Origin of the sequence: Sphingomonas crusticola, from assembly GCF_003391115.1 — a bacterium.
Lineage (GTDB): Bacteria > Pseudomonadota > Alphaproteobacteria > Sphingomonadales > Sphingomonadaceae > Sphingomonas_I > Sphingomonas_I crusticola.
The window spans coordinates 564,492-621,356 of the sequence record NZ_QTJP01000001.1 but is presented as its reverse complement, the minus strand read 5'-3'; the positions used below and the strand labels follow the sequence as shown (position 1 = coordinate 621,356).

Genomic DNA, 56,865 nt, shown 5'->3' with positions numbered 1-56,865 from the left:
AAACGATCGTTGATCGTCTTGAAATGATCGACGTCGAGCAGGATCACGGCGAACGATCCGTCGCCGTGCCGGTTCATCGCCATCGGATGATAGAAGTCGATCACGCCGGTGCGGTTGAGCAGCTTGGTCAGATAGTCGCGCCGCGCGGATTCCTCGGCGAATTGGGCGAGACGCAACGCCGCCGCCTGGCTCTCACGCCGCCATTCCAGGTCGCGCCGCAGGCGCACGATGCGGTAGACCAGATACAGGCCGATCATGATCGCCCATACCGCCAGGATGGCCGCGTACCATGTGGCCTTGCCGACCACGCGGCCTTGCAGCGTCACGCGGTGGACGTTGAAATGATAGATGCCCGGTTTGGCGCGCGTTCCTGTCTGGAATTGAATCTCGGTGACGTTGTTGAGCTGGGGCGTGCTCAGCCCTGGACGGATATTGTTCTGCGTGACCCACCATTCCGCCACGCCGAAATCCGCAAGCTTCAGCTGCACGACATTATGTCCCGGCCGCGCGGCGACCTCCACCTTGTTATATTTGAGCGTTTCGGGGACGCCCGGCCGCGAATAACGCGGGTCGTAATTCTTGAGGTAGATCCGAAACGTCTCCCACGGCCCGGTATAATCCAGGTCGATGGTAAGCGTATCGAATTTAGAAAGGTTGAGGCCCTTGTTGGGCGTCCGGGCATCGATCAGCAGCTCATAGCCGCAATAAGGGAAGGCATATTTCGGCCGTACCGTGCATTGCCAGGATAGCGGGCGATGCGGATCGAGCGCGATCGTCGAATTGCCGCCATTGGCCGCGTCGCCATAGAAGCGCGGCGTATAATGGGCGACGTCGCCGGGCTCGATCACGAACGCATGCGCCAGCAGCTGGTCCTGAAACCGCACCGCGGCCAGCGTCAGCAGCAACAGCAGGAACAGGATGATCTCGAAACGCAGGTCGACCGCCGATGGCCCGCGCTTGAGCGCGTTCGTCAACGACGACGGATCTTCGGGATCATACTGCCAGGCGCTGCTCATCAGGCTCCTATTAGCCGGGAAATTGCGCAGTCGAAACCGCGTGATCCCCTTCGAATGCCGACACTTTGTCGTCGACCGCCTAACATATCATATTCCCGGGCGCGACGAAGTTGCGCACGCCCTCACTGGCCTTCGTGCGCATCCGCTCTTATGTGCGCTTGCATCATGTCCGCACCGCGCACGCTGTATGAAAAGATCTGGGACGCGCATGTCGTCGCCCGCCGCGACGACGGCACCTGCCTGATCTATATCGACCGCCATCTCGTCCACGAGGTCACCAGCCCGCAGGCATTCGAAGGCCTGCGCGTCGCTGGCCGCCGCGTCCGCCGGCCCGATCTCACGCTCGCCGTGCCCGATCATAACCTGCCGACCACCGCGCGCGCCGATGCCTCCGGTCGACGCCTGCCGATCGCCGATCTGGAGAGCGCCAACCAGCTTGCGGCGCTCAGCCGCAACGCGCCCGAATTCGGCGTCCGTCTGTTCGACGAGGTCGCGGCCGAGCAGGGCATCGTCCACGTCGTCGGGCCGGAGCAGGGCTTCACGCTGCCCGGCACCACCCTCGTCTGCGGGGACAGCCACACCGCCGCGCACGGCGCATTGGGCGCGCTCGCCTTCGGGATCGGCACCAGCGAGGTCGAGCATGTCCTCGCCACGCAAACCTTGCTGCTCGCCCCGTCCAAGACGATGGAGATCCGCGTCGATGGCGCGTTGGGCTTCGGTGTCAGCCCGAAGGACGTGATCCTCGCCATCGTCGGCAAGGTTGGCGCCGCCGGGGGCACGGGCTACGTCGTCGAATATACCGGCTCGGTGATCCGCGCCATGTCGGTCGAAGGGCGGCTAACCGTCTCCAATATGGCGATCGAGCATGGCGCGCGCTCGGGACTGATCGCCCCCGACGAGACCACCTTCGCCTATCTGAAGGGCCGCCCGATGGCGCCGCAAGGCGAGGAATGGGAGCGCGCGGTCGATTATTGGCGCACATTGCCGACCGACGCGGGCGCCCGCTACGACAAGATCGTCACGCTCGACGCGACCGACATTGCGCCGAGCCTCACCTGGGGCACCAGTCCCGAGGATGTCGTGTCGATAACCGGCAGCGTCCCCGATCCGATGAGCTTCGCCGATCCTTCCAAACAGGAAGCGGCGCAGAAGTCGCTCGCCTATATGGGCCTCACCGCGGGCACCCGCATGCAGGATGTCGGCGTCGAGCATATCTTCATCGGCAGCTGCACCAACAGCCGGATCGAGGATCTGCGCGCCGCCGCCGCCGTCGCCAAGGGCCGTCATGTCGCGAGCAACATCCGCCAGGCGTTGGTCGTCCCCGGCTCCGGCCTCGTCAAGCGCCAGGCCGAGGCCGAGGGGCTCGACCGCATTTTCACCGAAGCCGGCTTCGAATGGCGCGAGCCCGGCTGCTCGATGTGCCTTGCGATGAACCCCGACAAGGTGCCGCCCGGCGAGCGCTGCGCGTCCACCTCCAACCGCAACTTCGTCGGCCGCCAGGGCCCCGGAGCGCGCACCCACCTGCTGTCGCCCGCCATGGCGGCGGCGGCGGCAGTGACCGGGCGCCTCACCGACGTGCGGGAACTGATGGGGTGATCCTCAGGGCGGCCTGGACAGGACTCGCGGCGCTGGCGCTCGCAAGTGCGGCGGGGGCGACGCCCGCCCTTTCGCTGTGGCGGCTGGATTGTGGCCGCATCACCGCCTTCGATCTCGACGAATTCTCCGACACGCGCGCTTATGTCGGGCAGCACAAGGAGCTCACCGCCAGCTGCTACCTGATCCGCCACGGCGACACCTACATGCTGTGGGACACCGGACTGCCACGCGCTTTGCGCAACCACGTGATGGACGCGAAGCAGCCGCTGGACGCGGCGCTCACCGTGACGATCGTGGATCAGCTTGCCACCCTGGGAATCAAGCCGGAACAGGTGCAGATCGTCGCCATCAGTCACGATCATTTCGATCATATCGGGCAAGCCGGCGACTTCCCGCAGGCGAAATTGCTGATGGGCAAGGCCGATATCGATACGCTCCGCGCGCCGGGCGCCGAACTCGGCAAGCTCGTGGCGCACTGGCTGACCGGGGGCGGCACGATCGAGCCCATCACCGGCGACAAGGACATTTTCGGCGACGGCAGCGTCGTCATGCTCGCAATGCCCGGCCATACGCCCGGCCATCACGCCTTGCTGGTGAAACTCGCGCACAAGGGCAATGTCTTGCTCTCCGGCGACACGGCGCATTTCGCGAAAAATTACGCGAGCAACGGCGTTCCGTCCTACAACGCCGATCGCGCGGATACTTTGGCGTCCTTGGATCGCTTCAAGAAGCTCGCCGCGAACCTCCACGCCACCGTGATCATCCAGCATGAACCGGCGGACGTCGCCAAGCTCCCCGCTTTCCCGAAGGCGGCCGATTGATGACCCCGCTCACCCAGGTTCATGGCAAGGCCTATCCGTTCGGCCGCAAGAATGTCGACACCGACGTCATCATCCCGGCCCATTGGCTGAAGACGATCACCCGCTCCGGGCTCGGCCGTGGCGCGTTCGAGGTTGTGCGGGCCGAGCCGGGCAACGTCTTCGACGATCCCGCTTATGCCGGCGCGCCGATCCTGATCGCGGGTGACAATTTCGGCTGCGGCTCCAGCCGCGAACATGCCGCCTGGGCGCTGGGCGACATGGGCGTGAAGGCGGTGATCGCGCCATCTTTCTCCGACATCTTCTCCGGCAACGCTTTCAAGAATGGCATCGCCACCATCGTGCTACCGCAGGAGGCGATCGATCGCCTGATGCAGGTCGCCCGCACCGACGAGATCACCGTCGATCTCGAAACGCTGAGCGTCACCACGCCCTTCCAGGATCGCTTCACCTTCGCCATGGACCCGTTCCGGCGCGATTGCCTGATGCAGGGCCAGGACGAGATCGGGCTGACGCTGGCGATGGCGGACGATATCCGCCGCTACGAGGCGGCCATCGCCGCCGAACGGCCGTGGCTGTAGGCGATCGGTCCGTTTCGGCTTGATCGATTTTCCCGTCCGTATTGATCAGTTTTAATCGTTTTTGCTGCCGCTGCGCGCGGGTGTAGCCTTCCTCCACAATAGACATTGGAGGATGCGGCATGGACGCGAAAACCGGTTCGATGGGATGCCCCGTTGGTAAGCCGACGACAGTCCGATCTCTCCTTGGCCGCACGAACCGCGATTGGTGGCCGGAAGCGCTCCCGCTCGAAGTGCTCAACCAGGGCGGAACCTCGCCCGATCCGTTGGGCGAGGAATTCGATTACGCCGCCGCCTTCAAGTCGCTCGATTATGCCGCGCTCAAGGCCGATCTCACCGCTTTGATGACCGACAGCCAGCCCTGGTGGCCGGCCGATTACGGCAATTATGGCGGCCTCTTCATCCGCATGGCGTGGCACGCCGCCGGCACTTACCGCACCGCCGACGGCCGCGGCGGCGCCAATAGCGGGCAGCAGCGTTTCGCCCCGCTCAACTCCTGGCCCGACAACGGCAATCTCGACAAGGCGCGCCGCCTGCTGTGGCCGATCAAGCGCAAATACGGCAACCATATCAGCTGGGCGGACCTGTTCATCCTCGCTGGCAATGTCGCGATCGAATCGATGGGCGGGCCGATCTTCGGGTTCGGCGGCGGCCGCCGCGACGTGTTCGAGCCGGAGCGCGACATCTATTGGGGCGCCGAGGACAAATGGGTCGGCCAGGAAGGCAATGAGACCCGCATCCAGCCGGAGAAGGAGCTGGAGCTCGAATATCCGCTGGCCGCGATCCAGATGGGTCTGATCTACGTCAACCCGGAAGGCCCCGGCGGCGTGCCCGACGCGCTGCAGTCCGCGCGCGACATCAAGATCACCTTCGAGCGCATGGCGATGAATCATGAGGAGACGGTCGCGCTCACCGCCGGCGGCCACACTTTCGGCAAGGCGCATGGCGCGGGCGATCCCAGCCTTGTCGATGCCTCGCCCGAGGCTGCCGACATCGCGCTCCAGGGCCTCGGCTGGGCGAGCGCGCACGAAAGCGGTTTCGGCGAGCACACGATCACCAGCGGTATCGAGGGTTCGTGGGTCAACACGCCGACCGAATGGTCGGAGAATTATTTCCGCCTGCTGCTCGATTATGAATATGAGCTCGTTCGCAGCCCGGCCGGCGCCAAGCAATGGCAGCCGATCAACCAGAAGCCCGAGGACATGGCGCCAGCCGCGCACGATCCTTCCAAGCGCGTGCCGACGATGATGACCACCGCCGACATGGCGCTCAAGGTCGATCCCGAATTCCGCGCCATCTCGGAGAAATTCCGCCACGATCACGAAGCGTTCAAGGACGCTTTCGCCCGCGCCTGGTTCAAGCTGACCCACCGCGACATGGGGCCCAAGGTCCGTTACCTCGGCCCGGAGGTCCCCGCCGAGGACCTGATCTGGCAGGATCCCGTCCCCGCCGGCACCAAGCCGTCCGACGCCGACGTGGCCGCCTTCAAGGGCCGCATCCTCGATGCGGGCTTCACCATCGGCCAGCTCGTCAAGACCGCCTGGGCCTCGGCTTCGACCTATCGTCGCTCGGATCATCGCGGCGGCGCCAACGGCGCGCGCATCCGGCTCGCGCCGCAAAAGGATTGGGCGGTCAACGAGCCCGAGGAACTCGGCCGCATCCTCGCGAAGATCGACGAGCTGCGCGGCAGCCTATCCGTCGCGGACGCGATCGTGCTGGCCGGCACCGCTGCGGTCGAAAAGGCCGCGAGGGATGCCGGCTTCGCCATCGAGGTGCCGTTCGTCGGCGGCCGCGGCGACGCCAGCCAGGACTGGACCGACGCCGAAAGCTTCGCCGTGATGGAGCCCGCGGCCGACGGCTTCCGCAATTATCTCAAGACGAAGCATGCCGTGAAGACCGAGGAATTGCTGATCGACCGCGCCTCTCTGCTCGGCCTGTCCGTGCCCGAAATGACCGTCCTGCTCGGCGGCCTGCGCGTGCTCGGCGCCAACCATGGCGACAAGCCCGAAGGCGTGTTCACCGATCGCAAGGGCCAGCTCACCAACGATTTCTTCGTCAACCTGCTCGACAACGGCACCTTCTGGAAGGTGATCGACGAGAGCGCCGACGAGGAATTCATCGGCTATGACCGCGGCGGCAATCACGAGAAATGGCGCGCGACCCGCACCGATCTCATCTTCGGCTCGAACAGCCAGCTGCGCGCCGTCGCCGAAGTCTATGCCGAGACCGGCCATGAAGAGAAGTTCGTCCGCGATTTCATCCACGCCTGGGTCAAGGTGATGGACGCCGATCGCTTCGATCTTCCGCAAAAGTCCGACAGCGTCGAACCGATCGGCATCGCCGAGCCGGCGGGCGTCCAGTAACCGGAGCGGCGGGCCGGGGCGGGGGCGATCCTGCGCCGCGGCCCGCATCTCCAAAGCGTATCGAACCGAGCTGATCGCTCCCGTTCCCGTACGACCGCGCCCGTTGATAGAGGCGCGGCGGCGGGACCGGACCTGGAGAGGAGTTCCGATGCAGTTGAATCACGTGGATGCGCTCGACCCGCGCCGGCTGCACTGGGCCGCCGCGGTGGAGGCGCCGACCCGCGACTGGGTCGCCGCGCCCGGTTGCCGCCGCCACGCCCGCTTCCTGGTCGACGGTGAGCGCATGGCGCCCTCGCTGGCCGAGTTCGAGCTGTTCGCCAGCCGCGCCGAATGCCTCGCCTGGATCATGGCCAACCGCCGCGAGCTCACCGATCACATGCCCGGCGCCAAGATCCATCCGGTGCCGCTCGCCGGCTGGCTGCTCGGGCTCGCCTAGCGCGCCAGCGCGCCGCCGGTCAGGCGGCCGCGGCGATGCGCGGCGCCGGCCCGTCCAGCAGCATGAAGCCATCGTCGAAGTCGCCGATCGCGACCAGCTGATCCCAGTCGGGGATCGTCACCTTGCCCGACTTGATCGTCACCCCGGCCTGGCTCCGCAGCTCCTTCAAGGTCCGATTGACGTGAACGCTCGTCAGCCCGGTCGCGTCGCCCAGATCGCTCTGCGTGATCGCCAGCGCAAAGGAGCCGCCGTCGCCGAGCCCGGCGCGGGCGCACCGGATCGCCATCTCGCACAGCAGATGCGCGATGCGGCTGAGCGCGTCCCTGCGCCCGACATTCACCACCCATTCCGAGAAGAGCGAGCCATCGGCGACGCAATCGCGCCAGAAGGCTTCGGCGATCCCGGGATGCGCGGCGGCGATGCGCCGCAGGTCGGCATGCGCGAGCCGCAGGATCGTCGTCCCGGTCATCGTCGTCAGCCCCCAGCCCGACTTGGGGCTTACCACCGAAGGCAGGTCGGCCATGTCGCCCTGGACGTGGAGGCAGGTGATCTGCCGGGCACCGTCCTTGTTCTGGCCGAAGCGGCCGACCAGCCCATCGACCACCAGACAGGAGTGATCGACCTGCTCGCCTAACCGCACGAAGTCGACATGCGTGGCAACCTGGCTGACCTTGCCCGTCAAAGCGAGGATTGCGCCCATTTCCTCATCGGTCAGGAGCGAGCGCGACGTCAGACGGTTGACGAACAGCTGAAGGGCAGAGCCCATGGATGGCGACACGAATATTCTCCGGCCAGAAGGCGGGAGCGCATAGGTCTCACAGCCACCGGCGCCCGAGGATCGTTGCCGGTGATGGACCGTCCTACCACGATTTCGCGCCGGCCGCTAATGCGGCGACAAGCTTGTCGATCGGGCCGCGTGATCGTGACGGTCCTTCGTGGCCGCCGCCTCGCCCTGGCACTCGAAACAAGGCGACGCCGCCGCCCGGTGCTGGCAAGATCGCTCCACGGCGATCCGCGCCGCACTCGGGCAAAGGGAAATCGATGGATTGCAGGCCTATCGCTCTGGCTGTGGCTGTCACCGCTTTGCTGGCGGCCACGCCGCTTTCGGCCGCCCGGCCCGACGCCCGCATCCTCGACGCCGCAACCGCCGCCCGCCCGGCCCAGCTCGCCTTGCTGGAGAAGGTCGTCAACATCGACTCCGGCACGGGCGATGCCGCCGGCGCCGCGAAGGTCATGGCCGTCCTCATTCCCGAACTGAAGGCGATCGGCGCCACCATCGAGACCGTCTCCGCCGAAGCGCCCGGCCTCGGCGACAATGTCGTCGCGCGCCTGACCGGCAAGGGCAAGGGGCGCATCCTCATCATCGGCCATGTCGACACCGTCTTCCCCGCCGGCACCGTCGCCGAACGCCCGTTCCGCACTGACGGCGCGCGCGCCTACGGCCCCGGCGTGTCGGATGAGAAAGGCGGCGTGGTCCAGGCCGTGACCGCGCTCAGATTGCTCCACGATCTCCGCGAGACCAATTATGCCAGCATCGTCTTGCTGATCGAGACCAGCGAGGAAACCGGCTCCCCCGGCACGCGCAAGCTGATCGACACTCTGGTGCGCCAGGCCGATGTCGAGCTCAACGTCGAGCCGGGCGACGCGCCCGATGCGGTCACCGTCTGGCGCAAGGGCTCGGCGACCATCCGCCTCACCGTCCACGGCCGCGCCGCCCATGCCGGCGTCGCGCCGCAGGATGGGCGCAATGCCGCCGCCGAGCTCATCCACCAGATCGGCACGCTCGATCGCTTCCCCCGGTCGGGCGAGGGGCTGACCGCCAATCTCACCACCTTGCGCGCGGGCGATCGCGTCAACGTCATTCCCGATCTCGCCACCGCCGACATCAACGTGCGCGTCCGCACCGCCGATCAGTTTGACGGCATCTTGAGCGCCTTTCAGGCCGCCGCGCAGCAGACGATCGTCCCCGACACGAAAGTCGACGTCTCGACCACGCCGTCCTTCCCGCCGCTGCCCAACAATCAAGCCACCGATCGGCTGGCGGCGCAGGCGCAGGCGATCTACGCCGATCTCGGCCTCGCGCTCACCACCGCCGGCAATGGCGGCGCGTCGGAATCCGCGCTGGCGGCGGCGGCGGGCACGCCCGCGCTCGACGGTCTCGGCCCGGTCGGCGGCGGCTTCCACAGCGTGCGCGAATATCTCGAACTGTCGAGCGTCACGCCGCGCCTCTATCTGTTCGCCAAATTGCTGATCCAGCTCGGCGCCAACCCGCCGGCGAAGTGAGCCGCCCCGGCAGCGCTAACGCACGGCTCAGGCGGAACGTCGCTCCGTCTCGGCCAGCGTCGCCGGTTCGTAGGAGGCGACGCCCCCGCCGCGCCGCTTGATATCGATAAGGGCCTCGTCGGCGCGCCCGATCAGTTCGTCGAGATCGCGGCCGTGGTCCGGGAACAGCGCATAGCCGACGCTGGTGCCGATCGAGATAGGATTCCCCCCAATCGAATAAGGCTGCCCGATCGCGCGCGCGACGCGGCGCGCCTGCAGCTCGGCATCGCCCTTATTCTGCATCCCCATCTGCAACACCACGAATTCGTCGCCCCCGATGCGCGCCGCGATGTCTCCCGCGCGCAGCACACCGCGCAGCCGATCCGACACCGCGCGCAGCAACGCATCCCCGGTCGGGTGGCCATAGCTGTCGTTGACCGGTTTGAACCGGTCGAGGTCGAGGCAATGGACCGCGAGCACGCCGTCCCGCCCGATATGGCGCACCGCGGCCTCGAACGCCTCACGCAGCGACAGGCGATTCTCCAGCCCGGTCAGCGCATCCGCCCGGGCCAGCGTGGCGAAGGCGTGGCGCGTCGTGATCTCGGTGGTGGCGATGCGATAGGTGCGCAGCATCGTCTCGATCGCGCCCACCAGAAACAGCAGCAGCAGCGCACCGGCGATGATGTAGCTCGTGTTGGCCATGCTCAGCGCGACGATGCTGGTCGGCACCACCGCCGGGATCAGGCTCGCGATCGCGATCCACGGCCGCAGCACGATCACCGCGACCACGCCTGCGGCATAGCCGAACAGCAATCCGATGATCAGCATATGCGTGTCCGCGCTTTCCAGCTGAAGCGCGCGCGCGCTGAACGCACCGAAGGCGACGGCGAAGGCCAGATAGGGCGTTGCGAAGATGCGCTCGAGACGGCGGGCCGAAGCCAGATCGAGCGTCTCCGCGCGCGCCCTGGCGCCGTAGCGGATCAATGTCGCAAGCCGCGCGACCATCGCGACCCCGCCCAGCGCCAGCAGCATTTTCAACAGCAGGTCCGAACTCTTGCTCGCGACATCCAGACCTACGCCGACATAGGCGATCGCCATGAACAAGCTCGGCGTAAGCGTCCGGTACAGGGACGCGACCGCCACCAGATAGGTGCCATCGGGCAGTGTATTGCCGCGATCGATCGAGAAGAACTTCGCCATAACCTCCGATAGCATGCCGTTGATGATCGGTTGTGCACAATCACGTTCGCCTCGCGAGGCCGCCATTGGCGGCTATTCCACCGCGCGCTCGCCCTCCGGTCGGGTGATCAGCCGCGCGCCGCGCTGGTTGCGCGTGTAGATCCATAGCCAGTTGAGCGCGACGCTCAGCCGCGAGCGCACCCCCACCAGGAAATAGATGTGGGCGATCCCCCACAGCCACCACGCAATCGCCCCGCGCAGCTTCACCCAGCCGAAATCGATCACCGCCTTGCGCTTGCCGATCTGCGCCAGGCTGCCCTGATGGCGATAGCGGAACGCCCCTGGCGCGGCCTTGCCCGCCAGCCGCCGGCGGATCGTCTCCGCCACGAACATGCCCTCCTGCTTGGCGGCGGGCGCGATCCCCGGCACCGGCGATCCATCCTCGCGCCTGACCGCGACCGTATCGCCGATCGCGAAGATGTCGGGATAGCCCGGCACGCTCAGGTCCGCCTCGACGACGATGCGCCCGTTGCGGTCGGCTGCCACCCCCAGCCATTCCGCCGCGGGCGATGCGCGTACGCCCGCCGCCCACACGATCGTCGACGCCTCCACCCGCCGCCCCCCGAACGTCAGCGCATTGCGCTCGATCTCGGTCACCGCCGCGCCCAGCGCGACCTCGACGCCCAATTTCTCCAGCGCCGCCTTCGCATAGTCCGAAAGATCGTCCGGATAGCCGTTCAAAACCTTGGGCCCGGCCTCGACCAGCAACACCCGCGTGCGATGCGTGTCGATCAGCCGGAAGTCGCGCGCGAGCGTGTCATGCGCCAGATCCGCGATCGTGCCCGCCAGTTCGACGCCCGTCGGCCCGCCGCCGACGATCGCGAACGTCAGCAGCGCCTGCTGCCGCGCCGGATCGCTCTCGCGCTCGGCCTGCTCGAACGCGGTCAATATGCTGCTGCGGATGGCGGTCGCGTCCTCGATCGTCTTGAGGCCGGGCGCGAACTGCTCCCATTCGTCATGCCCGAAATAGCCGTGCCGCGCCCCCGTCGCCAGGATCAGCGTGTCGTACGGCACCGTGGCGCCATCGCTCAGCCGCACCGCGCGGCCGTCCATATCCACCCCGGTCACCGTCGCCAGCAGCGTCGTCACGTCGCGGCGCGCCTGCAGCATCGCCCGGATCGGCCAGGCGATCTCCGACGGCGCCAGCGATGCGGTCGCGACCTGATAGAGCAGGGGCTGGAACAGATGATGGTTGCGCCGGTCGATCACCGTGATCGCGAGCGGCGCGCCCTTCAGATGCTTGACCGCCCACAGGCCGCCAAACCCCGCGCCGACGATGACGACTCGGTGGAGCGGGGAGGGGGCTTGGTGAGAAGTCATGGCGATTGCCTCCCGGCTGTCGTTACGGCCGCGCAATCCCTACTCGATTTTGGCGAAGGACGCCCCGGAAGATCGCGACGGTACGGACATCATCTTCGATCGGGGGGAGGTAGAATGCCACGCTCAGGGTGATGCGTGTCCTTGGCTCTTGCTGGTTCCTATGGCAAATGCCCGTGCGCGCACACCTGCTTGACAAGGGCGCTCATGCCTTTGACGATAGGACGGTTTGCCTGCCTGGTGTTGATGGCTTCCGCGACCACCGCATCGGGGCGCACGTCCCCCCAACGTATTGCCTCGATCGACGCCGCAGCCCACGCGGTGATCGCGAAGACCGGCGCCAAGGGTCTGGCAGTCGCGCTCATCGATGGCGGCCGGGTGCGCTACGTTCAGGCCTACGGAGTTCGCGATGAGCGAGGCGATCCGCTGCGTACGGACACCGTCATGTATGGCGCCTCGCTGACCAAAACTGTTTTCGCCTATCACGTCCTGCAACTCGTCGATCAAGGCAGGCTGGCGCTCGATACGCCGCTGGCCGAATATCTCGATAAGCCGCTGCCCGACTACGACACCGACGCGATCTATCCCGATAAATATGGCCCCTATCGTGACCTTGCCGGCGATCCGCGCTGGAAGCGGATCACGGCGCGCCACGCACTCACCCACTCGACCGGCTTTGCCAACTTCTGGTTCGTTGAGCCGGACCAGAAGCTGCGCATCCACTTCGATCCCGGCTCGCACTACAGCTATTCAGGAGAAGGGTTGAGCCTGCTTCAGTTCGTGATCGAGAACGGGCGCAAGGATCGCGGGCTGGGCCTGGATATGGGGATGCTCACCCAGGCGACCTTCGACCGGCTCGGCATGACGCGCACCAGTCTCCAGTGGCGCGCCGATTTCAGGCCCAATCTCGCCGATGGCTTCAACGATCGGGGCGAGGCGGTCGCGCATGACGAGCGATCCAAGGTGCGCGTCGCCGGGTCGATGGACACTACCATCGCCGACCTTGCCAAATTTGTCGCCGCATTGGTCCGGGCGGACGGACTGAGCCGCGCGGCCTATGCCGAGATGCTCAAGCCCTCGCTCCACATTGCGACCGCGCACCAATTTCCGAACTTCGGCCCCGAACTGCCGGTCGACCGCCAACGCCGGGATCTTGCCGCCGGGCTTGGGGTCATCACTTTCGTCGGGCCGCAGGGAAGAGGCTTCTTCAAAGGTGGCCATGACGGCCAGACCGCCAATACGCTGGTCTGCCTTGAGAAGAGCAGGAAGTGCGTGCTGATCCTGTCGAACGATGTGCGCGCGGAGGCAGGATATGCTGCCTTGGTCCACGCGGTCTTGGGCGACACTGGCGTTCCCTATGACTGGGAATATGGCGACGGGGCGGGGAAATCATAGCAAGCCATCGGCGCGGCTTGCCGCATACTAACAACCTCGGCCCGTCAGCCCCTCATCACCACGAAAGCTGCGACAACAGCTGCAGCACACTGCCGCCGGTCTTCTTCTCGCACCACCGGTCCAGCACGAACATCACGCCCAGGCAGGCGATCAGCGCACCGGCCAGGCTGACATTGTAGGCGGCGCTGCTCCCGGGCGCGACCGCCGTCATGATCATGTTCAGCACATAATAGGTGCCGAGCGCCGCCGCGATCCCGCCGCCCAGGATCAGGATCATGAAGCCAAGGAAGACCAGGCAGCCGCCTTTCTGTTGCGGCAGGACCGGGGGAATGGGAATAGGCGCGCGCGTCGGCCTGTGTCCCGTCGCAAGGCCGCTCGGCTCGTCCACCCGACGGGGCCTGAGCAGCAGACGCCGTATCGTCCAATAGAGCCCTGCCGCCAACGCGATCACCAGCGCGCCCATCAGCACGACCCCGCCCGGCTCGTCGCCCTTGGGGAACCAGTGCGCCGTGATCATAGCCGCGCCGATAATGCCGAACCCGAAGAGTGCGATCAGGAGGAAGATGCGCAGCGCGCCCCGGCCGGCGCGCCGATCCTGCTCCGGCGTCATCGCCTTTGGTGCCGCGCGGCGTGGGTCGGCGGGCTGGGGAGGGCGCCCGCAATGCGCCTCGAGCGGCACCGGCGCGAAGCACTCAACAGCGAGCAGATTTGCATGATCCACCTCCAGCGTCCGCCAACGAACGCACATGAACGCGGTGGGATGCATCGCGTCATTTCCCCGGATCGCGCTGCGGCCGCACGCGTTAGACCCCTTGTGTTCGCACCGCAGCCAATTCGGCGCCTGACCCGGTTGGGCAATTTGTCCCAATGACATCGCGCCCGCGCCGTCTTACGGCGCCCGCGTGACCGCGCTCCGCCGCCATCTGACGCTGCATCGCTGGCCCGCCGCCTGGCTGGTCGCGCTGGCGCTTGCGGTGCGGCTGATCGTGCCCGCCGGCTTCATGCCGATGGCCGGCCATGCCGCGCTGGAGATTTGCGCCGGTCAGACGCCGGACCTGCCTTCCGCCGGGCCCATGGCCGCCATGCCGGGCATGGCTGCGATGGACCATGCCGCGCCCGCGCACGCCATGGATCATGGCGATCACGGTAAGCCGATGTCGGGCGCGAGCGATCATGATTGCGGGTTCGCCGCCGCCGTCGGCGGGGCGGGCGCGCTGCCCACCCTGATCCTGCCGGCGATGCTCGCGCCGGTCGCTTTGCCCGCCGCCTTCCTCCGCACCCTCCTGGTCCGTCCCGGCCACGGCCTCGCCGCGCCGCCGCCACCAAAGACGGGGCCGCCGATCCTCTCCTGACCGCACTCGCCGGCACCGCCGGCTCTGCTCGTTTCAGGGGAATTTCATGTCTTGTCACCCATCGGGCGCGCCCGCGCGGCGCCGCCTCTGCCTGCTGTTCACTGCCGCCGTCGCCGCTCCCGCTTATGCCGCTGCTGAGGCTCCGCCGCTGCCGGCCGGGCCGGACATCCTCGTCATCGCCCAGAAGCAAAGCCAGACAATCGAGAACGCGCCCTCCAGCCGCGCGACCGTCGACGCCGCCACGCTTGCCCGCACCGTCAATGCCTTCAATGTCGAGGATAGCGTCAAATATCTGCCCGGGCTGATCGTGCGCAAACGCCATATCGGCGATACCCAGGCGCCGCTCGCCACGCGCACGTCGGGCCTCGGCGCCAGCGCGCGCAGCCTCATCTATGCCGACGGCGCCCTGCTGTCGGCGCTGATCGGCAACAACAACACCTCCGCCTCGCCGCGCTGGAGCCTCGTCAGCCCGCAGGAGATCGCCCGCATCGACGTCCTCTACGGGCCCTTCTCGGCCGCTTACCCCGGCAATTCGCTCGGCGCGGTCGTCAACATCACCACCCGCCTGCCGGACAAACTGGAGGCGACGCTCGCCAGCGGCTTCAGCGCGCAGACCTTCGATCAATATGGCACGCACCGGACGCTGCCGAGCTGGCAGATCGGCGGCACATTGGGCGCCCGCTTCGGCCCGCTGGCGATCTTCCTCAGCGAAGATCATGTCGCGTCGAAGAGCCAGCCGTTAAGCTATGTCACCGTCAATCAGCCCGCGGGCAGCAGCACCGCCGGCACCCCCGTCACCGGCGCCTTCGCCGGCGTCAACCGCACCGGTCAGCCGATCCAGCTGCTCGGCGCCAGCGGGTTCGAGCATCAGGTGCAGGATCATCTCAAGTTCAAGGCGGCGCTCGATCTCACGCCCTCGGTGCGCCTCACTTATGTCGGCGGCTTGTTCCTCAACGATACCGCCGCGCACGCCCAGAGCTACCTGCGCGATGCCGGCGGCACCCCGGTCTATGTCGGCGCGCTCAACATCGCCGGACGCGCTTACGCGGTCGCACCCGGCGCCTTTTCCGGCGGCGTCTACACCTATGACGAACGCCATTGGTCGCATGCGCTCTCTGCCAGCGGCAATGGCGGCAGCTTCGACTGGCAATTGATCGGCACGCTCTACGATTTCGCCCACGACGTTCAACGCACGCCCACCGCCGCCTTGACCGGCGCGTCGCAGAGCGGGGGAGGGGGCAACACCACCCGTCTCGACGGCACGGGCTGGCGCACCGCCGACGCCAGGGGCGCATGGAAATCGGATGGGGCGGGCACGCACATTCTCAGCGCCGGCGCGCACTATGACCGGTTCGAGATCGACAGCAACCGCTATACCACCGCCTTATGGCGCCACGGCCCCGACGGCGCGCTCAACCTGCAATCGCAGGGCAAGACCCGCACCGTCGCCGTCTGGGCGCAGGATGCCTGGCGGCTGACCCCGGCGGTGACGCTCACCATCGGCGGCCGGCAGGAATGGTGGAAGGCTTATGACGGCCGCAACTTCTCCGCATCGCCCGCAATCTCCCGCGATCAACCGACGCGCAGCGATGCGCGCTTCTCGCCCAAGGCTTCGCTTGCCTGGGTGGCCGCGCCCGGCTGGACCGCGCGCCTCTCCTTCGGCCAGGCGTGGCGTTTCCCCACCGTCGGCGAACTCTACCAGATCGTCACCACCCCGATCGCGGCCGTGCCCAATCCCGATCTCCGGCCGGAGCGCGCGCGCTCGGAGGAGCTCGCGATCGAGCATCGGGACGGGCAGGGGCTGCTGCGCCTGTCCCTGTTCAACGAAAGCGTGAAGGACGCGTTGCTGTCGCAGACCGGTCCCCTCAACGGCACCGCGACGCTCGCCACCTTTGTCCAGAATGTCGATCGCACCCGCGTCCGCGGCATCGAGCTCGCCGCGGATCGCCACGATGTCGTGCGCAATGTCGATGTCTCGGGCAGCGTCACCTATGCCGACGGCACCACCCGCAAGGACAATGCTTTCCCCGACGCGGTGGGCAAATTGTTGCCGCAGGTACCGCACTGGAAGGCGAGCCTCGTCACCACCTGGCGCCCGGCCGAGCCGCTCTCGCTCACCGCGGCGGCGCGTTTTTCCAGCCGCCTGTGGGGCACGCTCAACAACGCCGATGTCGTCGGCAATACCTGGCAGGGTTTCTACAAATATTTCGTGGTCGATTTGCGCGCCCGCTACGCGCTCAACGACCATCTCACCGCCAGCCTCGGCGTCGATAATGTGAACAACGACAAATATTTCCTCTTCCACCCCTTCCCGCAAAGGAGCTTCGTCGCTGAGCTGGGCTGGAAACTGTAAAGTAGGCGCCCCTAATCCGTCATGCCGGACTTGTTCCGGCATCCACCGTGCCATGGGCGCGACGCTGGCGAGGCAGTGGACCCCGGAACAAGTCCGGGGTGACGGAGGAGTGAGGGGGCAACCGCACCCACCCGTCATCCCAGCGAAGGCTGGGATCCATCTCTCCGACCGCGAACCAATTGACAATCGTACGCATATGACGTACAAACTCCGCCGCTTGTCGCATTGGAAGCCGCGCCCCCGGGTGCGGCTCCCGGCTCTTTCGCAAGTCCGCTCAAAGATTGCCGTGCAAACGGTGTCGCAATCGCCGCCGCGCCTGCCAGATCATCAAGTTCGTTTCCGGTGTTTTTATTTTCCATGCCCGCAAGCTCTTGAAAAGCTTGGGGCCAGGGAAAGCGCTACAATGCCGCGTGGCGCGCCTGGATCGCGTCCCAGATCAGCCCCGGCGTATCGGTCCCGTTGAACCGGTCGATCGCGACGATACCAGTCGGCGAGGTTACGTTGATCTCGGTCAGATAGCCCGCGATCACGTCGATGCCGACGAACACCAGCCCGCGCTTCGCCAGCTCCGGCCCGAGCTTGGCGCAAATCTCCAGCTCGCGCGGGGTCAGGTCCGTCGCCGCGCCCTTGCCGCCGACCGCAAGGTTCGACCGTATCTCGCCCGCCTTGGGCAGCCGGTTGACCCCTCCCGCCGGCTTGCCGTCGACCAGCACGATGCGCTTGTCGCCCTTCGACACGTCGGGCAGGAATGCCTGCACCATGAACGGCTCGCGCCACACCTGCCCGAACAATTCGGTCAGCGCGGCGAGGTTCGCGTCGTTCCTGCTGACGTGGAACACCGCGGAACCGGCATTGCCGTAGAGCGGCTTGATCACGACCTCGCCATGCTCGGCATGGAAGGCGCGCGCCTCCTCCAGCCCGCGCGTGATCAACGTCGGCGGCATGAACTCGGCATAGTCCAGCACGAACAGCTTTTCCGGCGCGTTGCGCACTGCCGCCGGATCGTTGACAACCAATGTCCGGTGCTGGATCCGCTCGAGCAAATGCGTCGCGGTGATGTAGGCCAGGTCGAACGGCGGATCCTGCCGCATCAGGATGACGTCGACATCCTCGGCGAGGTCGATCGTCCGCGCATCCTCGGCCTTGAAATGATCCCCGACGACCGCCCGCACCGTCACCGCCCGCGCCGGCGCGGTCAGCCGTCCGTCGCGATAGGACAGGTTGCCCGCCGCATAATGGAACAGCCTGTGCCCGCGCTCCTGCGCCTTCAGCATCAGCGCGAAGCTGGAATCGCCCGCAATGTTGATCGTTTCGAGCGGATCCATCTGGACCGCGACGCGCAGGCTCATCTTTGTCTCCTTGGCCTTTCCCATACCGTTCGCCCTGAGCTTGTCGAAGGGCTGTCTTTCTTTCTGCCCTCAAAGAAGAACAGTGCTTCGACAAGCTCAGCACGAACGGGTGGGTAAGCCGTCACCCGATCCACGCATTCTCGATATGGCGCAGCGCGCGTCCCGGCGCGATCAGGATCACGTCGATGCGCATGTCGTCGCCCGGCTCCAGATAGCGCGGCGCCAGATATTCCGCCGCCGCCGCCACCCGCGCCAGGCGGAACTGGTCGATAGCAAAGTCCAGCTCCGCGCTCGTCTGCCGCCGCTTCACCTCGACGAACGCGACCAGCCCCGTGCGCCGCGCGATCAGGTCGACTTCGCCGGCCGGCGTGCGCACCCGCCGCGCCACGATCCGCCAGCCCTTAAGCCGCAGCCACCACGCCGCCGCCGTCTCCCCCACGCGCCCCGCGCGTTCGGCCCGGCGGCGGTCCCTCACGCCTTCATCGCCAGCGCCCGCGCATACAGATCGCGCTTGTGCATCCCCGTCGCCTTGGCGACCTCGTGGGCGGCCTTGCCCGCGGGCAGGCGCGTCAGCGCCTCCGTCAGCAGCGCGTCGGCATCCTCCGCCGACGGCGCCGCCGCCTCGCCCGGCGGCCCGACGACGATCACGATCTCGCCCTTGGGGGGCGCCTCGGCATAGCGCGCCGCCAGTGCGGAAAGGCTGTCGGTGACGCATTCCTCGAAGCGCTTGCTGATCTCGCGCGCGACCGCTGCCTCCCGCTCCCCCAAACCTTCCACCAACGCGGTCAGCGTCGCCGCCAGCCGCGGGCCGGATTCGTAGAGGATCAGCGTGGCGCGGATCGTCGCGACCTCCGCGATCGCGTCCGCGCGTGCCTTCGCCTTGGACGGCAGGAAGCCCAGGAAGAAGAAGCGATCGGTCGGCAACCCCGCCAGCGTCAGCGCGGCGATCGCGGCGCAGGGACCCGGGATCGTGACGACCGCATGCCCCGCCGCGCGCGCGTCGCGCACCAGCTTGAAACCCGGATCGGAAATGAGCGGCGTGCCGGCATCGGACACCAATGCGATCGCCTCATGCCCCAGTCGCGCGACCAGGCCGGGGCGCACCCGATCCGCATTATGGTCATGATACGGAACCATTTGCCGCCTTGCGCCGATATGGCTGAGCAGCTTGGCGGTGACTCGGCTGTCCTCGACCGCGATCGCGTCGGCGCCGGCCAATATGGTGGCGGCGCGGGGCGAGAGGTCAGACAAGTTGCCGATCGGCGTTGCGACGATGTAGAGGCCTGGCGCAAGTCGCCCGCCCTCGGGTGGAGAGAGATTCATGGGAGACAGCATGGCAGACGGCGACCCCCGGCGGCAATCTGGCATATTGTCGCGTCGGCGCCTCTGCGGGCTCGGCCTCGCGCTGCTGCTCGGCGCCTGCTCGACCGTCGTTCCGCGCAGCGCGCCTCCGCCGGTAACCGCCGGCAAGCCGGTGGAGAAACCCGCTCCGCAAACCGGTCTGCCCGACGACAAGGAACGCCACCGCGTCGCGCTGCTGGTGCCGCTGAGCGGGCCGAATGCGGCGGTCGGCCAGTCGATCGCAGATGCCGCCGCCCTGGCCTTGGCGGATACGGGCAGCAGGCAATTGCGCATCACCAACTACGATACCGCGCAGGGCGCCGAAGCCGCCGCCCGCAAGGCGCTGGCCGAAGGCAACGGGCTTTTCCTGGGGCCTTTGCTCAGCGACGATGTCCGCGCAATTGTCGCCCCCGCTGGCGCGGCAGGCGTGCCGATCATCTCCTTTTCGAACGATCCCGCGGCGGCTGGAGACGGCGTTTGGCTGCTCGGCTTCTCGCCCGCGCAATCGATCGACCGCGTGGTCCGCTATGCCAAGTCGCGCGGGATGACGCGCTTCGCCGGCCTGATCCCGCCCGGCCTCTATGGCCGCAACGCCTCCAATATGCTGATCCGCGCGGCTGAGGCCGCCGGTGGCACGGTGGTGGCGATGCAGAGCTATCAGCGTACCCCGGCCTCGATCGCGGCGGCGATCGGCAAGATGTCCAAGGAGAAATATGACGCGGTGCTGATTGCCGACAGCGGCCGTATCGCCATTACCGCGGCGCCCGCGATCCGTCGCAGCGGCGGGGCGGGCGTGCGGATTCTCGGCACCGAATTGTGGAATGCGGAGCCAGGCCTCAACAATTCGCCGGTCCTTGCAGGAGCCTGGTTTGCCAGCGTCGACGACAGCATGTTCGCCCAGTTCACCACGCGTTATCGCGCGCGTTACGGCCGCACCCCCTATCGGCTCGCCAGCCTCGGCTACGACGCCGTGCTGCTCACGGTACGCATCGCCAAGGATTGGAAGCTGGGGCGGCGCTTCCCCGCCGATGCATTGGCCGACGAGGGCGGCTTCGCCGGTGTCGATGGCGCCTTCCGGTTCGCGCACGGGCACATCGCCGAACGGGCGCTGGCGGTCCATCAGCTCGCCCCGAAGGGCGGAACGATTGTGTCGCCCGCGCCCAAGGGCTTCTAGATCGCGATTTCGGCCAGAATCGCGTCGAGCAGGAGCATGCCGTCGGGCGTGACGCGCAGCCGCTCGCTGGTCTGCTCGATCAGTCCCAGGCGCGACAGACGGTCGACCGCCGCCGTATCGATCGCATCCTCGATGCGGTCGCGCGGAATGCCTTCGCCGAGGCGCAGGCCCATGACCAGCGTCTCGCGCGCCTGATCCGCCTGAGGCAGCAACTCTTCCAGTTCGATGCCGTGGCGGTTGCGATCGATCCGCGTGAGCCAATTTTCAGGCTTTTTGGCACGCGCCGTGGCGACGCCTTCGCGCCGGCCATGCGCTCCGGGCCCTACGCCGAGATAGTCGCCGTAACGCCAATAGGTCAGGTTGTGGCGGCTCTCCTCCCCGGGACGGGCATGGTTTGAGATTTCATAGGCGGGCAGGCCGGCGGCGGCGGTGGCCGCGCGGGTCAGCTCATACAGGTCGGCACCGAAATCGGGATCGGCCGGCGTCAGCTCGCCGCGCGCCGCCATCGCCGCAAAGCGCGTGCCCGGTTCGATCGTGAGCTGATACAGCGAAAGATGGCCCGTGCCGAAGCCGAGCGCGCGATCGAGCGTCGCCTGCCAGGCGGCTGCGCTCTGACCGGGCAGCGCGTAGATCAAGTCGAAGCTGACCCGATCGAAAGCCAATTGTGCGATATCAAGCGCCGCGAGCCCCTCCGCGACATCGTGCGCACGCCCCAAAAAGCGCAGCGCGTCATCATCGAGCGCCTGCAGCCCGAGGCTGACGCGGTTTACGCCCGCTGCCGCAAGCCCGGCAAAACGCGCCGCCTCCACCGACGAGGGGTTGGCCTCAAGCGTGATTTCGATGTCGGGGGCGAGGCCCCAATGCCGTTCCGCCGCCTCGATCAGCGCTGCCACGGTCGCGGGCGGCATGAGCGACGGGGTGCCGCCGCCGAAGAAGATCGAGGTCAGTGCGCGCTTGGGACCAACCGTGGCTTCATGCGCAAGGTCCGCCAGCAGCGCGTCGCGCCACCGATCCTGGTTCACGCTCTCCCGAACATGGCTGTTGAAGTCGCAATAGGGACATTTCGAGACGCAGAACGGCCAGTGGATATAGAGAGCAAGCGCCTCGCTCACAGCACCGCGGCGACCAGTTTCCGGAAAGCATCCGCGCGGTGGCTGATGGCGTGCTTCTGCTCCGGCTCGAGTTCCGCAAAGGTACGCGTCTCGCCCAGCGGCACGAATACCGGATCATAGCCGAAACCGACCTTGCCGCGCGGCGGCCAGGTCAGCGTCCCCTCGGCGCGCCCTTCGAAGCTCTCGACATGGCCGTCTGGCCAGCACAGCGACAGCACGCACACGAAATGGGCGTCGCGGCCCGCCTCGGGGCCCTTCGCTGCGAGCGCTTCCTCGACCTTGCGCATGGCCAGGTCCCAGTCGCGCCCGTTGGGCGTCTCGGCCCAGTCGGCGGTATAGACGCCGGGGTCGCCATTCAGGGCGTCGACGCACAGGCCGCTATCGTCCGCCAGCGCTACCATCCCCGAAAGGTCGGCCGAAAAGCGTGCTTTGAGCTCGGCATTGGCTGCAAAGCTCGTCCCGGTCTCGACCGGCTCGGGGATGTCGAGCGAGGCGGCGGAAACCGGCTCGATGCCATAGGGCGCGAGTAGCGCCCTGATCTCGCGCACCTTGCCTTCGTTGTGACTGGCGATGACGAGCTTGCCCGGCTCCAGCCGGCGATGCGGCATGATCGGGGGTTCGTCGTCGATCAGTTCAATGGTCACCGGCCGGTCGCCTTCAATTGTGCCGCGAAAATGTCGGTGCAGCCGATGCGCGCCAGACGCAGCAGGCGCAAGAGCGCTTCCTCGTCATAGGTCGCACCCTCGGCGGTCGCCTGCGCTTCCGCGATATTGCCGTCGGACAGGAGAACGAAATTGGCGTCCGCGTGCGCCGAGCTGTCTTCGATATAATCGAGGTCGAGCACGGGCGTCCCTTCCCAGATGCCGCACGAAACCGCGGCGACCTGCGATTTGATCGGATCGACCGTCAGCAGCCCTTGCTTCAACAGGCCGTCGACGGCGATGCGCAAAGCCACCCAGGCGCCGGAAATGGAGGCGGTACGGGTCCCGCCATCCGCCTGGATCACGTCGCAATCGAGCGTGATCTGGCGTTCGCCGAGCGCGGTCAGATCGCATACCGAACGCAAGGACCGGCCAATCAGCCGCTGGATCTCCTGGGTGCGGCCGGACTGTTTGCCCTTGGCGGCCTCGCGATTGCCGCGCGTATGGGTGGCGCGGGGCAACATACCATATTCGGCCGTGACCCAGCCTTGGCCCTTGCCGCGCAGGAAGGGGGGCAGGCGCTCCTCGATCGAGGCGGTGACGAGCACCTTGGTCTCGCCAAAAGCGATCAACACCGATCCTTCGGCATGTTTGGTGTAACCGGGAGTGATGGTGATAGGGCGCATCTGATCGGGGGCGCGGCCGCTTGGGCGCATCGGGGGATTGTCCTTATGGTTAGGCGGTCGCATGTAACGCCAGTCACCGCCCGTCGCCAGTGTGAAGGACATGCCATGAAGATTGCCGCACGGATCGTCGGCGTGATCGCGCTGCTGATGGGAATCCTGTGGATCGGCCAGGGCCTGGGCGTGATCAAATGGCCGGCGTCCAGCTTCATGATCGATGTACGCCCATGGGCGATCAGAGGGGCTCTGTTGGCCGCGGTTGGCCTGGTGCTTCTGATATGGTCGGGTCGAAAATGACCGATCCGATCACGGAAATGTCGTCGCGCGCGCGCGACGTGTTCCGCATGGTGGTTGAATCCTATCTGGATAGCGGGCTGCCGGTGGGATCGCGCACGATTTCACGTTTCGGCGGGCTCAACTTGTCGCCGGCCTCGATTCGCAACGTGATGCAGGATCTGGAGGAAATGGGCTTGCTGGCCGCGCCCCATACCTCCGCCGGCCGGATGCCGACGGAAGGCGGACTGCGGCTGTTCGTAGATGCGATGATGCAGGCGACCGAACCTTCCGACGTGGAGCGCGCCGCGATCGAGGCGCAGGCGCGCGGACCGGTGGAAGAAGCACTCGCGGCAACGAGCGCGGTCCTGTCCGGCCTGTCCGCCTGCGCCGGGCTGGTGATGGTCCCGCGGGGCGAGCCAGTGCTGCGGCAATTCTCCTTCCTGCCGCTCGGGCACGATCAGGCGGTGGCGGTGCTCGTCGGCGCCGACGGTTCGGTCGAAAATCGGGTGGTCGATCTGCCCGCGGGGGTCGGCCATTCCTCGCTGGTGGAGGCCGCAAATTATATCAGCGGGCGCCTGTCGGGACTGACGCTAGGCGAAGCACAGGTGCGGCTCACGGATGAGATCGCGCAGGGCCGCTCCGCGCTCGACGCAACGGCGCAGCGGCTGGTCGCACGCGGGCTGGCGGTCTGGTCGGAGGATGGCTCCCGCCGTCCCGTGATGATCGTTCGCGGCGCCGCCAATCTGATCGATCCCGCGGCCGATGCCGATCTCGATCGGGTGCGCCAGTTGCTGGACGAGATCGAGGGGAAGGAAGAGATTGCGCGCTTGCTCGACAGCGCGCGCGGGGCGCGAGCGATGAAAATCTTCATCGGATCGGAAAACAAGCTGTTCGCGTTATCCGGTTCGTCGGTAATCGCCGCGCCCTACCACGCCGCCGACGGCCGTGTGGTGGGCGTTGTAGGGGTTATCGGCCCGACGCGGTTGAACTATGCGCGTGTGGTTCCCATGGTGGATTTCACCGCCCAAACATTGACGAGATTGATGGCATGATCGACGAAACGACCACCCCCGACGCCGATGATCTGCGCGACGAAACCGCAGCGGCCGCACCCGAGGTGGCCGAACATGACGCCGCCGCGCGCCTGCAGGCCGAGATCGAGGATCTGAAGAAGCAGATCCTTTACGCGCAAGCGGAAACCCAGAATGTCCGGCGTCGGATGGAGAAGGACGCGCAGGATGCACGGGCCTATGCCGCGACCAGCTTCGCCCGCGATATCTTGTCGGTTTCCGACAATCTGACGCGTGCGCTCGCGGCGATCCCGCCGGCAATGCGCGAGGATGAGGGCACCAAGCCGCTCATCACTGGGCTGGAGATGACCGGCAAGGAGCTGGAGAATGTGTTCCAGCGCAACGGCATCACCAAGATCGAAAGCGTTGGCGCGAAGCTTGACCCCAATCGCCACCAGGCGATGGTCGAGCTGCCGAGCGATCAGGAGCCCGGCACGATCGTGCAGGAGATGCAGGCCGGCTACATGATCAAGGATCGGCTGTTGCGGCCGGCGCTGGTGGGCGTCGCCAAGGCGGCGGAATAGTCGCACTCCGCAAAGCCGCGCCCGGCTTCGTCATTGCGAGCGCAGCGACGCAATCCAGGCCCTAACTGGATTGCTTCGCCGCTACGCGCCTCGCAATGACGCCGGGTTACGAACAGGCGCACTCGCCAAAAGACCGGCGGCGCGTAGCAGCGATTCGAGCGCGGGGTTCGGTTGCCCCGCCTTCCGCGCCACGAACGCATGTTCGACGATCATCGCCTGCTGCTCGATGCCATAGCGGGAGAGCGGCCGCCCCGGCACGATCCGGTAATCGTACCGGCAAAAAGGGTGACGCCGCAGGACCAGGTTGAGCCCGTGCTGACGCTGCCACACATGGGTTAGCTCGTGGATGAGCAGCGCTTGCAACCGGGGGTGCGCCCCCGCGAAATCTTCCCGCCAGAGCCCGCCTGCGGGATGAAACCACACGTCGCCGTCAGGTGCCATGACCGCATTGCGCGGCTGGAACGGCCACCATTTTGCGGCGTGCAACCGTACCGCATCCACATCGAGTGCATCGCCGAAGATGGAGCAGGCCATCGCGCGCTCACCTGGCGTAAGCCGCCGCCCCGCCTCACGGCTGAACCAGCGCGATACCCATCTCAATAAGGTGCATCCTCGCCGGCGCTGACGGTCTTGGCTTCGGCTTCCGCAGTAGTTCCATCGGCGAAGCCGAAGCGCAGCGGTACGCCGGTGCCGGGTTTCACGACCGGGTCGAGCCCGATCAGCATTGCGTGGTTGCCACCCGGCTTGAATTCGACTTTGCCGTTTGCCGGTACATCGACGTGATCCAGGGGCATCATCGTCGTCATGCCGGCCATTCCCGCCATGCTCTGGTGCATCTCGGTCTTGGCCGCGAGGGCGCTCTCCATGCGCACCAGCTTGGCATCGCCGCGGCCGCCACGGATCGTGAAGTAGGCGGCAGCGGGCTGGCCGGTGACGGCCGGAAGACGCACCCATGCATCCGTCACCTTGGGCTCCGACGAGCGGCCATGGCAGGCCGCAAGCAGCAGAAGCGGGGCGAGGAGGGCGGCGCGTATTGTCATGCCGTCGCTCTAGTCGCTTCCGGCGCCCACGGAAACAGCATGCGTTGCGTGTCTTGCGATGGCTTTTCCTCTCCCTATATCCCCCATGCAAGCCGTCGCCGGAACGGTTGCGCCCGCCTGTTGAGGGGGCGTGCCGGCGGCTGGAACAGGGTATTCGACAAGAGGATTACAATGGCCAAAGTTATCGGGATCGACCTGGGTACGACCAACAGCTGCGTCGCCGTCATGGAAGGTGGCAAGCCCAAGGTTATCGAGAATGCCGAAGGGGCGCGCACCACGCCCTCGATCGTCGCCTTCGCCAAGGATGGGGAGCGACTGATCGGTCAGCCGGCCAAGCGCCAGGCGGTGACCAACCCCGACAATACGATTTTCGCAGTGAAGCGCCTGATCGGCCGCCGCTTCGACGATCCGGTGACCAAGAAGGACACCGAGCTGGTTCCCTATCACATCGTCAAGGGCCCGAATGGCGACGCATGGGTCAAGGCGGGCGGCGAGGATTATTCGCCCAGCCAGATCTCCGCCTTCATCCTGCAGAAGATGAAGGAAACCGCCGAGAGCTATCTTGGCGAGACGGTGACCCAGGCGGTCATCACGGTGCCGGCTTATTTCAACGACGCGCAGCGCCAGGCGACCAAGGACGCCGGCCGCATCGCGGGCCTCGAAGTGCTGCGCATCATCAACGAGCCGACGGCGGCCGCGCTCGCCTACGGGCTCGAGAAGGATAACAACAAGACGATCGCGGTCTATGACCTTGGCGGCGGCACGTTCGACGTGTCGGTGCTCGAGATCGGCGACGGCGTGTTCGAGGTGAAGTCGACCAACGGCGACACCTTCCTCGGCGGCGAGGATTTCGACGCCAAGGTCGTCCAATATCTCGCCGACGAGTTCAAGAAGAGCGAAGGCATCGATCTCACCAAGGATCGCCTCGCGCTCCAGCGCCTCAAGGAAGCCGCCGAAAAGGCCAAGATCGAGCTGTCGTCCACCCAGACGACCGAGGTCAATCTGCCCTTCATCACCGCCGACGCGACCGGGCCGAAGCATCTCGTCAAGACGATCACGCGCGCCGATCTGGAGCGTCTGGTCGATGACCTGATCAAGCGCACGATCGATCCGATGAAGAAGGCGCTCGCCGATGCCGGCCTCAAGGCCGATCAGATCGACGAGGTCGTGCTCGTCGGCGGCATGACGCGCATGCCCAAGGTGCGCGACGCCGTGAAGGCCTTCTTCGGCAAGGAGCCGCATACCGGCGTCAACCCCGACGAAGTGGTGGCGATCGGCGCTGCGGTCCAGGCCGGCGTGCTCCAGGGTGACGTCAAGGACGTGCTGCTGCTCGACGTGACCCCGCTGTCGCTCGGCATCGAGACGCTCGGCGGTATTATGACGCGCATGATCGATCGCAACACGACCATTCCGACCAAGAAGTCGCAGACCTATTCGACGGCCGATGACAATCAGAATGCCGTCACGATCCGCGTCTTCCAGGGTGAGCGTGAGATGGCTGCCGACAACAAGATGCTCGGCCAGTTCGATCTCGTCGGCATCCCGCCGGCGCCGCGCGGCGTGCCGCAGATCGAGGTCACGTTCGACATCGACGCCAACGGCATCGTCAATGTCAGTGCCAAGGACAAGGGCACCGGCAAGGAGCAGCAGATCAAGATCCAGGCCTCGGGCGGCTTGTCCGACACCGACATCGATCAGATGGTGAAGGATGCCGAGCAGTTCGCCGAGGAGGACAAGAAGCGTCGTGCCGCGGCTGAGGCGAAGAACAATGCCGAAAGCCTGATCCACTCGACCGAGAGCCAGCTCAACGAGCATGGCTCGAAGCTCGATGCCGGCCTCAAGTCGGAGATCGAGACCGCGATCGCGGCTGCCAAGACGGCGGTCGAGAGCGGCGATCCCGATCAGATGACCGAAAAGACGAACGCGCTGACGCAGGTGGCGATGAAGATGGGCCAGACCATCTACCAGGCCGAGCAGGCCGCCGGTGCTGCGGCCGCCTCGGGTGAGGCTGACAAGCCTGCAGACGAGGATGTGGTCGACGCCGAATTCTCGGAAGTCGACGAGACGAAGTAAGCGAACCGTGACCAGCCCCTCTTCCGGAAGGAAGAGGGGCTTTCGCATCTGGGAAGTCGATGGCCGAAACTGATTTTTACGAACTGCTCGAGATCGAGCGGACTGCCGACGATAAGACGATCAAGTCGTCCTATCGGCGCCTTGCAATGGAATGCCATCCGGATCGCAATCCGGGCTGCGAGAAATCCGAGGCCAAGTTCAAGGCGATCAGCCAGGCCTATGACGTGCTCAAGGATCCGCAGAAGCGTGCCGCTTATGACCGTTTTGGCCATGCCGCGTTCCAGAATGGTGGTGGCGGAGGCCAAGGTCAGGGCTTCGAGGGCTTCTCCGACATTTTCGAGAATATCTTCGGCGAATTCATGGGCGGCGGCCGCGGCGGCGGCCGTTCATCGGTGCAGCGCGGCGCCGACCTGCGTTATGATCTCGAGATCGGGCTGGACGATGCCTATCACGGCAAGACCGAGGAAATCCGGGTCGATGTCGCGGCGATCTGCGATACGTGCGAAGGCACGGGGGCTAAGCCCGGCACATCGGCGCGCGGCTGCGCGACCTGCCATGGTCATGGCAAGGTACGCGCGCAACAGGGCTTCTTCGTGGTCGAGCGCGTCTGTCCGACCTGCCACGGCCGCGGCGAGGTTATCGCCGAATCCTGCGCCCAATGTCGTGGCGAGGGCCGGGTTGAGAAATCCAAGACGCTCCAGGTCAAGATTCCGCCGGGCGTCGACGAAGGCACGCGCATCCGGATGACGGGCGAGGGCGAGGCAGGCGCACGCGGAGCGCCGGCGGGCGACCTCTATATTTTCCTGCATCTTCGTCCTCACAGCCTGTTCCAGCGCGAGGGCACGACCTTGTTCGCGCGCGCGCCGATCAGCTTCAGCACCGCGGCACTGGGCGGTTCGATCACCGTTCCCGGTCTCGACGGCCAGGCGCACGAATTGCGCATTCCCGCGGGTATCCAGTCAGGCAAGCAGCTGCGCCAGCGCGGCGCGGGCATGCCGGTGCTCAACGGGCGTGGACAAGGCGATATGGTCGTGCAGATCGAGGTGGAAACGCCGACGCGGCTGACCGCGCGTCAGAAGGAGTTGCTCGAGGAATTCCGCGCCACCGAAACCGGTGAGGAATGCCCCGAAACCAGCGGCTTCTTTGCGCGTCTCAAGGGCATGCTGGGCGCGGATTAGGTAATCCATCCCTCCGTCACCCCGGGCTTGTTCCGGGGTCCACCGTTGAGAAAATTACCGCTGTGAAGATCATGGCGGAGTGGGTCCCGTAACACGTCCGGGATGACGGCATCCATCAATGGCGGCGGCTAATCCGCACCGCCTAATTTGAAAGCCTGATAAGCGTTCCGGAATTCGGGCAGCATTTCGCAGGCCTCCCAATGTCGCCGGAGCGCCCGGTAGCTGTCCAGGTCGAACAGGCCGGGATGCGCTTCGCGCAGAAAGCAGGTCATAGCGCCGAGCATGATGTCGGCATGGCTGAGTCGATCGCCAAACAGCCAGGAAGACGTGCGTGACGCGCGCTCGCGATCAAGCATGGCCAGAGTATCGCCGATTTGCCGATGCAGCCGCTGGGTCCACGCCGGCACCGCATCTTTATGGAAGGCGCGTTCGTAAATCAGGGCGACGCCTTTATCGGCGACACCCGTTGCAAACGCCGCCAGGCGCAGCACGTCGCGCTGCTGCGGCCAGCTGCGGTTGAGAAAGGCGCCGCCGCCGGCGAGATGATCGAGCAATTGAACGATCGTGCCGCTGTCGGTCATGGCCACGCCATCCGCGTCGATCAGGATCGGCACGCGCATCAGCGGACTGACCCGCGCGATCCTCTCGGCATCGCCTACGGCAGACCAGGGCCGGTGCTCGTAGGAAAAATCATAGAGCTGGAGCGTGATCGCCACGCGACGCACGAAGGGCGAATCATATTGCCCGATCAGGATCATTCAAACCCCCGTTTCCTGGTTTCGTTATAAGCCGAGGCCGCTGCCGCTGTCAGCGGGGCTTGAGTGGCGCCCGGCGCTTAGCCGCCCTATGGATGCGCTATGCCTCGCCGTCCCGCACCTGGCCTGCCCAGCCGCCAGCAAATCCTCGACCTGATCGCCAGCAGCGCGACCCCCACCGGCAAGCGCGAAATCGCGCGCGCCTTCGGGCTGCACGGCAATGAGAAGATCGCGCTCAAGGCGCTGCTCAAGGACATGGCCGACGAAGGCCTGATCGACAGCGCCCCGGGTCGTGCGTTCCACAAGATGGGCGGCGTGCCCAAGGTGACGGTGCTGCGCATCGTCGACGTCGCCGATGACGGTCAGGCATTCGGCGTGCCCGAGAGCTGGCATGCGGACGGCCCTCCGCCCAGGTTGCGCGTGATCGAGCGCGGCAAGCGCGAACGCGCGCTCGGCCCCGGAGACAGGATCCTGGCGCGCACCGAGGAGGCCGGCAACGGCTGGGTCGCGCATCCGATGAAACGGTTGGCGCGCGGCGAGGAACAGGTACTCGGCGTGCTCCACCAGGAAGGGGAGCGGTTGTGGCTCAAGCCGGTCGACAAGCGTGAACGGCGTGAGTTGATGGTGTCCGACGCCGGCGAGGCGCAGGCGGGGGATCTCGTCTTGGCGGAGAAAGCGGGGCGGCCGCCGCGTATAACCGCGCGCGTGGTTGAGCGGCTGGGCGAACCGTTCGCGCCGCGCAGCTTCAGCCTGATCGCGATCCACAAGCATAATATCCCGGACCGCTTTTCCGAGGACACGATCGCCGAGGCGATCCGCGTCGCCCACCTACCGCTCGGTGAGCAGCGCGAGGATCTGCGCCATCTGCCGATCGTCGCGATCGATCCTGCCGATGCGCGCGACCACGACGATGCGGTCTGGGCGACGGCGGACGACGATCCCGCCAATCCGGGCGGCTTCCTGGCGATCGTCGCGATTGCTGACGTTAGTTTCTACGTCCGCCCGGGCTCCGATCTCGATCGCGAGGCGCGGCGGCGCGGCAACAGCGTCTATTTTCCCGATCGGGTTGTCCCGATGCTGCCGGAGGAATTGTCCGCCGATATTTGCTCGCTCAAGCAGGGGGCGGATCGGGCGGCCCTCGTCTGCCATCTCGTCATTTCGGCAGATGGCGCGCTCAAAAGCTGGAAATTCACCAGAGCGGTTATCCGGGTCGCCGCGAACATCGCCTATGAGGATGCGCAGGCGGCGGTCGATGCCGACAGCGGTCCTCTTCTTGAAGAAGCGCTCAAGCCATTGTGGGCATGTTGGGCAGCGCTTGCCAGGGCGCGCGACAAGCGGGCGCCGCTGGACTTGGACCTGCCGGAGCGGCGCGTCGTGCTGGACGAGAAAGGCCGCATCCTCTCGGTCGCGCCGCGCGAGCGGCTCGATGCCCATCGGCTCATCGAGGATTATATGATCGCCGCCAACGTCGCTGCTGCCAAGGCGCTCGAGGCGAAGAAGGCGCCGGTGATGTACCGCATCCACGAGCCGCCAAGTCGCGAGAAGCTGGTGGCGCTCAAGGAATATCTCGATACGTTCGCCATCAGCTTCGCGCTGGGCCAGGTGATCAAGCCCAACACCTTCAATCAATTGCTGGAGCGGGTCGGGGAGCGCGACGAGCGCCCGCAGATCATGGAACAGGTGCTGCGTACCCAAACCCAGGCTTATTATGGTCCCGCCAATGCCGGCCATTTCGGGCTAGCGCTTGGCAGCTATGCGCATTTCACCAGTCCGATCCGGCGTTATGCCGACTTGCTCGTCCATCGCGCGCTGGTCGGTGCCTATAATCTCGCGCCTGCGGTCAAGGAAACGCGGCTGCCGGCGGAGGATGAGGACGCCTTCGTGCGGATCGGCGAGGCGATCAGCGCCGCCGAGCGCCGCGCGATGGAGGCCGAGCGGGAGACGGTCGATCGTTATGTGGCGGCCTATCTGTCGACCCGCGTCGGCGATTTGGTCCACACACGCATTACGGGCGTGCAGCCGTTCGGCTTCTTCGCCACCGTTGAAGGGCTGGGCGGCGATGGGCTGGTGCCGGTATCGACGCTTGGCCGGGAATATTTCCGCTACGATGAAGCGTCGCAAGCGCTGGAAGGCGAGCAGAGCGGGACGCGTTACACGTCCGGCATGAAGCTCAAGCTGCGGCTGGCGGAAGCCAATCCCATCTCCGGCGCCTTACGCTTCGAAGTGGAGAATGCCGACGGCACAGGGGCGCAGTCACGCCCCAACCGCAGCGATCGCACCGCACCTCGACGCGGCCGCCCCGGCAACATACGGCATACCAACAGGCGCAGATAAGGGAGAGCGTTATGCGGAGGATGTGGAGCTTGCTGGCCGGGTTGCTACTCGCCGCCGCGGGGATGAGCCCCGCGCAAGCCGCGCCTCCCGCACCTTCCGCCTGGGACCAGAACCGCACCTTGGGGCGTGGGGTCAACATCATCGGTTACGATCCGCTGTGGAAGGATTTCCGGCAAGGTCGCTTCAAGGCCTACCATTTCCAGAAGATCCGGGACGCGGGCTTCTCGACGGTGCGGATCGTGCTCCAGTCGTTCGCGCATATGGACGCGCACAACCGGCTCGATGACAAATGGCTCGGCACGCTGGATTGGGCAATTAGCGGTGCCACGAAAGCCGGGCTCAACGTGATTGTCGACGAACATGATTTCAATCTGTGCAGCGAGCGTCCGGACGATTGCCATGCAAAGCTGATCGCCTTCTGGACCCAGGTGGCGCGTCACCTGCGCAAGCGCGGCGACAATGTCCTGTTCGAGCTTTTGAACGAACCCCACGCGCCGCTCGATGCGGCAAAATGGAATGCCATGCTGGGCGAGTTGATTCCCCTGGTGCGTACCACCAACCCCACCCGTACGCTGGTGATCGGGCCGACCCAGTGGAACAACTTTCATCAGCTCGATACGCTGAAGCTGCCGGAGAAAGACCGGCGCATCATCGTAACCTTTCATTATTACGATCCGATGCGCTTCACCCACCAGGGCGCGAGCTGGGTCCCCGAGTTCGCCAATGTCTCGGGCGTGACCTGCTGTACACCGGAGGAGCGTGCGCGGGTCGATCAAGATTTCGACACGGTTGCGGCCTGGTCGAAGGCGCACGACCGGCCGATCCTGCTGGGCGAATTCGGTGCACGCGAGGGCGGAGACATGAATTCGCGCGTGGCGTGGACGAGCGCGGTCGCCCGCTCGGCCGAACGGCACGGCTTTGCCTGGGCCTATTGGCAGTTCGACAGCGACTTCATCGTCTGGGACATGAAGAAAGACGAATGGGTTCGTCCCATCCTCGGCGCGCTCATCCCCGGCAAGGGATGAACGCTTTTTCATGACTATTTTCTCAGCCCCGTGAGCACTGAGGGGGTGCTGAGCGCCATCTCGGTCGAGCAGGCTCCGGCTTCGGGCGCCAAGGCCGGATTGGCGCGCGCCGCCACCAATTCCCGGCGAGCTGCGACGAGATCCGCCTGATAGGCGGCCGTCGCGCGGATCGCCTGCATCGTCGCTGAGGCGCCAGTGCGGCCTGCATCGACAGCGCTCATATTGTGGGCGCCGCAGACGATGCGACTTTCGCCATAGGCGCGTGCCCGGATCAGGATCGGCGTCGCGCGGTCCGGCTCGAGCTCGGACAGGATTAGCCCGAACGTCCAGCCGCGTGTCGTATGGCCCGATGGGTAATCATAGCTTTTGGCCAGATCCTCCTTCGACTCACAGGTCGGCCCCTTGTCGATCAGGAAGGGGCGGAGCCGCTTCCAATGATCCTTGGCGGCATTGTTGGCACGCGCGGTATCGGCATTGGCGGCAACGAGCAGGCGATGCGTGGCCGGCGTCGCCTCCGGCGACAATGTCGTTCCCGCGGCGCAGCTGAAATCCTTCTCGACCTCGATCACGGACGAGGGGACATCATCCGTGGCGAGTCGGCCGCGCGGCGTATCGAGCATCGCCCGCGTCGCCTTGAATACCCTGCGGTCGGCCGCGTAGCGTATGTCGCCCTTGACCGGGGCGGGGGGCACGATCGTCGTGAGATCGAACACCTGATCGAGATAGCCGGGCACGGGCGTGGCCGCGATCGCCAGCCCCGCAAACGCTGCCAGCGCGGGTACGGTGAACTGCTTCATCATCATAGCCGTGGCAGCGTCACGCCGGTCTGCGACATATATTTCCCCGCCCGGTCGGCATAGCTCACCTCGCACGGCTCATTGCCCTTGAGGAACAGGAACTGGCAGGCGCCTTCATTGGCATAGATTTTCGCCGGCAAGGGCGTGGTGTTCGAGAATTCGAGCGTCACATGTCCCTCCCAACCGGGCTCCAGCGGCGTCACGTTCACGATGATGCCGCAGCGTGCATAGGTCGATTTGCCGAGGCAGATGACGAGCACGTCGCGCGGCACCCGGAAATATTCGACCGTGCGCGCGAGCGCGAAACTGTTGGGCGGGATGATGCACACTTGTGTCTTGCGGTCGACGAAGCTGTTGTGAGCGAAGTCCTTCGGATCGACCAACGCATTGTCGACATTGGTGAATATCTTGAACTCGTCCGAAACACGCGCGTCGTAACCGTAGGACGACAGGCCGTAGCTGATGCAGCCATCGCGCCGCTGGGCCTCCACGAACGGTTCGATCATGGCATGATTATGCGCCTGCTCGCGGATCCAGCGGTCGGATTGGATGGACATAAAGGCGCTCGCTGCGATTAAGACGGTACAGGGCTTTTGCCGGAAAGGCGGCCAAGGGCAAGGGGAGCGAGATGCGCGGGATCGGGGTTGCGATTGCGATTGGGGGAATGCTCACGGTGGCGGGGGCGGCGCAGGCGGATTGGCCTTCCGCATGGCATGAGCCGACCGAGCCATTTCACGTCGTCGGCAACGTCTATTATGTCGGCAGCAAGGGGCTGGCAGCCTATCTGCTCGTTTCGCCGCACGGTAATATCTTGATCGACGGCACCATGGCCCAGAATGTGCCTGCGATCGAACGCAACATCGCCAAGCTTGGCTTCCGCGTCCGTGACGTGAAGCTATTGCTCAACACCCATGCGCATTTCGATCACGCCGCGGGGCTGGCTGCGCTCAAGCGCGACAGCGGCGCCAAATTGCTCGCCAGCGCCGCCGACCGCCCAATCCTGGAGAGCGGCCATATCCGGGTGGAGAACAGCAACGATCTTCCCGATTTTCCGCCGGTGAAGGTCGATGGGCTGGTGAGCAACGGCCAGGTCGTTCGGCTTGGGCCGATCGCGTTGAAGGCGACGCTGACGCCGGGGCATACACCGGGTTGCACGAGTTGGAGCACCATTGTTCAGGACAAGGGGCGCCGCCTCGCAGTCGTTTTCCCATGCAGCATCACCACGGCGGGCAACAAATTGATCGGCAACAAGGGCTATCCGGGCATCGTCGCCGATTATCGCCTGACCTTCGCCCGCCTTGGGGCGATGAAGGCCGACGTCGTGCTGACCGCACATCCGGAGCTTTCCGACGTGCTCGGCCGGGCCGCCCGGCGCCGGGACGAATCGCCGGAGGCTTTCATCGACCGAAACCTCCTGCCCAAGCTGGTCGGCGATGCGCGCGCGCAGTTCGAGGCGGACTTGAGGCAGGAGCAGGGCGCGTCGGCTCGTTGAGGTTGGCGGCCCGCAAGATCCGCGACGTCAGCTAATTCCCAGATCGCCGGGGCCGAACGCGAACGGAAGCAGTTCCGACAGGAGATGGCGCCGCATGACGGCCCCGTCGGCCGAGCCGCAATAGATGATGATATCGCGGCGCCCCATGTCGGCGGCCTCGTTGAGAATCTGGCGGCAGCGGCCGCACGGATAGATGGGGGTTTCGCCCTCGATGCCCGTCGCGGTCATGGCGCCGCCGACGATGCCGATCGCCACCACGTGCTTGAGCCGCCCGGCGACATTGGCCGCGGCCAACGCCACTGTCTCGGCGCATAGCGACAGGCCATAGCTCGCATTCTCGAAATTGGTGCCGGGGATGATCGTCCCATCGTCCAGCAGCAAAGCGGCGCCGACCGCAAATCTGGAATAAGGCGCATGCGCGTTCTTCGCGGCATCCAGCGCATGGTCGATCAGCACGCGGCCGGCGACATCCTCGATCGGTACCTCAGCCACGAATGTGCAGCGCCGTGATCAACGTGAACAGGCGTCGCGCGGTTTCGAAATCGATCGCCACCTTATTCTCCAGACAATCCACCAAAAGTTCGGCGCCGCCATTGTGGATAGCCCGCCGGGCCATGTCGATCGTCTCGATCTGCGCCGGCTGCGCCTGCTGGCCGAGCGCCTGGAAATAGCTCTCGCAGATCGCAAAATAATCTTTGATCGGCCGCCGAAAGCGGGTGAGCCCAAGCTTGATCGTCTCCAGCGGCTGCTTGTCGGCGTCCGCGATATCGATCGCAAGCCGCCCTTCCTCGACGCGCAGGCCCACCCGATAGGGGCCGTGAAACCCCCGTTCGATCGGCCGACGGGGTTCGAAGCGATTGCCGGCCAGCAAATCGTGGATCGCAACCTGGCGCTCGCGGTCGATCTCGATCGCGCGCGTCGGGAAGGTGTCGTCGTCCAGTTCGATCGCAATGATGCGCGGGTCCGCCATGCGCCCCGCTTATCGCCGCTCCCCCAGCTTGGCAAAACATGCCCGCCTTTACCGTTATCCACAGGCCGAAGAATCATGGCAGCGCGACGCGTTTTGCATCATTGATCAGCCTATGGCCGAACCGATCAGATTAGTGACCACGCAGCCGCCTGAAGGCGGACCGCCGGCGCTTCCGCAGAATGTCGAAGCGGAAGCGGCGCTGCTGGGCGCGCTCATGATCGACAACCGGCTGGTGGAGGACGTCCAGCTCAAATTGCGCCCCGAACATTTCTTCGAGCCGGTGCATGGCCGGATCTACGAAGCGATCCTGCGCATGACCGACCGCAATATGGTCGCCAATCCGGTCACGTTGCGGCCGATGTTCGAAGCCGACATCGAGCTTAAGGAACTGGGCGGCCCGTCCTACCTGGCGCAGCTTACCGGATCCGGCGCTGCCCTGATCGGCGCGCGCGATTTTGCCGCGCAGGTCTATGATCTCGCTCTGCTGCGGGCGCTGATCGGCGTTGGCCGCGACATGGTCGAGAAAGCGGTCGACACGTCCGAATCGGTCGATCCGAAAAACCAGATCGAGGAGGCCGAAGTCGCGCTCTACCGCGTGGCGGAAGAGGGCGGCGAGCAGGGTTCGGTCAAGACGTTCGGCCAGGCGACCAAACTCGCCGTCGAACAGGCCGAGCGCGCGCTCAATTCGGGCGGGCACGTCTCGGGCGTCACGACCGGGCTCGACAGCGTCAACTCGAAGATGGGCGGCCTCCACCCGTCCGATCTGATCATCCTCGCTGGCCGCCCGGGCATGGGCAAGACCTCGCTTGCCACGAACATCGCCTTCAACGCCGCGCGCCGGCTGACGCGCGACCGCGAGGATGGCATTCCCGACGAGAAGTCGGTCGGTGCGGCGGTCGCCTTCTTCAGCCTCGAAATGTCGGCGGATCAGCTGGCGACGCGCATCCTGTCGGAGAATTCGGGGATCAGCTCCGAAAATCTGCGCATGGGCAAGATCAGCCAGCAGGATTTCCGCAACCTTGCCCGCGCTGCCGCCGAGCTGGAGAATCTCCCGCTGTACATCGACGATACGCCCGGCCTGACGATCGCGGCACTGCGCACCCGCGCGCGCCGGCTCAAGCGCCAGCGCGGGATCGGCATGATCGTGGTCGATTACCTCCAGCTGCTGCAGGGTTCGGGCAAGAATTCCGGCGAAAACCGCGTCCAGGAGATTTCCGAGATCAGCCGCGGCCTGAAACAGCTCGCCAAGGAATTGTCGGTGCCGGTGATGGCTTTGTCCCAGCTCAGCCGCGCGGTCGAAAGCCGCGAGGACAAACGGCCGCAATTGTCGGATCTGCGCGAATCCGGGTCGATCGAGCAGGACGCCGACATCGTGCTGTTCGTCTATCGCGAGGAATATTATGTCGCGGCGCGCGAGCCGAAACGGCCGGGCGAGGGCGACGATGCCAAGTCGTTCGAGGCGCATGACCAATGGATGCGCGATATGGAACGCGCCTTCGGTTTGTGCGAACTGATCATCGCCAAGCAGCGCCATGGCGCGACCGGCAAGGTGAAGCTCAAGTTTGAAAATCGCATCACCAAGTTCAGCGACTTGGCGGACGACTATGCCGGCTGAGTGGTTGCCGGCCGCCAAGCCTCTTTTCTTCCCCGCAGCTTAGGCGCACGAAGCGCGATCATCTGTCAGGAGCATCCATGCGCCTCGTTTCGCTCGCCGCGCTCGCCAGCGCCCTTCTGGTCACCGCTCCCGTTCTCGCGGCGCCCGCCACGATCGCGCCGCTCTCCTTCACCGAGCGTACCCTGCCCAACGGCCTGCGCGTCTTCGCCATGCCCGATGCGAGCGGCACCAGCGTTTCGGTCCAGGTCTGGTACGATGTCGGCGGTCGCGACGATCCGCGCGGCCGGTCTGGTTTCGCGCATCTGTTCGAACATCTCATGTTCAAGGCGACGCGCAACATGCCGGCCGAGACGATGGACCGGCTGACGGAGGATGTCGGGGGCAACAACAATGCCTCGACCGATGACGATTTCACCGAATATCACGAGGTTGCGCCCGCCAATCATCTCGAACGTCTGATCTGGGCGGAGGCGGAGCGGATGGGTGCGTTGGTGATCGATCAGCCGACCTTCCTGGCCGAACGCGACGTGGTGAAGGAAGAGCTGCGGGGCGACGCCGCCCGCCCCTATGACAGCCTGTTTCGCCTTAACCTCCCGGCGGCGAGCTATGCCGTCAGCTCCTATGCCCGCTCGCCGATCGGCAGCATCGCCGATCTTGATGCCGCCACGGTCGAGGACGTCCGCGCCTTCCACGCGCAATATTACCGGCCCGACAATGCGGTGCTGGTCGTTTCCGGCAATTTCAACCCTGCCGATCTCAACAGGTGGGTGGACAAATATTTCGGTGCCGTCGCGCGCCCGAGCTGGGCGATCCCGCATAATTTCGTGAACGAGCCGGCGCGCGCGGCCGGCCGTCGCTACACGCTGCATGCCCCCAATACGCCGCTGCCCGCCGTGATCCTGAGCTGGCAGCTTCCCCCCGCGACCGATCCCGATCACGCCGTCATCAACGTGTTGGACGGAATACTTTCGGGCGGCGAGAGCGCACGTTTCTATCAATCCCTGGTCTATCGCGATCAGGTCGCGGCGGAAGCCGGGGTCTCGGCCGATCTGCGCAAGGGGCCCGGCATGTTCTCCGCCTATGCGATCGTCGCCGGCGGCAAGACTGCCGAAGCGGTCGAAGCGGCGCTGCGCCGCGAGATCGCGCTGGTCCGCGATAAGCCCGTCGCGGCGGCCGAGTTGACGCGCGTCAAGAACCAGATCGTGACCTCGGCGCTCAAGGAGCGCGAAACCGCCGAAGGGCGCGCGAGCACGCTTGCTTCCAGCGTCATCATCGAGCGGGACCCGCATGCAGCCGATAAGCGCATCGCGCAGATTCAGGCGGTCACGGCCGCCGATGTGCAGCGCGTCGCGCGCAAGCTGCTGGCCGACAATGGCGCGGTGACGATCACCTATCTTCCGGCCGCCCCTGGCGCGGCGGCGGACGCTCTGCCGGTTGCGGCAACGGTCGCGACGACGCCGCTGGTGGCTCCGCCGCAGGTGCCGGTCGTGGTGGCTGCCAGCGCCGACGCGCGCGTCCAGCCACCCGCCCCGGGTGCGCCGGTGACGCCCGTCTTGCCGGTCCCGGTCGAGCGTCGCCTTGCCAATGGCATGCGGCTGGTCGTGATCGAGCGGCACGCGCTACCGATCGTCACCGCCTATATGGTTGCGGGCGGCGGCTCCTCGACCGATCCGGTTGGCCGCGGCGGCGTCGCCGAGCTTACCGCCGACCTTCTCACCAAGGGTACCGCGACCCGCTCCGCGACAGATATCGTGCGCGAGGTGGAGACGTTGGGCGGTGCCATTGGCGGCGATGCGGTGCGCGACGGCATGTTCCTGTCGCTGACCGTCAAGTCGGACCAGCTCACACCCGCCATGAACGTATTCGCGGATGTCGCGATGCATCCGTCCTTCAAGCCGGAAGAACTGGAGCGCGAGCGTAGCCAGGCTCTTGACGGCCTGAAGGTGGCGTACAGTGAACCAGGCCAGCTCGCGTCGATGGTGTCGTCGCGCGCCGTCTATGGGCTCGGGCCGTACGGCAGGCCGGCCAATGGCACGCCCGCCTCGCTCGGCGCGATCCGTCGCGACGACGTCGTTGCCGGCTACGGAATTCATTGGCGGCCGGACACGACGACCCTGGTGATGGCCGGCGACATCAGCCCCGATCAAGCACAGCAAGTGGCCGAACGTCTGTTCGGGGGTTGGGCCAAGCCCAACACGCCGCCAGCGCCTCCTCCTGCGCCCGGCGCCCCGGCTGCGCCGAGCACGCTGGTGATCGATATGCCGCAGTCTCCGCAGGCCGCCGTGGTGCTGGCGCGCGTCACGATTGCGCGCAACGATCCGCGTTATTACCCGATGGTCGTGGCCGAACAGGCGCTCGGCGGCGGTTACAGCGCGCGGCTCAATCAGGAGATCCGCGTCAAACGGGGGCTGGCTTACGGCGCCGGATCCTCCTTCCAGGCGCGCCGTGCCCCGGGCCCGCTCGCGGCATCGACCCAGACCAAGAATGAGACGGTGCCCGACGTCATCGACCTGATCAACAGCCAGATGACATTGATGGGCAGCGAGCTGGTGCCCACGGCCGAGCTCGATGCCCGCAAGGCCACTCTGATCGGTGCGTTCGGTCGTCAGGTCGAGACGACCGATGGCCTGGCCGGCTACGCGGCCGGGCTCGTGCTGGAAGACGTGCCGCTGGCGGAAATCGCGCGCTATTCGGCGGCGGTCAACGCAGTGACGCCCGACCAGGTTCGAAGCGTCTCGCAGGAATTGATCGACCCGAAGCCCGCGAGCGTGATCGTGGTGGGTGATGCTGCCCAGTTCCTGCCCAAGCTCCAGGCGAAAGGGGTGAAGGCGGACGTGATACCGTTGAGCAAGCTCAACCTGGACAGCCCGACCTTGCAATAGCCACGGCCGCCATGAGCATCACCTTCCCGACTTGCCACGCCGCCCGCTCGGACAGATGCGCGCATGCTTGACGCCATCCGCTCCGCATTATTCCTGCCGGCATCCAATCCACGCGCCATAGAAAAGGCGCGAACGCTGACCTGCGATCTCGTCATCCTCGATCTCGAGGATGCGGTCGCCGACGCTGACAAGGATGCCGCGCGCGCGGGTGCTGTGGCCGCCGCAGGCACGGACTGGGGCGGGCGCCTGCTGGCGGTGCGCCTCAACGGGCCGGGAGCATGGCATGAAGCCGATGTGGCGGCATTGGCGGGCTTGCCGGGCCTCGACCTGATCGTCGTCCCCAAGGTTGAACTGCCGGAATATGCCGAAGCGCTCGCCGGCCGCCTCGCCAGGCCATTGATGGCCATGATCGAGACGCCTGCGGGCGTCTACGCCGCCCGCGAGATTGCCGGGTCAAGCCAAATCGTGGGGCTGCTTGCCGGATCGAACGACCTCGCTGCAAGCTTGCGCCTGCCCGCCGGTTCCGGACGGGAAGGGCTCGGCCTGGCGCTGCAGTCGATTGTGCTGGCAGCGCGCGCGGCGGGAATAATGGCGCTGGACGGCGTGTTCAACGCCCTCGACGACGGGCCTGGCTTTGAGGCGGATTGCCGTGCCGGCCGCGCGATCGGCTTCGACGGCAAGAGCCTGATCCACCCCGGTCAGATCGAAGCTGCCAACCGCGTCTTCGGTCCTTCCCCGCAGGAGATCGAGGAGGCCGAGGCCCTGATCGCTGCCGCGACCGGTGGCGCCGAGCGTTTTCGCGGCCGGATGATCGAGACGATGCATGTCGATGCGGCGCGCCGTGCGCTGAAGCGAGCCGGGCTGGCCTAGCGTCCTGCCCATACGCCGCCTATATGGCCCCGAATCCTTCTTACATCCGCGGGGATTCATGACCATCGAGCTCGGCCTTACTTTTGACGACGTGCTACTCCGGCCCGGCGCGTCGGAGGTGTTGCCGACAGCAGCCGACACCAGCACGCGCGTGACCCGTGAAATCGGCCTCATGATCCCCTTCATGTCGTCGGCGATGGACACCGTGACCGAGGCCGACATGGCGATCGTGATGGCGCAGCTGGGCGGCATTGGCGTCCTCCACCGGAATCTCGAGATCGAGGAACAGGCCGCCGCGGTACGCGCGGTCAAAAGGTTCGAAAGCGGCATGGTCGTAAACCCGATCACGCTGACGCCCACCCAGACCCTGGCCGAGGCGCGCGCCTTGATGGAGCGCCATCACATTTCCGGCTTCCCGGTGGTGGAGCCCAACGGCAAGCTCGTCGGCATCCTCACCCATCGCGACATGCGCTTTGCCGAGCGTCCCGATCAGACGGTGGCCGAACTGATGACGAGCCAGAATCTCGCGACGGTCAGCGCCGGAGTGAGCTCGGCCGATGCCCAGCGGCTGCTTCACCAGCGCAGGATCGAAAAGCTGCTGGTGGTCGACGAAGCCTATCGCTGCGTCGGCCTGATCACGGTCAAGGATATCGAGAAAGCGGTCACCTATCCGACCGCGACCAAGGACGGAACCGGCCGCCTGCGCGTCGCCGCCGCGACCACGGTCGGCGATAAGGGTTATGCCCGCACCGAGGCGCTCGTCGACGCCGAATGCGATCTGATCGTGATCGACACCGCGCATGGTCACAACAAGGAAGTCGCGCGCGCGGTGGAGCGGGTGAAGCGCCTGTCCAATTCGATCCAGATCATCGCCGGCAACGTCGCCACTGCGGAGGCGACGCGCGCGCTGATCGATGCCGGTGCGGACGGGATCAAGGTCGGCATCGGGCCGGGATCGATCTGCACCACCCGCGTCGTCGCCGGTGTCGGCGTGCCGCAGCTAACCGCCGTGATGGAAGCGGCCGAGGAAGCGTGGAAGTCGAACGTGCCGATTATCGCCGATGGCGGCCTGCGCACCTCCGGCGACGTCGCCAAGGCGCTCGCGGCGGGCGCATCCAGCGTGATGGTCGGTTCGCTGCTGGCGGGTACCGATGAAGCGCCGGGAGAAACCTTTCTTTATCAGGGGCGTGCGTTCAAATCCTATCGCGGCATGGGATCGGTCGGCGCGATGGCGCGCGGCTCGGCGGACCGTTATTTCCAGCAGGAAGTACGCGATCAGCTAAAGCTGGTGCCGGAAGGTATCGAGGGCCAGGTCCCCTATAAGGGCCCCGCCAAGGACGTGATCCATCAGCTCGTCGGCGGCGTGAAGGCGGCGATGGGCTATACCGGCGCCGCGACGCTCGAAGAATTGCGCCAGCGCGCCCGTTTCGTGCGCATCACCAACGCCGGCCTGCGCGAAAGCCATGTCCACGACGTCACGATCACGCGCGAGGCGCCCAATTATCCATCGCTGGGATAATAAAACCACCTCCCGCTTGCGGGAGGTGTCAGGGGAGGGCAGTCGGTTCGCATGACTCCCTCCGCCCGCCTCCAGGCCGCGATCGACATCATCGATCAGGTGACCTTCGCCGCCCGATCCGGCGGGGCGGCCGCCGACACGCTGATCGCGCGCTATTTCAAGACGCGGCGTTATGCCGGGTCGAAGGATCGTCGGGCCGTGCGCGAACTGGCTTATGCCGCCATTCGCCGCGCGGGCGAGGTGCCGGAAAGCGGGCGCGCCGCCCTGATCGGACTTGCTCGGGACCGTCCCGAACTGCTCGCTTTGTTTGACGGATCGCCGCATTGCCCGGCGCCGATCGCCCCCGGTGAGATAGCCGCACCGGCCGGCATCGCGCCCGCCTGGCTCGTCGACAAATTGGCGGGGACGCTGGGGCCGGACGAGTTGCCCGCTTTGCTCGGACGCGCGCCGCTCGATCTGCGCGTCAATCGCCTCAAGGCGACGCGCGATGCGATCATGGTGGAGCTCCCTGACGCGGTGCCCGGCTCATTGTCGCCCGATGCGCTACGCCTGCCTGAGGGCACCAATGTCGAAACCCTGCCGGCCTTCAATCAGGGCCGGATCGAGGTGCAGGACGAAGGCAGCCAGCTGATCGCCGCCGCCTGCGGCGCCACGCCGGGAGCGAATGTGGTCGATCTGTGCGCAGGAGCGGGCGGCAAGACGCTTGCTCTGGCCGCGGCAATGCGCGGCGAGGGCCATCTGATCGCCTGTGATGTCGACCGCGCGCGGCTATCGCGCTTGCCGGCGCGCGCCGAGCGTGCCGGCGCGCATAATATCCAGCTTCGCCTGCTCGATGCCGGCCGCGAACGCGCGGGCCTGGGCGACCTTGCCGCCGCCGCCGACATTGTGCTGATCGACGCGCCCTGCTCGGGTACTGGCACGTGGCGGCGCAATCCGGAGGCGCGCTGGCGCCTCACGCCGGCGCGGCTCGATCGGCTGCGGGAGACCCAGGCGCAGGTACTCGCGATCGGCGCCACTTTGGTCAAACCGGGCGGCCGTTTGGTCTATGCGGTCTGTTCGCTGCTCGACGAGGAAGGCAAGGCACAGGTCGACGCCTTCCTCGCGGTCAATCCGGGCTGGGCGCCCGCCGATCCGCTCTCCGCCGGCCGGCGTCATGGTCTCGGCCGTCGTTTGACGCCCGCATACGATGCCACGGACGGCTTTTTCATCGCGGCGCTCACCGCCCCATGCTAAACCCGGGACAATCCCGCTTTGTGGAGTTGTTAATGCGTTTCTCGCCTACCGTGATCGTCCTCGCCCTCAGCCTCGCCACCGTGTCTTCGAGCGGCCTCGGCCAGCGCCGTGATGACCAGATCGATGCGCGCAGCCTGGCCTTGCTTCACCAGGGTGAGGCGTTGCGGGCGTCGGGCAATTTTACGGGCGCCGCCGACATGCTGGAAAGCGCGCTCGCGATCGATCCGCGCAACCGCGCCGCTTATGTCGCGCTCGGGCGGGTCGCGCAGGGGCAGGGCCTGCCAGGCAAGGCGGTGCGCTTCTACCGCGACGCGCTCGCGCTCGATCCCAACGACATCGTCGCCTTGGCCGGGCAGGGCGAGGCGATGGTGCAGAAGGGCGCGGTCGAGCGCGCCCGCGCCAACCTCACGCGCATCCAGCAACTCTGTAAGGGCAGCTGCGCACCGGCCGTCGCGCTGAGCGCTGCGATCGCCAAGGGGCCGCCGCCCGCGATCGTGACCGCGCAGGCGACCACCAAGGTTCCGCCCAAGGGCGAGGAAGACAAGACCCAGAAGCAGCAATAGGCCGGGCAAGCGGGGCCGTTTAAGCGGCCCACCTTGAGCGGCCCGCTGACGGCAGCTCTTAAATCTGCGTCCTGAAGCTCAAATTTTGGCTGCTTCCGCTGCCGGGCTAACTCAGCGGCTTATCGCAACCGCCGCATGATCTTCGGAATGGACAGGGGTGCCAGCCGCCTTTCGCTCCGAAAAGCGGTCGACAAGCTGCGCGGCGTGCGGACGCATCAGCACGGTGATCCGTACCAGTTCCTCCATCACGTCGACGATACGGTCATAATAAGCGGACGACCTCATCCGGCCCGTCTTATCAAATTCTTTGTAGGCCATCGCGACCGACGACTGGTTCGGGATGGTGAACATGCGCATCCAGCGGCCGAGCAGGCGGAGAGCGTTGACCGCGTTGAAGGATTGCGAGCCGCCAGACACTTGCATCACTGCAAGCGTTCGGCCTTGGGTCGGACGCATACCCCTCATTTCAAGCGGTAGGTGGTCGATCTGGGCCTTCATGATGCCGGATACGGCACCATGCCGCTCGGGGCTGCACCAGACATGCCCCTCGGACCATATGGACAGCGCGCGAAGCTCGTGGACGGCGGGATGGTCGTCGCCCGGATACTGGTCGGGCAGCGGCAGATCCGACGGGTCGAAAATGCGCGGCTCCGCCCCGAAAAAGCGAAGCAGGCGCGCGGCTTCCTCAACCGCCAGGCGCGAGAAGGAACGCTCTCGCAGCGATCCGTAAAGCAGCAGGATGCGGGGTGGCGGCTGGTCATCGCCGAGGCCGGTCGCCGGCCGTCGCACCGCGAAGCTGGGGTCAAGCGCCGGCATGTGATCGGGATCGGGCAGGATGCGGACGCGGCTCATCGGAAATCCTTGACGGGGCAGGCGGCGAGTCCGGCGAAACCGACTGGCCGGTCGGTCCAAAAATGCACGGCTTCGAGGCCGAGGCGGATGACATTGCGCGCACCCTGCCGGGCGGGCCAGACCGCGATCCGGCTCATGCCGTCTCGCCGGATGATTCTGAGAAAATCGCGTCGGCGGCTAAATGGGCGGCGACCGCGCCGGTAAGCTGAGCGGCGATGAAGGCTGGGACGCCTACGGGCGCAATGCCGGCGAAGCTGTCGCTCAGCGATCGCGCGATCGTGATCGCCGGGTTGGCGAAGCTCGTCGATGACGTGAACCAGTAGGCGGCCGTGATGTATAGCGCGACGCTGGCCGGGATGCTCGTTGGCCGCGTCTTCTTCGTGCCGAGAATAGTGAGGACGAGACCGAAGGTCGCGACCGCCTCGCCGATCAGCTGTCCGGGACCGTTGCGAACATGGCCCGACAGCTGGATGATCGGCTCGTCGAACATCAGGTGAGTGATCCAGACGCCGAGAATGCCGCCGACCAGCTGAGCCACGACATAGGCAATCGCCGTGGACGTGCGGATGTGCCCGCGCAGCCGCATGATCAGCGTAACGGCCGGGTTCATGTGCGCACCGGATACCGGGCCGAGCATGGCGATGAGGACGAACAGCATCGCGCCGGTTGCCAGCGTGTTGCCAAGGAGCGCGATGGCGACATTCCCGCCGGCAAGCCGCTCGGCCATGATGCCGGAGCCGACGACCGCGGCGAACAGCATGGCGCTACCCGCCCCCTCGGCAAGGATCGCGTGCCGGCTCACGCCGCGGGAATGCGGTGGCCCGCCTCGTCGACGACCTGCTGACCGTCCTCTTTGGCGAGTGCACCGCGCTGCGCATCCGCCAGAATGTCGAGCACGACCTCAGATGGGCGGCAGAGCTTCACGCCGAGCGGTGTCACCACCAGCGGACGGTTGATGAGAATGGGGTGCGCCAGCATCGCGTCGACCAGTGCGTCGTCAGAGAGCGAAGTGTCGTCGAGGCCGAGGTCCGCATAGGGCGTGCCCTTTGCGCGCAGCAGTTCGCGGGGCGTCATGCCGGCGCGCTCGATCATCTCGACGAGAAGCGCGCGGACCGGTGGCGTCTTCAGATATTCGATGATGTGCGGCTCGACGCCCGAGTTGCGGATCAGCGCCAGCACGTTGCGCGATGTGCCACAGTCGGGATTGTGGTAAATGACGATATCGGTCACGGGGCCGTCCTTCAGCAGCAGGCTAGATCGGCGAGCAAGGGCTCGCACAACTCCGCGCGGCCCTGGCAACAATCCTTGGCAAGGAAAGTCATCAGGTCGCGGAGCGCATCGATGTTGGCGCGCTGAATCTGTTGGCGGCCGCTTCGCTCCGCAATCACCAACCCCGATTTCGCGAGCACGGCAAGGTGGGTCGAAAAAGTACTTTGCGTAAGACCGCTCGCCTCGACCAGCGCACCGGTTGGCAAGCCCTTCGGCTCGTGCTGGACAAGCGTGCGAAAAGCGTTGAGCCGGGTTGGGTGGGCCAGAGCCGCCAGCGCGGCGATCGCAGAATCCTGCTTCATACATCGGGATTATCCGATTATTACGCGGCCGGCAAGACTTATCGGTTTATCCCGATACGAGCGATCGGGGGATGGAAATCTGGATTGACAAATGTACGCATAAGACGTACAAGCGCCAAAGGCTTGCGGTCTGCCACTATCGGCCCATTGCTGTGTCCGGCTCTTTCTCAAATTGGTGTGGGTAACGACATCGCAGGGTCGGGCTTCGGCCCGCACGACGTCGCGGCCTGATCCCCGTTGCGTCAGCGGGCATGCGCGGGTCGATGCACGTTCCAAATCATCAAGTTCGTTTCTGGTGTTTTTTATTTTCCCTTCAGGCGAGCGAGGTCCGCCGCCGTTCCGGAAGGCCATGGCGCAGGTCGGCCCGCCCGCGCTAACTCAGCTCTCGCGCGACCGCGACGAAATCGTCCACGCTCAGCGTCTCGGCGCGCCGGGTCGGGTCGATCCCGACTTTTTCCAGCGCCGCCAGGCCACCGGGCAGGCCCTTGAGGCTCTGGCGCAGCATCTTGCGGCGCTGGCCGAAGGCGGCGGCGGTAAGCCGTTCCAGCATGGCGAACCGAACGCCTTCGGGCTGCGCTGCCGGGACGATATGGACCACCGCCGACATCACCTTGGGCGGGGGCACAAACGCCGATCGGTGAACGGGGAGAGCGATCCTGGGCGTCGCGCGCCATTGGGCCAGCACCGCGAGCCGGCCATAATGGTCGCTGTCGGGCGTCGCGACGATCCGCTCGGCGACCTCCTTCTGGAACATCAAGGTCAGCGATCGCCAGAATGGCGGCCAGCTTTCCCCGCTCAGCCAGCGGACCAGCAAGGCAGTGCCGACATTATAGGGCAGGTTGGCGACGATATGCGCGCCATCGCCGACCGTGGCGGCCTCGTCGATCGCAAGCGCGTCGCCCTGGATCACCTCCAGCCGGCCCGGCGCCACCGCGCTCAATTCCGCCAGCGCGGGCAAGCAGCGGCGGTCGCGCTCGACCGCCGTGACATGCGCGCCGGCACCGATCAGCGCGCGCGTCAGGCCGCCTGGCCCGGGCCCGACCTCATAGACGTTGGCACCGTCCAGCGATCCGGGCACGCGCGCGATGCGATCGAGCAACTGGCTGTCGAACAGGAAATTCTGGCCCAGCGACTTTTCGGCGGTGAGCCCATGGCGGGCGATCACCTCGCGCAGCGGCGGCAGGTCAAGCTTCACGACAGGAGCCGCTTCATTGCGCGCGGGCGCGATTCTCCGCGCACTGGCTGGCCAGGCGGATGGCGGCGATCATGGCGCCGGGATCGGCCATATCCTGCCCGGCGATGCCGAAGGCGGTGCCATGATCGGGCGAGGTGCGCACGATCGGCAGGCCGAGCGTGACATTGACGCCCTCGTCGAAATGCAGCGTCTTGAGCGGGATCAATGCCTGGTCATGATACAGGCAAAGCGCGGCATCGTAACGGGCACGCGCGCGCGGATGGAACATCGTGTCGGCGGCAAGGGGCCCCTCGATTTCGATCCCTTCGTCGCGCAGCCGCTGCAAAGCGGGAATGACGATGTCGATCTCCTCGCGTCCCAGCGCGCCGCCTTCGCCGGCATGGGGGTTGAGCCCCGCAATCGCCAGGCGCGGCCGGGCGATCCCAAAATCACGCGCCAAGCCGCGTTCGGTCGTGCGCGCCCGCGACACGATCAGGTCGGCCGAAAGGTGGTCGGGCACCTCCTTGAGCGGGATATGCGTCGTGATCGGAACGGTCCGCAAGCTCGGCCCCGCCAGCATCATCACGACATTTTCGCGCGCCACGCCGCAGCGTTCGGCCACGAATTCCGTCTGGCCGGGGTGGACGAAACCGATGCCATAAAGCTGGGCCTTGGACACCGGGCCGGTAATCAGTCCGGATGCCGCGCCCGACCGGGCCAGTCCGACGGCAAGTTCCAGCGAATCGAGCGAACAGCGCGCCCCGGCGATGTTGGGCTCGCCCGGGATGATCTCGCCCGCATCCTCCAGCTGGATCAGCGGCAGCCCGGTATTGAAGGCGGACGAGGCCTCGAAAGGGTCGGAAATGCGCGCGATCGGCCCGCGCCAAACCGCCTCGATCGAGCGTATGTCGCCAACGACGAAGAACGGCCGCAGACCCTCGGCGACACGTTGCTCCCAAGCCTTGGCGGCGATCTCCGGGCCGACGCCGGCGGGATCGCCGAGCGCCAGCGCCAGCGGCGGCAGCGCCTCAGCGATATTCGATGACGGCATCGCGCCGGATGTCGCGCAGGTAGCGCCGCGCGCGCATGTTGACCCGCTCGTCGGTCATCTGGCTCGAAACCTCTTCAGCCGATGGCACGGTCTTGTCGGCCGGATCGTCGCGTCCGCACAGCACCAGGCTGTGAATACCGCCTTCGGATCCACCGAACGGGGGCGTCGCCTCGCCGATCCGCATGTCGACCAGCAGCGGCTGGAGCTGGGGCGGGAGATCGCGGATCTTGATCTGGTCGCTGTCGACGACGTCCGCCTGCCACTTGGCGGCAAACTCGGTCACCTGGCCGCAGCCCTTGAGCGTCTTCAGATCCTCCGTGAACGCCGTCAGCTTAGGCTGCGCCTGTTCCTTGGCAGTGTTGGCGGGGAAGGTGATCGTCACCTGCTTGAGCGTGACGAGCGCATCGCGCGGATCGGTCGTCAGCACCTGGCGTTTGTCGACCATCGCCAGGATCGAATAGCCGCCGCCAACCGGCAACGGGCCGGCGAGCTGCCCCGGGCCCATTTCCCTGAGCGGGGCGGCGAGCGCGTCGGGAAGCTGTTCGGCACGCACCCAGCCGAGATCGCCGCCGACGGCGGCCGTAGATGCTTCCGAATATTGCCGGGCATAGGCCGGGAAGGAGGCGCCCTGGCGGAGCTGTTCGACGATGCGCTGCGCGTTCGCCAGCACCTGCTGATCCGTCGCCGGCGTCGCCGACAGGAAGATTTCCGAGACGTGATATTCGGGCGCGCCCTTGGACGCCTTCATCCGCGCGATCACCTGGTTGACCTCTTCGTCGCTTACGCTGACGAACGGTTCGACTTCACGGCTGAGCAGGCGCCGCCACGCCATCTCGCCTTCGATCTGTCGCTTGAGCGAGGCCGGGCTCGATCCCATGGCGCGGATCATCTCGGTGAACTGGGCGGGGGTGCGCTTGAACTGGGCGCCGGCGCGGGCAAAGGATTGATCGACTTCGGCTTTGTCGACGGTGATCTTGTTGGCGGCGGCCTCCTGGATCTGCAGCGTCTCGTCGATCAGGTTCGACAAAACCTGCAGCCGCAGTCGCTGCCGCTCCTCGTCGCCGATGCGGCCGCCGCTCGACGCGAGCACAAGCGCGAGGCGCTGGTCGACATCCGTCTCGGTGATGATTGTCCCGTTGACGATTGCCGTCGCCTTGCGGACCGACGGGTCACGCGGCGACAGGACTTTGACATCGTTGGCCAGGCCGAGCGGGTTGAGCGCGGGATCATCCCCCGCCTGTGCCGCGATCATTGCCGGCATTGCCGCCAGCGTCATCCCGGCGAGCAGGATGGCTGCGCGCCTCATCGTCCTTACCTTCACGCCCGCTCCGTCATTTGTCGCTGAGAGAGCCCAAATTGGCCCAATATGGCTGAACCCACGCTTAGCGGCCTATATTCTTCAAGGCCAGCCGCAAGCTGAAGGTGCTGCCGCGGCGGGCATCGCCGGTCGGATCGTAATCCTTGCGCCACGTCACGCCCAGCGACATGCACTCATTCTCGTAGAGCAGGCCGAGGCGGTGGCGCACCGGCTCGTAACCGTCGGCGTTGGAGGTCGGATCGTCCTTGCGGCTGGTAAGATCGATCACGGTCGATCCGAACAGCGACCAATAGCGCGCCAGCTTGAGGCGGGCTGCCAGCCGAATCTCGGAACGGTCGCGCAGATCCTCGATCGAGGTATCGATGTTGCGGTTGAGCTTGAGATAGCCGACCTGGATATAGGTGGCGCGCCCGCCGACCGTGGCGTCGATCTCATGGCGGCGGATCGAAAGATTGTCCTTGTCCAGCCGGAACCGTTCCGTGAGCTCGATGAAGCTGCCGTACCGAACGCTCACCCGCCCGACATAATCGGAGAAACGATCCGACAGGCCGGTGCCTGGCGGCAGCAAAGCGGGTTCGGTGCTGAGCCGATAGCTTTGGCCGACAATCGCCCGAACTTCGAGCTTGGGCCGGTTGTAATTCCATTCGCCGCCGTAGGTGATGCGGCTGGTATCTTCCCACCGATCATAGCCCGACAGCCGATTGAGCGCGAACAGGTTCGAGTCCTCAAGGTCGACCGCGCGCGAATCCTCGTCCGGAATAGCGAGATTTTTCACATGCGGCTCGGCTACGACCTGCACGCGCGGTACGATCTGCTGGGTGCCGCCGAGCAAGCTACCGATGAACGGCCAGCGCATGTCCGCGGCGAGCGCGGCGATGCCCCGTCCATGCCAGCCATCCGTGCCGCGGTAGAGCGCGGTCGCGGTCGCGAGGCTTTCGTCCGTATGATAGACGTCCGCCCGGCCATAAGCCGTGAACGTGATTTCCTGCCCGATCGGCGTCAGCTTGCGCAGGTCCCAGCGCAGGCCGGCAAAGGCGCGCTGCGTGTCCTGACCCTCGGTTCTGGTCAGTGCCAGGCTGTTGAGCTGGGCCGTGAACGTGCCGCCCAGCCACGGATCGGCGAAGCGGCGGCGATAATCGATCTCCGGCAGCGCGATCGGCTGCTGGCCTTGCGCGAAACCCGGGCGCAGTTCCTGCACGAACCAGCCCGCCACCGACAGATAGGAATCATTGTCGATCCGCTCCGCCTTGAGGGTCGAGCGCAGGCGATCGTCGTTCGAAATATCGTAACGCTTCATGAAAGTGCGGTCGCTCGCCAGCCGTACCGCGCCATGGACGGTCCAGTTGGGCCCGAACTGCCAGGTGCCGTTGGCGTCCACATAGCCCCGGAAACCTTCGTCCTTGTCCTCCGTCGTCAGCGGATTGACGCTCGCCGGCAGGCGCGAGCCATAGGTGCCCATCGCTTCCACCTGATAGGCGCCGTTCCCGGTCAGCGCGCGATACTGGCTTTCGATCGCGGGCAGCACCTTGGTGTAGAAATGCGGCGTAATCGTCAGGTCGCGGTTCGGCGCGATCTGGAAATAATAAGGCAAGTCCAGCTCGAAGCCGTTGCGCTTGCTCACCTGCAAATTGGGCAGGAGCACGCCCGATCCGCCCTGTCCGGTATCTGAGCCGTCCGGGTGCGAGAAGGCCGGCAAGGCGAGCACGGTCACGCCGAACAGCGAGAAGCGCGCGTCGCGATAGGAAATGCGGTGTTTGCCTTCATCGACGATCACGCGCACCGCGGTGATCTGCCAGGACGGCCGCTTCGGGCAACCATCCCTGCCTTCGACGGTGCAGGGCGTGTAGGCCGCGTGGTCCAGGACAGTGCGATCGCCCTTGCGTTCGCCATGCTTCGCCGCGAGGCGCCCGCCATTGGCGAGTACGAGCAACATGTTGTCGGCAACGCCGTCATGCATGTCGTCGGTCAGCGTGACGTTATCGCCATACGCAGTGTCGCCATTGGCGTTGACCACGGCGACATTGCCGATCGCTCGCATTTCTCCCGTCTGGCGGTTCCACGTCACCTTATCCGCGCGCAGCCGACCGCCGTTACGGAACATGCGCACGTCGCCGGTCGCGGTGACGATGTCGGCATTGTCGTCATAATCGAGCTGCGCGGCGGAGAAGGTCACATCATCCGCCGGCGCGTTTGCTGCCGCCGCGCTTGGCGGCGGGGGCGGTACGGCGGGCGTAGTCAGGTCCTGCGCAGACGCCGCCGCGGCCAGGGCCACGGCAACCGCCGCGGTTGAGGCGCGCACGGCAATCGTTCGTCCCCAAATAGTGCGCCGCTGCATGGGGCCGCGCCCTATCGCAGCGCTTGCCTCGCGGCAATCGCCCACGCCTTCGCTTTGTCGCCTTTGACAGGGAGGGGGAGCGGCCTAATAGGCGGCATCCAGTTCGAAAGGCGCTTTCCTTGCTTAGTATCTCGTTTCGAGCCGACCGGCCGTCAGACGCACAATCGCTTGCCCTCCCCATTGCCAAGGGAGAAGCGGTCGAGGGGCACGTACCCGCAGAGATCGGCGCCGTCGCGGCGGCTGCAGCGGCCAATTTCACCGGCGATCCGGGCGCGATCGTTGAGCTTCATGCCAGCGTCGACAATGCGGTCCGTCGCATCCTGCTGGTCGGCATCGGGGCGGATCGCGCGGCGGCCAAGGCCGGCAGTGCCCTCGTCGCCCGGCTGCTCACCTCTGGCGAGAAGCGTCTCGTCGTCGACGTGACTGGCATCGAGTCGGCGCAGCGCGCGGACTTCGCCGCCGCGTTGGCGCAGGCTGCCATGCTGCGTAGCTGGCGCTTCGATATTTACCGCACCAAGCTTCCCGCCAAGCAGAAACCGACGCTGGAGTCGGTCGAGATCGTGGTCGGCGATGCGCTGGCCGCGACCGAGGCGGCCTGGACACCGCTCAAGGCGGTCGCCGAAGGCGCAGCTTTCACCCGCACACTCGTCGCCGAGCCCGCCAACATCCTCTATCCGGAGAGCTTCGTCGAGCGCTGCCAGGAACTGGCTGCTCTGGGCGTGGAGATCGAGGTGCTGGACGAAGCCGCGATGCGCGAGCTCGGCATGGGCGCCTTGCTCGGCGTCTCGCAGGGCTCGGAGCGCGAAGCGCGGCTGTTGTGCATGAAGTGGGATGGCACCGGCGGCACCGCCGAGCCGGTCGCGTTCGTCGGCAAGGGCGTGACGTTCGACACTGGCGGCATCAGTCTCAAGCCCGGTCCCGGCATGGAAGACATGAAGTGGGACATGGGCGGGGCGGGGGCCGTCGCCGGCACGATGAAGGCGCTCGCCACCCGCAAGGCCAAGGCGCACATCATCGCGGTTTGTGGACTCGTCGAGAACATGCCCGACGGCAAGGCGCAGCGCCCGGGCGATGTCGTGACCTCCGGCTCGGGTCAGACGATCGAGATCCTCAACACCGATGCCGAAGGCCGGCTGGTGCTGTGCGATGCGATCTGGTGGGTCCAGCAAAAATATCACCCCAAGACGATCATCGATCTCGCGACGCTCACCGGCGCGATGATCATCAGCCTCGGCCATGAGCATGGCGGCATCTTCTCGAATGATGACGGGTTGGCCGATCAGATCCTGGCGGCGGGCAGGGCAGTCGATGAGAAATTGTGGCGGATGCCGATGGGCGAGGTCTACGACAAATTGATCGACTCACCCATTGCCGACATGAAGAATATCGGCCCGCGCGAAGGTGGGTCCATCACCGCCGCCCAGTTTATCGCGCGCTTTGTCGACGAGGGCGTGAAATGGGCGCATCTGGACATTGCCGGCATGGTGTGGGCCGCCAAGCCCGGCACGATGTGGGAGAAGGGCGCGACCGGTTATGGTGTGCGCCTGCTCGATCAATGGGTGAAGGACGTGCTGGAAGGCTGAGGCGTGCGAAATCTAAATTGTTTCGCTGCGCTCTGATGACAGCTGGGTCAGCCGTGCGGGCCGTATAGCGGCGAAGCAATCCAGGTCTTGCTGCAGTACGGGTTGCAACCACGAAGCGGGGTAGCTAGAGGCGCCGCCAATCCCCGCAACCAAAAGCATGGAGCAATGGCATCGCCATGGCGACGACCCGTACCTTCTCGATCATCAAGCCCGACGCCACGCGTCGCAACATTACCGGCGCCGTCACCAAGATGCTGGAGGAGGCCGGCCTGCGCGTCGTTGCGTCCAAGCGCATTCAGATGACGCAGGAGCAGGCCGAGGGCTTCTACGGCGTCCATCGCGAGCGCCCCTTCTTTGGTGACCTCGTCAGCTTCATGATCTCCGGCCCGGTCGTCGTCCAGGTGCTCGAGGGCGAGGATGCGGTGAAGCGCAACCGCGACATCATGGGCGCGACCAATCCCGCCAACGCCGATGCCGGCACGATCCGCAAGGAACTGGCGGAATCGATCGAGGCTAACACCGTCCACGGCTCGGACAGCGACGAGAACGCGGCGATCGAGATCGCCTATTTCTTCAAGCCGGAAGAGATTGTCGGCTAACCTCGCCGACCGGTAAATAGAGCGAGAAGGGCTCGCCGGGAGGCGGGCCCTTTTGCGTTGTGCGGGTTGATTTGCCGCAGACCTCGGCTAGCCTCGGCCTCCAAGGGGGCCACTATGCGCGAAGACAAGCTTCTCGAACGTTTTGTTTTCTTCTCCGACGCCGTCTTCGCCATCGCGATCACCCTGCTGATCGTCGAAATCCATGTGCCGCACATCGCGCGCGCGCCGACAGAGGTGCATGACGCGCTTCAGGCATTGGCCAACAACCTGCCCAATTTCATCGGCTTCGGGGTCAGTTTCGCCGTGATCGGGGCGTTCTGGGCGATGCATCATCGCGTGTTCGGATTGCTTGCCCGACACGATCAGTCGTTCGTATGGCCTAACCTGATCCTGCTGATGGCGATTGCCTTCCTGCCATTCTCGACCGCGTTCATGAGCGAGAATACCAATCAAGTCGTGCCGCACCTCTTCTATCTGATATCGCTGTTGATCGCGGGGCTGCTTCAGGCCAGCCTTGTTCGCCGCGCATTGCGGCCGCAATATCTGACGGCGGGCGTAGATCCGGGAGCGGTGACCGCGATCCGTACGCGCGTCTGGGCACTGCCGATCGTATCGGTGATCGGCATGATCGTCTGCCTCATGACCAGGCCGGCTTATTCCATCCTGGTGTTGCTGACCCTGCCGATTGCAGTCCGCCTGCTCATCCGCTGGAGCAGGCGCCGCTAGCTTATTTCTTCGGTGCCATCCGTGTCGCCCACACGGCGTCGATCCGCTTCTGACCCGCGTCGATGCTGGCCACCGCGCGGGTGCGCGACAACCCGCGCAAATGCACATCGGTGCCCCCCAGGAAGCTGTGGCTGGTAGCATAGCCCACTTCATAGATGGCGCGGTCGGTGTGTGGGTCTCCGTCGGTGAGATAATGGGTTTCGATCAGCACCGGGAGGCGCGCGTCGCCGGGTGCGTCCTCCGCGCCTGCTGCCTTGCGCGCACTGACCAGCGCGCTTTCGAACCAATTCTTCTCGATCCGCGTATCGCTGCTGGTTTCCGCGGGCGATATGCCGAGCTTCGTCGGGAAACGGATCGTCTGGCTTTGGATCGCCTGCTCGTCGGCACGCGGTGCAAGCGCGAGCACCCGCCCGTC

The 56,865-nt window shown here is 65.9% G+C and carries 55 protein-coding genes (2 of these 55 running past the window's edge); 27 read left to right on the top strand and 28 right to left on the bottom strand.

The annotated features are described in order from the left end of the window. Nucleotides 1–1,016, bottom strand: partial view of a GGDEF domain-containing protein gene (locus tag DX905_RS02950; protein WP_116089995.1) — the 5' portion only. The gene continues 355 nt to the left of window position 1, outside the view; 1,016 of the gene's 1,371 nt are visible here — the first part of the coding sequence; its start codon is at nt 1,014–1,016; the stop codon falls past the left edge of the window. A 162-nt stretch (nt 1,017–1,178) separates the two neighbouring features. On the opposite strand from DX905_RS02950, the gene leuC reads away from it, so the two are divergent. From leuC to DX905_RS02925, 5 genes are all read left to right on the top strand, one after another. Beyond that, nucleotides 1,179–2,612, top strand: a complete 1,434-nt coding sequence (gene leuC / locus DX905_RS02945; protein WP_116092284.1) for a 3-isopropylmalate dehydratase large subunit — start codon at nt 1,179–1,181, stop codon at nt 2,610–2,612. Then, nucleotides 2,609–3,433: an N-acyl homoserine lactonase family protein gene (locus DX905_RS02940; RefSeq protein WP_116089994.1), complete on the top strand. Its 825-nt coding sequence runs from the start codon at nt 2,609–2,611 to the stop codon at nt 3,431–3,433. Before leuC ends, DX905_RS02940 begins: the two co-directional genes overlap by 4 nt. After that, the gene (gene leuD / locus DX905_RS02935) at nt 3,433–4,011 is read left to right on the top strand and encodes a 3-isopropylmalate dehydratase small subunit (RefSeq protein ID WP_116089993.1); all 579 of its coding nucleotides are present in this window, start codon (nt 3,433–3,435) and stop codon (nt 4,009–4,011) included. Before DX905_RS02940 ends, leuD begins: the two co-directional genes overlap by 1 nt. Before the next feature lie 119 nt (nt 4,012–4,130). Then, entirely contained in the window at nt 4,131–6,371 is a 2,241-nt protein-coding gene (gene katG, locus DX905_RS02930; protein WP_116089992.1) for a catalase/peroxidase HPI, read from the top strand. 148 nt (nt 6,372–6,519) lie between these two features. Continuing rightward, complete coding sequence (locus DX905_RS02925; RefSeq protein WP_116089991.1) at nt 6,520–6,807, top strand: hypothetical protein; 288 nt, start codon at nt 6,520–6,522, stop codon at nt 6,805–6,807. Between the two features lie 19 nt (nt 6,808–6,826). Here DX905_RS02925 and DX905_RS02920 read toward each other — a convergent pair whose 3' ends face one another. Next, nucleotides 6,827–7,573: a Crp/Fnr family transcriptional regulator gene (locus tag DX905_RS02920; RefSeq protein ID WP_116089990.1), complete on the bottom strand. Its 747-nt coding sequence runs from the start codon at nt 7,571–7,573 to the stop codon at nt 6,827–6,829. 275 nt (nt 7,574–7,848) lie between these two features. Here DX905_RS02920 and DX905_RS02915 point away from each other — a divergent pair, with 275 nt between their 5' ends. Further along, a complete protein-coding gene (locus DX905_RS02915; RefSeq protein ID WP_162875426.1) occupies nt 7,849–9,090 on the top strand; it encodes a glutamate carboxypeptidase in 1,242 nt (413 codons plus the stop codon). Nucleotides 9,091–9,117: 27 nt separating this feature from the next. Here the strand turns inward: DX905_RS02915 and DX905_RS02910 are convergent, their stop codons facing one another. Continuing rightward, the gene (locus tag DX905_RS02910) at nt 9,118–10,269 is read right to left on the bottom strand and encodes a GGDEF domain-containing protein (protein ID WP_162875425.1); all 1,152 of its coding nucleotides are present in this window, start codon (nt 10,267–10,269) and stop codon (nt 9,118–9,120) included. A 72-nt stretch (nt 10,270–10,341) separates the two neighbouring features. Continuing rightward, nucleotides 10,342–11,628, bottom strand: coding sequence for an NAD(P)/FAD-dependent oxidoreductase (locus DX905_RS02905; protein WP_116089987.1), 1,287 nt, complete (start codon nt 11,626–11,628; stop codon nt 10,342–10,344). Between the two features lie 204 nt (nt 11,629–11,832). Between DX905_RS02905 and DX905_RS02900 the strand changes: the two genes are divergently transcribed. After that, nucleotides 11,833–13,020 carry a serine hydrolase domain-containing protein gene (locus DX905_RS02900; protein ID WP_205412182.1) on the top strand — a complete coding sequence of 396 codons (1,188 nt, stop codon included), beginning with the start codon at nt 11,833–11,835 and terminating at the stop codon, nt 13,018–13,020. 55 nt (nt 13,021–13,075) lie between these two features. Here the strand turns inward: DX905_RS02900 and DX905_RS02895 are convergent, their stop codons facing one another. Then, the gene (locus tag DX905_RS02895) at nt 13,076–13,786 is read right to left on the bottom strand and encodes an MFS transporter (RefSeq protein WP_116089985.1); all 711 of its coding nucleotides are present in this window, start codon (nt 13,784–13,786) and stop codon (nt 13,076–13,078) included. Between the two features lie 136 nt (nt 13,787–13,922). On the opposite strand from DX905_RS02895, the gene DX905_RS15915 reads away from it, so the two are divergent. Both DX905_RS15915 and DX905_RS02885 read left to right on the top strand, forming a co-directional pair. Then, the gene (locus tag DX905_RS15915) at nt 13,923–14,372 is read left to right on the top strand and encodes a hypothetical protein (RefSeq protein WP_162875424.1); all 450 of its coding nucleotides are present in this window, start codon (nt 13,923–13,925) and stop codon (nt 14,370–14,372) included. Between the two features lie 46 nt (nt 14,373–14,418). Beyond that, nucleotides 14,419–16,725 (top strand): TonB-dependent receptor, encoded by a 2,307-nt coding sequence (locus DX905_RS02885; RefSeq protein WP_116089983.1) that lies wholly within the window; start codon nt 14,419–14,421, stop codon nt 16,723–16,725. Between the two features lie 398 nt (nt 16,726–17,123). Here DX905_RS02885 and gshB read toward each other — a convergent pair whose 3' ends face one another. The 3 genes from gshB to rsmI all read right to left on the bottom strand — a co-directional run bounded on the left by gshB (nt 17,124) and on the right by rsmI (nt 19,397). After that, nucleotides 17,124–18,074 (bottom strand): glutathione synthase, encoded by a 951-nt coding sequence (gshB, locus tag DX905_RS02880; protein WP_116092283.1) that lies wholly within the window; start codon nt 18,072–18,074, stop codon nt 17,124–17,126. Nucleotides 18,075–18,195: 121 nt separating this feature from the next. Continuing rightward, complete coding sequence (locus DX905_RS02875; protein ID WP_116089982.1) at nt 18,196–18,549, bottom strand: YraN family protein; 354 nt, start codon at nt 18,547–18,549, stop codon at nt 18,196–18,198. Then, nucleotides 18,546–19,397 carry a 16S rRNA (cytidine(1402)-2'-O)-methyltransferase gene (gene rsmI, locus DX905_RS02870; protein WP_116089981.1) on the bottom strand — a complete coding sequence of 284 codons (852 nt, stop codon included), beginning with the start codon at nt 19,395–19,397 and terminating at the stop codon, nt 18,546–18,548. The genes DX905_RS02875 and rsmI overlap by 4 nt, the downstream gene beginning before the upstream one ends. Nucleotides 19,398–19,407: 10 nt before the next feature. Between rsmI and DX905_RS02865 the strand changes: the two genes are divergently transcribed. Further along, nucleotides 19,408–20,589 carry a penicillin-binding protein activator gene (locus DX905_RS02865; protein WP_240320694.1) on the top strand — a complete coding sequence of 394 codons (1,182 nt, stop codon included), beginning with the start codon at nt 19,408–19,410 and terminating at the stop codon, nt 20,587–20,589. Here the strand turns inward: DX905_RS02865 and hemW are convergent. Genes hemW through rph form a run of 3 tightly spaced genes read right to left on the bottom strand, consistent with a single transcriptional unit; the run spans nt 20,586 to nt 23,058 of the window. Then, nucleotides 20,586–21,701 (bottom strand): radical SAM family heme chaperone HemW, encoded by a 1,116-nt coding sequence (gene hemW, locus DX905_RS02860; RefSeq protein ID WP_116089979.1) that lies wholly within the window; start codon nt 21,699–21,701, stop codon nt 20,586–20,588. The two genes, DX905_RS02865 and hemW, sit on opposite strands and share 4 nt — an antisense overlap. Beyond that, a complete protein-coding gene (gene rdgB, locus DX905_RS02855; RefSeq protein WP_116092282.1) occupies nt 21,698–22,309 on the bottom strand; it encodes an RdgB/HAM1 family non-canonical purine NTP pyrophosphatase in 612 nt (203 codons plus the stop codon). Before rdgB ends, hemW begins: the two co-directional genes overlap by 4 nt. 32 nt (nt 22,310–22,341) lie before the next feature. Next, entirely contained in the window at nt 22,342–23,058 is a 717-nt protein-coding gene (gene rph / locus DX905_RS02850) for a ribonuclease PH (protein WP_116092281.1), read from the bottom strand. Nucleotides 23,059–23,133: 75 nt separating this feature from the next. Between rph and DX905_RS02845 the strand changes: the two genes are divergently transcribed. Genes DX905_RS02845 through grpE form a run of 3 tightly spaced genes read left to right on the top strand, consistent with a single transcriptional unit; the run spans nt 23,134 to nt 24,895 of the window. Further along, nucleotides 23,134–23,322: a hypothetical protein gene (locus DX905_RS02845; protein ID WP_116089978.1), complete on the top strand. Its 189-nt coding sequence runs from the start codon at nt 23,134–23,136 to the stop codon at nt 23,320–23,322. Beyond that, entirely contained in the window at nt 23,319–24,353 is a 1,035-nt protein-coding gene (gene hrcA / locus DX905_RS02840) for a heat-inducible transcriptional repressor HrcA (RefSeq protein ID WP_116089977.1), read from the top strand. The genes DX905_RS02845 and hrcA overlap by 4 nt, the downstream gene beginning before the upstream one ends. Beyond that, on the top strand, nt 24,350–24,895 hold the full coding sequence (gene grpE / locus DX905_RS02835) for a nucleotide exchange factor GrpE (RefSeq protein WP_116089976.1): 546 nt from the start codon (nt 24,350–24,352) through the stop codon (nt 24,893–24,895). Before hrcA ends, grpE begins: the two co-directional genes overlap by 4 nt. 81 nt (nt 24,896–24,976) lie before the next feature. Here grpE and DX905_RS02830 read toward each other — a convergent pair whose 3' ends face one another. Further along, nucleotides 24,977–25,429 (bottom strand): vgr related protein, encoded by a 453-nt coding sequence (locus tag DX905_RS02830; protein WP_116089975.1) that lies wholly within the window; start codon nt 25,427–25,429, stop codon nt 24,977–24,979. 62 nt (nt 25,430–25,491) lie between these two features. After that, a complete protein-coding gene (locus DX905_RS02825) occupies nt 25,492–25,935 on the bottom strand; it encodes a copper chaperone PCu(A)C (protein ID WP_116089974.1) in 444 nt (147 codons plus the stop codon). A 171-nt stretch (nt 25,936–26,106) separates the two neighbouring features. Here DX905_RS02825 and dnaK point away from each other — a divergent pair, with 171 nt between their 5' ends. Together dnaK and dnaJ are read left to right on the top strand one after the other, a co-directional pair. Continuing rightward, the gene (gene dnaK, locus DX905_RS02820; protein WP_116089973.1) at nt 26,107–28,008 is read left to right on the top strand and encodes a molecular chaperone DnaK; all 1,902 of its coding nucleotides are present in this window, start codon (nt 26,107–26,109) and stop codon (nt 28,006–28,008) included. Nucleotides 28,009–28,067: 59 nt separating this feature from the next. After that, nucleotides 28,068–29,186 carry a molecular chaperone DnaJ gene (gene dnaJ / locus DX905_RS02815; RefSeq protein ID WP_116089972.1) on the top strand — a complete coding sequence of 373 codons (1,119 nt, stop codon included), beginning with the start codon at nt 28,068–28,070 and terminating at the stop codon, nt 29,184–29,186. 128 nt (nt 29,187–29,314) lie between these two features. On the opposite strand, the gene DX905_RS02810 is transcribed toward dnaJ, so the two are convergent. Further along, a complete protein-coding gene (locus DX905_RS02810; RefSeq protein WP_116089971.1) occupies nt 29,315–29,944 on the bottom strand; it encodes a glutathione S-transferase family protein in 630 nt (209 codons plus the stop codon). Between the two features lie 99 nt (nt 29,945–30,043). On the opposite strand from DX905_RS02810, the gene rnr reads away from it, so the two are divergent. Then, a complete protein-coding gene (gene rnr / locus DX905_RS02805) occupies nt 30,044–32,275 on the top strand; it encodes a ribonuclease R (RefSeq protein ID WP_116089970.1) in 2,232 nt (743 codons plus the stop codon). Between the two features lie 11 nt (nt 32,276–32,286). Beyond that, entirely contained in the window at nt 32,287–33,300 is a 1,014-nt protein-coding gene (locus tag DX905_RS02800; protein ID WP_240320693.1) for a glycoside hydrolase family 5 protein, read from the top strand. Nucleotides 33,301–33,314: 14 nt separating this feature from the next. On the opposite strand, the gene DX905_RS02795 is transcribed toward DX905_RS02800, so the two are convergent. Then, nucleotides 33,315–34,097: an acid phosphatase gene (locus DX905_RS02795; protein ID WP_205412181.1), complete on the bottom strand. Its 783-nt coding sequence runs from the start codon at nt 34,095–34,097 to the stop codon at nt 33,315–33,317. A 2-nt stretch (nt 34,098–34,099) separates the two neighbouring features. Beyond that, nucleotides 34,100–34,654 carry a dCTP deaminase gene (gene dcd / locus DX905_RS02790; RefSeq protein WP_116089969.1) on the bottom strand — a complete coding sequence of 185 codons (555 nt, stop codon included), beginning with the start codon at nt 34,652–34,654 and terminating at the stop codon, nt 34,100–34,102. Nucleotides 34,655–34,725: 71 nt separating this feature from the next. Here dcd and bla point away from each other — a divergent pair, with 71 nt between their 5' ends. Then, complete coding sequence (bla, locus tag DX905_RS02785; RefSeq protein WP_240320692.1) at nt 34,726–35,589, top strand: subclass B3 metallo-beta-lactamase; 864 nt, start codon at nt 34,726–34,728, stop codon at nt 35,587–35,589. A gap of 27 nt (nt 35,590–35,616) precedes the next feature. Here the strand turns inward: bla and DX905_RS02780 are convergent, their stop codons facing one another. After that, entirely contained in the window at nt 35,617–36,081 is a 465-nt protein-coding gene (locus tag DX905_RS02780; protein ID WP_240320691.1) for a cytidine deaminase, read from the bottom strand. Further along, nucleotides 36,074–36,559, bottom strand: coding sequence for a UPF0262 family protein (locus tag DX905_RS02775; RefSeq protein ID WP_116089968.1), 486 nt, complete (start codon nt 36,557–36,559; stop codon nt 36,074–36,076). Before DX905_RS02775 ends, DX905_RS02780 begins: the two co-directional genes overlap by 8 nt. 112 nt (nt 36,560–36,671) lie before the next feature. On the opposite strand from DX905_RS02775, the gene DX905_RS02770 reads away from it, so the two are divergent. The 6 genes from DX905_RS02770 (at nt 36,672) to DX905_RS02745 (ending at nt 45,241) form a co-directional block, all read left to right on the top strand. Further along, complete coding sequence (locus tag DX905_RS02770) at nt 36,672–38,174, top strand: replicative DNA helicase (protein WP_116092276.1); 1,503 nt, start codon at nt 36,672–36,674, stop codon at nt 38,172–38,174. Nucleotides 38,175–38,251: 77 nt separating this feature from the next. Further along, nucleotides 38,252–41,056 carry a M16 family metallopeptidase gene (locus DX905_RS02765; protein ID WP_116089967.1) on the top strand — a complete coding sequence of 935 codons (2,805 nt, stop codon included), beginning with the start codon at nt 38,252–38,254 and terminating at the stop codon, nt 41,054–41,056. A gap of 63 nt (nt 41,057–41,119) precedes the next feature. Further along, the gene (locus DX905_RS02760; protein WP_116089966.1) at nt 41,120–41,926 is read left to right on the top strand and encodes an HpcH/HpaI aldolase/citrate lyase family protein; all 807 of its coding nucleotides are present in this window, start codon (nt 41,120–41,122) and stop codon (nt 41,924–41,926) included. A gap of 58 nt (nt 41,927–41,984) precedes the next feature. Then, on the top strand, nt 41,985–43,445 hold the full coding sequence (guaB, locus tag DX905_RS02755; protein WP_116089965.1) for an IMP dehydrogenase: 1,461 nt from the start codon (nt 41,985–41,987) through the stop codon (nt 43,443–43,445). Nucleotides 43,446–43,496: 51 nt separating this feature from the next. Further along, nucleotides 43,497–44,678: an RsmB/NOP family class I SAM-dependent RNA methyltransferase gene (locus DX905_RS02750; RefSeq protein WP_116089964.1), complete on the top strand. Its 1,182-nt coding sequence runs from the start codon at nt 43,497–43,499 to the stop codon at nt 44,676–44,678. 32 nt (nt 44,679–44,710) lie between these two features. Next, complete coding sequence (locus tag DX905_RS02745) at nt 44,711–45,241, top strand: tetratricopeptide repeat protein (RefSeq protein WP_116089963.1); 531 nt, start codon at nt 44,711–44,713, stop codon at nt 45,239–45,241. A gap of 111 nt (nt 45,242–45,352) precedes the next feature. On the opposite strand, the gene arsH is transcribed toward DX905_RS02745, so the two are convergent. The 9 genes from arsH to DX905_RS02705 form a co-directional block, all read right to left on the bottom strand. Beyond that, a complete protein-coding gene (gene arsH / locus DX905_RS02740; protein ID WP_116089962.1) occupies nt 45,353–46,093 on the bottom strand; it encodes an arsenical resistance protein ArsH in 741 nt (246 codons plus the stop codon). Next, nucleotides 46,090–46,230: a hypothetical protein gene (locus DX905_RS15910; protein WP_162875423.1), complete on the bottom strand. Its 141-nt coding sequence runs from the start codon at nt 46,228–46,230 to the stop codon at nt 46,090–46,092. Before DX905_RS15910 ends, arsH begins: the two co-directional genes overlap by 4 nt. Beyond that, the gene (locus tag DX905_RS02735; RefSeq protein WP_116089961.1) at nt 46,227–46,895 is read right to left on the bottom strand and encodes an aquaporin; all 669 of its coding nucleotides are present in this window, start codon (nt 46,893–46,895) and stop codon (nt 46,227–46,229) included. The genes DX905_RS15910 and DX905_RS02735 overlap by 4 nt, the downstream gene beginning before the upstream one ends. Then, entirely contained in the window at nt 46,892–47,323 is a 432-nt protein-coding gene (gene arsC, locus DX905_RS02730) for an arsenate reductase (glutaredoxin) (protein ID WP_116089960.1), read from the bottom strand. The genes DX905_RS02735 and arsC overlap by 4 nt, the downstream gene beginning before the upstream one ends. Nucleotides 47,324–47,334: 11 nt before the next feature. Further along, a complete protein-coding gene (locus DX905_RS02725) occupies nt 47,335–47,664 on the bottom strand; it encodes an ArsR/SmtB family transcription factor (protein WP_116089959.1) in 330 nt (109 codons plus the stop codon). A 373-nt stretch (nt 47,665–48,037) separates the two neighbouring features. Beyond that, nucleotides 48,038–48,859, bottom strand: a complete 822-nt coding sequence (gene rsmA, locus DX905_RS02720; protein ID WP_116089958.1) for a 16S rRNA (adenine(1518)-N(6)/adenine(1519)-N(6))-dimethyltransferase RsmA — start codon at nt 48,857–48,859, stop codon at nt 48,038–48,040. 13 nt (nt 48,860–48,872) lie between these two features. Then, nucleotides 48,873–49,889, bottom strand: a complete 1,017-nt coding sequence (gene pdxA / locus DX905_RS02715; protein WP_116089957.1) for a 4-hydroxythreonine-4-phosphate dehydrogenase PdxA — start codon at nt 49,887–49,889, stop codon at nt 48,873–48,875. Then, a complete protein-coding gene (locus DX905_RS02710; RefSeq protein WP_116092275.1) occupies nt 49,867–51,195 on the bottom strand; it encodes a peptidylprolyl isomerase in 1,329 nt (442 codons plus the stop codon). The genes pdxA and DX905_RS02710 overlap by 23 nt, the downstream gene beginning before the upstream one ends. Before the next feature lie 76 nt (nt 51,196–51,271). After that, on the bottom strand, nt 51,272–53,542 hold the full coding sequence (locus DX905_RS02705; RefSeq protein WP_116089956.1) for an LPS-assembly protein LptD: 2,271 nt from the start codon (nt 53,540–53,542) through the stop codon (nt 51,272–51,274). A 119-nt stretch (nt 53,543–53,661) separates the two neighbouring features. Between DX905_RS02705 and DX905_RS02700 the strand changes: the two genes are divergently transcribed. From DX905_RS02700 to DX905_RS02690, 3 genes are all read left to right on the top strand, one after another. Further along, nucleotides 53,662–55,125 carry a leucyl aminopeptidase gene (locus DX905_RS02700; protein ID WP_116089955.1) on the top strand — a complete coding sequence of 488 codons (1,464 nt, stop codon included), beginning with the start codon at nt 53,662–53,664 and terminating at the stop codon, nt 55,123–55,125. Between the two features lie 176 nt (nt 55,126–55,301). Continuing rightward, nucleotides 55,302–55,724, top strand: coding sequence for a nucleoside-diphosphate kinase (gene ndk / locus DX905_RS02695; RefSeq protein ID WP_116089954.1), 423 nt, complete (start codon nt 55,302–55,304; stop codon nt 55,722–55,724). A gap of 114 nt (nt 55,725–55,838) precedes the next feature. Further along, nucleotides 55,839–56,450, top strand: a complete 612-nt coding sequence (locus tag DX905_RS02690; protein WP_116089953.1) for a TMEM175 family protein — start codon at nt 55,839–55,841, stop codon at nt 56,448–56,450. A 1-nt stretch (nt 56,451) separates the two neighbouring features. On the opposite strand, the gene DX905_RS02685 is transcribed toward DX905_RS02690, so the two are convergent. Then, on the bottom strand, nt 56,452–56,865 hold the 3' portion of the coding sequence (locus DX905_RS02685; protein WP_116089952.1) for a hypothetical protein. It continues 219 nt past the right edge of the window; 414 of the gene's 633 nt are visible here — the last part of the coding sequence; its start codon lies beyond the right edge, outside the window — the gene reads right to left on this strand; it ends in the stop codon at nt 56,452–56,454.

Coding starts and splice junctions, on each gene's coding strand:
- DX905_RS02925 (WP_116089991.1), top strand. CDS start 6,520: ATGCAGTTGAATCACGTGGATGCGCTCGACCCGCGCCGGCTGCACTGG.
- rdgB (WP_116092282.1), bottom strand. CDS start 22,309: ATGCCGCATCGCCGGCTGGAGCCGGGCAAGCTCGTCATCGCCAGTCAC.
- DX905_RS02885 (WP_116089983.1), top strand. CDS start 14,419: ATGTCTTGTCACCCATCGGGCGCGCCCGCGCGGCGCCGCCTCTGCCTG.
- DX905_RS02910 (WP_162875425.1), bottom strand. CDS start 10,269: ATGGCGAAGTTCTTCTCGATCGATCGCGGCAATACACTGCCCGATGGC.
- DX905_RS02725 (WP_116089959.1), bottom strand. CDS start 47,664: ATGAAGCAGGATTCTGCGATCGCCGCGCTGGCGGCTCTGGCCCACCCA.
- hrcA (WP_116089977.1), top strand. CDS start 23,319: ATGACCGATCCGATCACGGAAATGTCGTCGCGCGCGCGCGACGTGTTC.
- katG (WP_116089992.1), top strand. CDS start 4,131: ATGGACGCGAAAACCGGTTCGATGGGATGCCCCGTTGGTAAGCCGACG.
- DX905_RS02905 (WP_116089987.1), bottom strand. CDS start 11,628: ATGACTTCTCACCAAGCCCCCTCCCCGCTCCACCGAGTCGTCATCGTC.
- DX905_RS02710 (WP_116092275.1), bottom strand. CDS start 51,195: ATGAGGCGCGCAGCCATCCTGCTCGCCGGGATGACGCTGGCGGCAATG.
- DX905_RS02900 (WP_205412182.1), top strand. CDS start 11,833: ATGCCTTTGACGATAGGACGGTTTGCCTGCCTGGTGTTGATGGCTTCC.
- bla (WP_240320692.1), top strand. CDS start 34,726: ATGCGCGGGATCGGGGTTGCGATTGCGATTGGGGGAATGCTCACGGTG.
- DX905_RS02765 (WP_116089967.1), top strand. CDS start 38,252: ATGCGCCTCGTTTCGCTCGCCGCGCTCGCCAGCGCCCTTCTGGTCACC.
- leuD (WP_116089993.1), top strand. CDS start 3,433: ATGACCCCGCTCACCCAGGTTCATGGCAAGGCCTATCCGTTCGGCCGC.
- DX905_RS15910 (WP_162875423.1), bottom strand. CDS start 46,230: ATGAGCCGGATCGCGGTCTGGCCCGCCCGGCAGGGTGCGCGCAATGTC.
- DX905_RS02810 (WP_116089971.1), bottom strand. CDS start 29,944: ATGATCCTGATCGGGCAATATGATTCGCCCTTCGTGCGTCGCGTGGCG.
- DX905_RS02795 (WP_205412181.1), bottom strand. CDS start 34,097: ATGAAGCAGTTCACCGTACCCGCGCTGGCAGCGTTTGCGGGGCTGGCG.
- DX905_RS02745 (WP_116089963.1), top strand. CDS start 44,711: ATGCGTTTCTCGCCTACCGTGATCGTCCTCGCCCTCAGCCTCGCCACC.
- DX905_RS02865 (WP_240320694.1), top strand. CDS start 19,408: ATGGCAGACGGCGACCCCCGGCGGCAATCTGGCATATTGTCGCGTCGG.
- DX905_RS02760 (WP_116089966.1), top strand. CDS start 41,120: ATGCTTGACGCCATCCGCTCCGCATTATTCCTGCCGGCATCCAATCCA.
- DX905_RS02690 (WP_116089953.1), top strand. CDS start 55,839: ATGCGCGAAGACAAGCTTCTCGAACGTTTTGTTTTCTTCTCCGACGCC.
- gshB (WP_116092283.1), bottom strand. CDS start 18,074: ATGAGCCTGCGCGTCGCGGTCCAGATGGATCCGCTCGAAACGATCAAC.
- rnr (WP_116089970.1), top strand. CDS start 30,044: ATGCCTCGCCGTCCCGCACCTGGCCTGCCCAGCCGCCAGCAAATCCTC.
- dnaK (WP_116089973.1), top strand. CDS start 26,107: ATGGCCAAAGTTATCGGGATCGACCTGGGTACGACCAACAGCTGCGTC.
- DX905_RS02800 (WP_240320693.1), top strand. CDS start 32,287: ATGCGGAGGATGTGGAGCTTGCTGGCCGGGTTGCTACTCGCCGCCGCG.
- arsH (WP_116089962.1), bottom strand. CDS start 46,093: ATGAGCCGCGTCCGCATCCTGCCCGATCCCGATCACATGCCGGCGCTT.
- DX905_RS02705 (WP_116089956.1), bottom strand. CDS start 53,542: ATGCAGCGGCGCACTATTTGGGGACGAACGATTGCCGTGCGCGCCTCA.
- dcd (WP_116089969.1), bottom strand. CDS start 34,654: ATGTCCATCCAATCCGACCGCTGGATCCGCGAGCAGGCGCATAATCAT.
- guaB (WP_116089965.1), top strand. CDS start 41,985: ATGACCATCGAGCTCGGCCTTACTTTTGACGACGTGCTACTCCGGCCC.
- rph (WP_116092281.1), bottom strand. CDS start 23,058: ATGCGCCCAAGCGGCCGCGCCCCCGATCAGATGCGCCCTATCACCATC.
- DX905_RS02845 (WP_116089978.1), top strand. CDS start 23,134: ATGAAGATTGCCGCACGGATCGTCGGCGTGATCGCGCTGCTGATGGGA.
- DX905_RS02750 (WP_116089964.1), top strand. CDS start 43,497: ATGACTCCCTCCGCCCGCCTCCAGGCCGCGATCGACATCATCGATCAG.
- grpE (WP_116089976.1), top strand. CDS start 24,350: ATGATCGACGAAACGACCACCCCCGACGCCGATGATCTGCGCGACGAA.
- dnaJ (WP_116089972.1), top strand. CDS start 28,068: ATGGCCGAAACTGATTTTTACGAACTGCTCGAGATCGAGCGGACTGCC.
- pdxA (WP_116089957.1), bottom strand. CDS start 49,889: ATGCCGTCATCGAATATCGCTGAGGCGCTGCCGCCGCTGGCGCTGGCG.
- DX905_RS02915 (WP_162875426.1), top strand. CDS start 7,849: ATGGATTGCAGGCCTATCGCTCTGGCTGTGGCTGTCACCGCTTTGCTG.
- DX905_RS02830 (WP_116089975.1), bottom strand. CDS start 25,429: ATGGCCTGCTCCATCTTCGGCGATGCACTCGATGTGGATGCGGTACGG.
- rsmI (WP_116089981.1), bottom strand. CDS start 19,397: ATGAATCTCTCTCCACCCGAGGGCGGGCGACTTGCGCCAGGCCTCTAC.
- DX905_RS02825 (WP_116089974.1), bottom strand. CDS start 25,935: ATGACAATACGCGCCGCCCTCCTCGCCCCGCTTCTGCTGCTTGCGGCC.
- DX905_RS02920 (WP_116089990.1), bottom strand. CDS start 7,573: ATGGGCTCTGCCCTTCAGCTGTTCGTCAACCGTCTGACGTCGCGCTCG.
- ndk (WP_116089954.1), top strand. CDS start 55,302: ATGGCGACGACCCGTACCTTCTCGATCATCAAGCCCGACGCCACGCGT.
- DX905_RS02770 (WP_116092276.1), top strand. CDS start 36,672: ATGGCCGAACCGATCAGATTAGTGACCACGCAGCCGCCTGAAGGCGGA.
- DX905_RS02895 (WP_116089985.1), bottom strand. CDS start 13,786: ATGCATCCCACCGCGTTCATGTGCGTTCGTTGGCGGACGCTGGAGGTG.
- DX905_RS02775 (WP_116089968.1), bottom strand. CDS start 36,559: ATGGCGGACCCGCGCATCATTGCGATCGAACTGGACGACGACACCTTC.